The sequence below is a fragment of the Phaeovulum sp. genome, from assembly GCF_030684035.1.
Classification (GTDB): domain Bacteria; phylum Pseudomonadota; class Alphaproteobacteria; order Rhodobacterales; family Rhodobacteraceae; genus UBA6213.
This window is the reverse complement of record NZ_JAUXPI010000052.1, coordinates 1-47,907: the sequence shown is the minus strand read 5'-3', so window position 1 is coordinate 47,907 and position 47,907 is coordinate 1. Positions and strand designations below refer to the sequence as shown.

At 64.6% G+C, this 47,907-nt stretch carries 45 protein-coding genes and 1 tRNA gene; 27 read left to right on the top strand and 19 right to left on the bottom strand.

Annotated elements, in window-relative coordinates; translation table 11 throughout:
* The 5 genes from Q8J98_RS12270 to Q8J98_RS12250 form a co-directional block, all read left to right on the top strand.
* Positions 1–406: hypothetical protein (locus Q8J98_RS12270; RefSeq protein WP_305294598.1), on the top strand; the 406-nt coding region annotated here is incomplete at its 5' end.
* Between the two features lie 54 nt (positions 407–460).
* Positions 461–958, top strand: a complete 498-nt coding sequence (locus Q8J98_RS12265) for a hypothetical protein (protein WP_305294597.1) — start codon at positions 461–463, stop codon at positions 956–958.
* 146 nt (positions 959–1,104) lie between these two features.
* Positions 1,105–1,686 carry an ImuA family protein gene (locus Q8J98_RS12260; RefSeq protein WP_305183113.1) on the top strand — a complete coding sequence of 194 codons (582 nt, stop codon included), beginning with the start codon at positions 1,105–1,107 and terminating at the stop codon, positions 1,684–1,686.
* Complete coding sequence (locus tag Q8J98_RS12255; protein WP_305294595.1) at positions 1,601–3,061, top strand: DNA polymerase Y family protein; 1,461 nt, start codon at positions 1,601–1,603, stop codon at positions 3,059–3,061. The genes Q8J98_RS12260 and Q8J98_RS12255 overlap by 86 nt, the downstream gene beginning before the upstream one ends.
* Complete coding sequence (locus Q8J98_RS12250; protein WP_305294594.1) at positions 3,058–6,399, top strand: error-prone DNA polymerase; 3,342 nt, start codon at positions 3,058–3,060, stop codon at positions 6,397–6,399. The genes Q8J98_RS12255 and Q8J98_RS12250 overlap by 4 nt, the downstream gene beginning before the upstream one ends.
* 649 nt (positions 6,400–7,048) lie before the next feature.
* Here the strand turns inward: Q8J98_RS12250 and Q8J98_RS12245 are convergent.
* A tRNA-Gln gene (locus Q8J98_RS12245) sits at positions 7,049–7,123 on the bottom strand.
* A 100-nt stretch (positions 7,124–7,223) separates the two neighbouring features.
* Between Q8J98_RS12245 and Q8J98_RS12240 the strand changes: the two genes are divergently transcribed.
* The gene (locus tag Q8J98_RS12240) at positions 7,224–8,399 is read left to right on the top strand and encodes an NAD(P)/FAD-dependent oxidoreductase (protein WP_305294593.1); all 1,176 of its coding nucleotides are present in this window, start codon (positions 7,224–7,226) and stop codon (positions 8,397–8,399) included.
* A 64-nt stretch (positions 8,400–8,463) separates the two neighbouring features.
* Here Q8J98_RS12240 and Q8J98_RS12235 read toward each other — a convergent pair whose 3' ends face one another.
* From Q8J98_RS12235 to Q8J98_RS12225, 3 genes are all read right to left on the bottom strand, one after another.
* On the bottom strand, positions 8,464–10,140 hold the full coding sequence (locus Q8J98_RS12235) for a capsule biosynthesis protein (protein ID WP_305294592.1): 1,677 nt from the start codon (positions 10,138–10,140) through the stop codon (positions 8,464–8,466).
* Positions 10,118–10,777 (bottom strand): ABC transporter ATP-binding protein, encoded by a 660-nt coding sequence (locus tag Q8J98_RS12230; RefSeq protein ID WP_305183118.1) that lies wholly within the window; start codon positions 10,775–10,777, stop codon positions 10,118–10,120. The genes Q8J98_RS12235 and Q8J98_RS12230 overlap by 23 nt, the downstream gene beginning before the upstream one ends.
* A 152-nt stretch (positions 10,778–10,929) precedes the next feature.
* The gene (locus tag Q8J98_RS12225) at positions 10,930–12,183 is read right to left on the bottom strand and encodes a Na+/H+ antiporter NhaA (protein ID WP_305294591.1); all 1,254 of its coding nucleotides are present in this window, start codon (positions 12,181–12,183) and stop codon (positions 10,930–10,932) included.
* Between the two features lie 150 nt (positions 12,184–12,333).
* On the opposite strand from Q8J98_RS12225, the gene Q8J98_RS12220 reads away from it, so the two are divergent.
* Positions 12,334–13,143, top strand: coding sequence for an SseB family protein (locus Q8J98_RS12220; RefSeq protein ID WP_305294590.1), 810 nt, complete (start codon positions 12,334–12,336; stop codon positions 13,141–13,143).
* Between the two features lie 30 nt (positions 13,144–13,173).
* On the opposite strand, the gene Q8J98_RS12215 is transcribed toward Q8J98_RS12220, so the two are convergent.
* The 5 genes from Q8J98_RS12215 to Q8J98_RS12195 all read right to left on the bottom strand — a co-directional run bounded on the left by Q8J98_RS12215 (position 13,174) and on the right by Q8J98_RS12195 (position 18,975).
* Positions 13,174–14,088 (bottom strand): ABC transporter permease, encoded by a 915-nt coding sequence (locus Q8J98_RS12215; protein ID WP_305183121.1) that lies wholly within the window; start codon positions 14,086–14,088, stop codon positions 13,174–13,176.
* A complete protein-coding gene (locus Q8J98_RS12210; protein WP_305294589.1) occupies positions 14,081–15,088 on the bottom strand; it encodes an ABC transporter permease in 1,008 nt (335 codons plus the stop codon). Before Q8J98_RS12210 ends, Q8J98_RS12215 begins: the two co-directional genes overlap by 8 nt.
* 79 nt (positions 15,089–15,167) lie before the next feature.
* On the bottom strand, positions 15,168–16,868 hold the full coding sequence (locus tag Q8J98_RS12205; RefSeq protein ID WP_305294588.1) for a peptide ABC transporter substrate-binding protein: 1,701 nt from the start codon (positions 16,866–16,868) through the stop codon (positions 15,168–15,170).
* A gap of 1 nt (position 16,869) precedes the next feature.
* Positions 16,870–17,952, bottom strand: coding sequence for an ABC transporter ATP-binding protein (locus tag Q8J98_RS12200; RefSeq protein WP_305294587.1), 1,083 nt, complete (start codon positions 17,950–17,952; stop codon positions 16,870–16,872).
* A gap of 21 nt (positions 17,953–17,973) precedes the next feature.
* Positions 17,974–18,975, bottom strand: a complete 1,002-nt coding sequence (locus Q8J98_RS12195) for an ABC transporter ATP-binding protein (RefSeq protein ID WP_305294586.1) — start codon at positions 18,973–18,975, stop codon at positions 17,974–17,976.
* A 216-nt stretch (positions 18,976–19,191) separates the two neighbouring features.
* Here Q8J98_RS12195 and argE point away from each other — a divergent pair, with 216 nt between their 5' ends.
* Together argE and Q8J98_RS12185 are read left to right on the top strand one after the other, a co-directional pair.
* Positions 19,192–20,352, top strand: a complete 1,161-nt coding sequence (gene argE / locus Q8J98_RS12190) for an acetylornithine deacetylase (RefSeq protein ID WP_305294585.1) — start codon at positions 19,192–19,194, stop codon at positions 20,350–20,352.
* Between the two features lie 126 nt (positions 20,353–20,478).
* Positions 20,479–21,645: a M20 aminoacylase family protein gene (locus Q8J98_RS12185; RefSeq protein WP_305294584.1), complete on the top strand. Its 1,167-nt coding sequence runs from the start codon at positions 20,479–20,481 to the stop codon at positions 21,643–21,645.
* A 45-nt stretch (positions 21,646–21,690) separates the two neighbouring features.
* On the opposite strand, the gene Q8J98_RS12180 is transcribed toward Q8J98_RS12185, so the two are convergent.
* Both Q8J98_RS12180 and moaA read right to left on the bottom strand, forming a co-directional pair.
* Positions 21,691–22,098 carry a universal stress protein gene (locus Q8J98_RS12180; protein WP_305294583.1) on the bottom strand — a complete coding sequence of 136 codons (408 nt, stop codon included), beginning with the start codon at positions 22,096–22,098 and terminating at the stop codon, positions 21,691–21,693.
* Between the two features lie 83 nt (positions 22,099–22,181).
* On the bottom strand, positions 22,182–23,183 hold the full coding sequence (gene moaA / locus Q8J98_RS12175; protein WP_305294582.1) for a GTP 3',8-cyclase MoaA: 1,002 nt from the start codon (positions 23,181–23,183) through the stop codon (positions 22,182–22,184).
* Between the two features lie 283 nt (positions 23,184–23,466).
* Between moaA and Q8J98_RS12170 the strand changes: the two genes are divergently transcribed.
* From Q8J98_RS12170 to Q8J98_RS12140, 7 genes are all read left to right on the top strand, one after another.
* Positions 23,467–23,730 (top strand): hypothetical protein, encoded by a 264-nt coding sequence (locus tag Q8J98_RS12170; protein ID WP_305294581.1) that lies wholly within the window; start codon positions 23,467–23,469, stop codon positions 23,728–23,730.
* The gene (locus tag Q8J98_RS12165; protein WP_305294580.1) at positions 23,727–24,524 is read left to right on the top strand and encodes a hypothetical protein; all 798 of its coding nucleotides are present in this window, start codon (positions 23,727–23,729) and stop codon (positions 24,522–24,524) included. Before Q8J98_RS12170 ends, Q8J98_RS12165 begins: the two co-directional genes overlap by 4 nt.
* Positions 24,521–24,901: a hypothetical protein gene (locus Q8J98_RS12160; protein WP_305294579.1), complete on the top strand. Its 381-nt coding sequence runs from the start codon at positions 24,521–24,523 to the stop codon at positions 24,899–24,901. The genes Q8J98_RS12165 and Q8J98_RS12160 overlap by 4 nt, the downstream gene beginning before the upstream one ends.
* A 251-nt stretch (positions 24,902–25,152) precedes the next feature.
* The gene (locus Q8J98_RS12155) at positions 25,153–26,388 is read left to right on the top strand and encodes a lipopolysaccharide biosynthesis protein (protein WP_305294578.1); all 1,236 of its coding nucleotides are present in this window, start codon (positions 25,153–25,155) and stop codon (positions 26,386–26,388) included.
* 143 nt (positions 26,389–26,531) lie between these two features.
* A complete protein-coding gene (locus tag Q8J98_RS12150) occupies positions 26,532–27,779 on the top strand; it encodes a Coenzyme F420 hydrogenase/dehydrogenase, beta subunit C-terminal domain (protein WP_305294576.1) in 1,248 nt (415 codons plus the stop codon).
* Complete coding sequence (locus tag Q8J98_RS12145) at positions 27,776–29,164, top strand: hypothetical protein (protein WP_305294575.1); 1,389 nt, start codon at positions 27,776–27,778, stop codon at positions 29,162–29,164. Before Q8J98_RS12150 ends, Q8J98_RS12145 begins: the two co-directional genes overlap by 4 nt.
* Positions 29,155–30,063: a glycosyltransferase family 2 protein gene (locus Q8J98_RS12140; protein ID WP_305294574.1), complete on the top strand. Its 909-nt coding sequence runs from the start codon at positions 29,155–29,157 to the stop codon at positions 30,061–30,063. The genes Q8J98_RS12145 and Q8J98_RS12140 overlap by 10 nt, the downstream gene beginning before the upstream one ends.
* Positions 30,064–30,074: 11 nt before the next feature.
* On the opposite strand, the gene Q8J98_RS12135 is transcribed toward Q8J98_RS12140, so the two are convergent.
* The gene (locus tag Q8J98_RS12135) at positions 30,075–30,221 is read right to left on the bottom strand and encodes a hypothetical protein (RefSeq protein WP_305294573.1); all 147 of its coding nucleotides are present in this window, start codon (positions 30,219–30,221) and stop codon (positions 30,075–30,077) included.
* A 39-nt stretch (positions 30,222–30,260) separates the two neighbouring features.
* Between Q8J98_RS12135 and Q8J98_RS12130 the strand changes: the two genes are divergently transcribed.
* The gene (locus Q8J98_RS12130; protein WP_305294572.1) at positions 30,261–31,526 is read left to right on the top strand and encodes a polysaccharide pyruvyl transferase family protein; all 1,266 of its coding nucleotides are present in this window, start codon (positions 30,261–30,263) and stop codon (positions 31,524–31,526) included.
* A 39-nt stretch (positions 31,527–31,565) separates the two neighbouring features.
* The gene (locus Q8J98_RS12125; RefSeq protein WP_305294571.1) at positions 31,566–32,309 is read left to right on the top strand and encodes a WecB/TagA/CpsF family glycosyltransferase; all 744 of its coding nucleotides are present in this window, start codon (positions 31,566–31,568) and stop codon (positions 32,307–32,309) included.
* 91 nt (positions 32,310–32,400) lie between these two features.
* On the opposite strand, the gene Q8J98_RS12120 is transcribed toward Q8J98_RS12125, so the two are convergent.
* The gene (locus tag Q8J98_RS12120) at positions 32,401–34,269 is read right to left on the bottom strand and encodes an OmpA family protein (protein ID WP_305294570.1); all 1,869 of its coding nucleotides are present in this window, start codon (positions 34,267–34,269) and stop codon (positions 32,401–32,403) included.
* Positions 34,270–34,502: 233 nt separating this feature from the next.
* Between Q8J98_RS12120 and Q8J98_RS12115 the strand changes: the two genes are divergently transcribed.
* Both Q8J98_RS12115 and Q8J98_RS12110 read left to right on the top strand, forming a co-directional pair.
* Positions 34,503–35,162, top strand: coding sequence for a DUF1236 domain-containing protein (locus Q8J98_RS12115; protein ID WP_305294569.1), 660 nt, complete (start codon positions 34,503–34,505; stop codon positions 35,160–35,162).
* A gap of 69 nt (positions 35,163–35,231) precedes the next feature.
* Positions 35,232–35,423, top strand: a complete 192-nt coding sequence (locus Q8J98_RS12110; protein ID WP_305294568.1) for a Thivi_2564 family membrane protein — start codon at positions 35,232–35,234, stop codon at positions 35,421–35,423.
* 23 nt (positions 35,424–35,446) lie between these two features.
* Here the strand turns inward: Q8J98_RS12110 and Q8J98_RS12105 are convergent, their stop codons facing one another.
* From Q8J98_RS12105 to Q8J98_RS12085, 5 genes are all read right to left on the bottom strand, one after another.
* Positions 35,447–36,001 carry a sigma-70 family RNA polymerase sigma factor gene (locus tag Q8J98_RS12105; protein WP_305294567.1) on the bottom strand — a complete coding sequence of 185 codons (555 nt, stop codon included), beginning with the start codon at positions 35,999–36,001 and terminating at the stop codon, positions 35,447–35,449.
* Between the two features lie 110 nt (positions 36,002–36,111).
* The gene (locus tag Q8J98_RS12100; protein WP_305294566.1) at positions 36,112–36,528 is read right to left on the bottom strand and encodes a hypothetical protein; all 417 of its coding nucleotides are present in this window, start codon (positions 36,526–36,528) and stop codon (positions 36,112–36,114) included.
* Positions 36,529–36,548: 20 nt separating this feature from the next.
* Entirely contained in the window at positions 36,549–36,857 is a 309-nt protein-coding gene (locus Q8J98_RS12095) for a hypothetical protein (protein ID WP_305294565.1), read from the bottom strand.
* A gap of 71 nt (positions 36,858–36,928) precedes the next feature.
* A complete protein-coding gene (locus Q8J98_RS12090) occupies positions 36,929–37,087 on the bottom strand; it encodes a DUF3309 family protein (RefSeq protein WP_305183146.1) in 159 nt (52 codons plus the stop codon).
* Positions 37,088–37,330: 243 nt separating this feature from the next.
* Positions 37,331–37,561 (bottom strand): hypothetical protein, encoded by a 231-nt coding sequence (locus Q8J98_RS12085; RefSeq protein ID WP_305294564.1) that lies wholly within the window; start codon positions 37,559–37,561, stop codon positions 37,331–37,333.
* Positions 37,562–37,824: 263 nt separating this feature from the next.
* On the opposite strand from Q8J98_RS12085, the gene Q8J98_RS12080 reads away from it, so the two are divergent.
* From Q8J98_RS12080 to Q8J98_RS12070, 3 genes are all read left to right on the top strand, one after another.
* Entirely contained in the window at positions 37,825–41,811 is a 3,987-nt protein-coding gene (locus tag Q8J98_RS12080; protein ID WP_305294563.1) for a chemotaxis protein CheB, read from the top strand.
* A gap of 180 nt (positions 41,812–41,991) precedes the next feature.
* The gene (locus tag Q8J98_RS12075; RefSeq protein WP_305183149.1) at positions 41,992–42,630 is read left to right on the top strand and encodes an OmpA family protein; all 639 of its coding nucleotides are present in this window, start codon (positions 41,992–41,994) and stop codon (positions 42,628–42,630) included.
* A gap of 195 nt (positions 42,631–42,825) precedes the next feature.
* The gene (locus Q8J98_RS12070; RefSeq protein ID WP_305183150.1) at positions 42,826–43,080 is read left to right on the top strand and encodes a hypothetical protein; all 255 of its coding nucleotides are present in this window, start codon (positions 42,826–42,828) and stop codon (positions 43,078–43,080) included.
* A gap of 58 nt (positions 43,081–43,138) precedes the next feature.
* Here the strand turns inward: Q8J98_RS12070 and Q8J98_RS12065 are convergent, their stop codons facing one another.
* The gene (locus Q8J98_RS12065; RefSeq protein ID WP_305183151.1) at positions 43,139–43,330 is read right to left on the bottom strand and encodes a DUF1127 domain-containing protein; all 192 of its coding nucleotides are present in this window, start codon (positions 43,328–43,330) and stop codon (positions 43,139–43,141) included.
* Positions 43,331–43,419: 89 nt separating this feature from the next.
* Between Q8J98_RS12065 and Q8J98_RS12060 the strand changes: the two genes are divergently transcribed.
* The 4 genes from Q8J98_RS12060 to Q8J98_RS12045 all read left to right on the top strand — a co-directional run bounded on the left by Q8J98_RS12060 (position 43,420) and on the right by Q8J98_RS12045 (position 47,733).
* Positions 43,420–44,826, top strand: coding sequence for a PLP-dependent aminotransferase family protein (locus tag Q8J98_RS12060; RefSeq protein ID WP_305294562.1), 1,407 nt, complete (start codon positions 43,420–43,422; stop codon positions 44,824–44,826).
* 128 nt (positions 44,827–44,954) lie between these two features.
* Entirely contained in the window at positions 44,955–45,839 is an 885-nt protein-coding gene (locus tag Q8J98_RS12055; RefSeq protein ID WP_305183153.1) for an ABC transporter permease, read from the top strand.
* Positions 45,836–46,642 (top strand): ABC transporter permease, encoded by an 807-nt coding sequence (locus Q8J98_RS12050; RefSeq protein WP_305183154.1) that lies wholly within the window; start codon positions 45,836–45,838, stop codon positions 46,640–46,642. The genes Q8J98_RS12055 and Q8J98_RS12050 overlap by 4 nt, the downstream gene beginning before the upstream one ends.
* A gap of 14 nt (positions 46,643–46,656) precedes the next feature.
* The gene (locus Q8J98_RS12045) at positions 46,657–47,733 is read left to right on the top strand and encodes an ABC transporter ATP-binding protein (protein WP_305294599.1); all 1,077 of its coding nucleotides are present in this window, start codon (positions 46,657–46,659) and stop codon (positions 47,731–47,733) included.
* The last annotated feature ends 174 nt before the right edge of the window (positions 47,734–47,907 follow it).

Sequence of the window (47,907 nt, the reverse complement as noted above, 5' to 3'; positions counted from 1 at the left end):
CCGCGACTGGCGGCGGCTGGAACCGGTGCGCGCTTATGCCGAGGCGCTGGGCATTCCCATCGACATGGCCAACGAAACCCTGCCCAGCCTCTGGCGCCTGCGCGAGATGCAGGGCTTCATCCGCGCCCTGTTGGCGGATCGGACGCGGTTGCTGACGATTCCTGATCTGGTCGCCATCCTGAACGCCCAATCCCAATCCCGCTGGACCGACCTGATCGGCGAAGGCATCGGCACCCTGGCGCGGGAACTGGTCGAAAAGGCCGCCCCGGTGCCTGACCTCGTGCAGTGGTTCGGCGAATGGGCTCGGGATGTGCGGGGCGAACAGCGAGGGCTTCTGCTCATGACCGCCCACCGCGCCAAGGGGCTGGAGTTCGACCATGTCGCCATCATGAACGGCGGCTGGTAACGCCCTTCGCGTGGTGAGGATACGGATGCCCCCCGCCGCCTGTTCTATGTCGCCATGACCCGGGCGCGGGCGGCGCTGACCATCCTCACTGACGGCCCCCACGCGTTTGTCCGCCAAGGCGATGCGGTCCTGTCCCGCCGCATCATTCCCGATACCGCCGCCCTTCCGCGCGCCCGCCTGCGCTATGTGCCGCCTGACCCAAAGCTGGTGGACCTGTCCTTTGCCGGTCGTTTGCGTCCGGGTGATCCGTCGCTTGCCGCTATCGCCACGGCGCGCCCCGGCGACGCCGTTCACCTGATCCGCGACGGCGACCGATGGCGGATCGACAACGCGCAGGGCCAAACACTTGCCCGCCTGTCCCGCGCCTTCGCCCCGCCTGAAGGCACGGCCTTTCTGCGCGGCGAGGTCACTGCCATTCTGACCTGGCGGCGCGAGGACGGGGACGAGGACTATCACCACCTCCTTCGCCGCGATGCGTGGGAAGTGGTCTTGCCCGAACTGGTGTTCGAAACAGATACTGCAACCATCAGGGCGGGCCAGCAAGACAGCTGACTTGCCCTCAGACGTGGCTCTGGCCAGCTTGTCACGTCTCGAAAAGGGTGGCTTCCGATCGGGTCAACCTTCGCCTGGGATTCTCTCGTGCTTGTCCCGCCCTTCGGTGGTTTAAAACCTCTGCGCCCGTGCCATACACTCCTGGCATGTCTCGTGAATTGCTCCCCTCGTTCCCCCTGCGTGCGGCCCGTGTCCATGAAGCGTGCGGCCCCGCCGCAACAACGTTTGCGGTGATCACGGCGGCGCGGACCCCCGGCAATATCCTTTGGATATATGAAGGCTGGCTGCCCGCAACCCTGCATCCGCCCGCGCTGGTGGCGTTTTTCGACCCGGCCCGGCTGCTGCTGGCGCGCGCGGGCAGTCAGGCAGATAGCCTGGCCGTGGCCGAAGAGGCATTGAAGGATGGTGCCGTGGGGCTGGTCGTGATCGAGGTTGCAAACGCGCTTGATCTGCGCGAGGGGCGGCGGCTGCAACTGGCAGCGCGGGCAGGTGGCGGCACCGGGCTTTGCCTGATTCCCGAGGGGATGGGCTCGAACGCTGCCGAGACCCGCTGGCGCGTGGCACCCGTTCCGGGTGAGGGAGACTCGACACTGATGCGTTGGGAGATTATCAAGAACAAATTAGGAACAACTGGAACCTGGCATGTTCGATGGGATGAACAGGCGCATCGTCTGCATGTGGTTTCCCCGGCTGGCGAGCAACCGGGTTCTGCGGGCCTGCCCGATTGACGGCGCTTTCGCCCTGGTGGCGCGGCAGGGCAATGCCGAACGGCTCCACTGCCTGAACGCGCAGGCCGAACGCGCCGGGCTGCACCGGGGCATGGGGCTGGCCGATGCCCGTGCCTTCTGCCCCGATCTGATCAGTCGCCCGGCCACCCCCGAGGCCGATGCGCGTTTTCTCGCCACGCTGCGGCGCTGGGCCATTCGCTGGTGCCCCTGGGTCGGCATTGAGGGTGCCGACGGGCTGGTGCTGGATGTAACGGGTGCGGCCCATCTATGGGGCGGCGAGGCGGCGATGCTGGCGGACATGCGCGCGCGCGCGGCGCGGGCGGGGCTGGACCTGCGGCTGGGGCTGGGGGCGACGCGCGGCGCGGCTTGGGCGCGGGCGCATTGCGGCACCCCCGATCAGCCGCTCGACAGCCTGCCGGTGACGGCGCTGCGGCTGGATGGCGATACCTGCACCGCGCTCGAACGGATGGGCTTGCGCCGGATTGGCGATCTGGCCGGGGCACCACGCGCGCCGCTGGCCCGGCGTTTCGGGCCGGAGCTGCTGCTGCGGCTGGATCAGGCGCTAGGTCGGCAGGACGAACCGATTACCCCCGCGCCCGAGCCGCCGCATTACGGGGTGCGGCTGACCCTGTCCGAACCTGTTGGACTGCTAGCCGATGCCATGGCCGCAACCGAACGCCTGCTTGGCGCATTGTGCGCGAAGCTACAGGCACAGAACGCCGGCGCGCGGCGGCTGGTGCTGACCCTGTTCCGGGTTGATCGCGCCAGTCAGCAGGTCGAACTTCGCCTTGCCGCCCCGCTGCGCGCGCCAGAGCGGATACTGCCGCTTTTCGAGCGCGGTCTGGCCGAGGTGGACGCCGGCTTCGGCATCGACCAGATCCGGCTGGAGGCCACGCTGGTCGAACCGTTACCCGCACAGCAGACCGGGCTGGGTGCCACACCGCAACATGTCGACCGGCTGACCGATCTGATCACCCGGATCGGTGCCCGGATCGGGCTGGAGAATGTGCAGCGCTTCCTGCCCGCCGACAGCCATATCCCGGAACGCAGCTTCCTGATCGTCCCTGCCGCTTATAGCGCGCCCGAGAGCGGCTGGCGCGGCAGCCCGCCCCGACCGCTGCGCCTGTTCCCGCCCGAGCCGATCACCGTCACCGGCAGCGCGCCGCCCGCGCGGTTTCACTGGCGGCGCATGGAGCTGCACGCGGCGCGCGCCACCGGGCCCGAGCGCATCGCCCCCGAATGGTGGCTGGCGGATGAGGGCTGGCGCAGCGGGGTTCGGGATTACTGGCGCATCGACACCCGGCAGGGGCGCAGGCTGTGGCTGTTCCACACGCCGCAGAACCCCGGCTGGTATGTGCAGGGGGAATTCGCATGACTGACCCCGCTGCGGCCCCGGATGTTCCGCTCACGCCCCCAGCCTATGCCGAATTGTGCGTGACCTCGAATTTCACCTTCCTCAGGGGGGCCTCGCACCCCGAGGAACTGGTGCTGCGCGCTGTCGAACTGGGCCTGGCCGCCATCGCCATCACCGACCGCAATTCGCTGGCGGGGGTGGTGCGGGCCTGGTCGGCGCTGCGCAACCTGCGCGCGGATTCCGAACAGCCGCTGCGCATCCGTTCGTCCCTTCGGGTTGACCCTTCGTCCCGGCGGCGGATCGAGGGGCCGGAGCTGCCCGCCCCGCCCCTGCCGCGCCTGCCGAAGCTGATCGTGGGTGCCCGGCTGGTGCTGACCGATTGCCCGGTGGACTGGATCGCGCTGCCCGCCGACCGCGCCGCCTATCACCGGCTGGCGCGGTTGCTGACGCTGGGCAAGCGTCGCGCGGAAAAGGGCGCGTGTCACCTGACGCCGGACGATCTGGCACGGGGCTGCACGGGCATGATCCTGATCGCCCTGCCGCCCGCCGATCTGGCACAGGCGCTGGCTCCGCTGACCAGTCTGCGGCGGTGCTATCCCGGTCATGTTTTTCTTGGGGCCGCGCCGCGTTATGATGGCTCCGATCAGGCCTGGTTCGATGCCTGCGCCAATCTTGCGTTGCGGGCAGGCACGCCGATGGTCGCAGTGGGCGATGTGCTGATGCACCGCGCCGCCCGCCGCCCGTTGGCCGATGTACTGACCTGCCTGCGCAAGGGGATCACCATTGACGCCATCGGCACCCGCGCCCTGCCCAATGCCGAACGCCGCCTGAAAGGGGCTGACGACATGGCGCGGCTCTACCGCAACCACCCCGCCGCCATCCGCCGCACGCTGGAAATCGCGGGGCGCTGCGGTTTTGATCTGGGTGAGCTCAGCTATGAATATCCCGACGAGGTCGCCAGCGGCGAGGTGCCGCAGGACCGGCTGGAGCGGCTGGCCCGCGCCGGTCTGGCGCGGCGCTATCCGCAGGGTACACCGCCCCGCGCGCTGGGCCTGATGGCAAAGGAGCTGACGCTGGTGGCCGATCTGGACTATGCGGCCTATTTCCTGACCGTGCATGACATCGTTGCCGAGGCGCGCGCGCGCGGCATCCTGTGCCAGGGGCGCGGCTCGGCGGCCAATTCGATCCTGTGCTATCTGCTGGGTATCACCGATGTCTCGCCCGAGATGATCGGCATGGTGGTCGAGCGATTCATCTCGCGTCACCGGGCCGAACCCCCCGATATCGATGTGGATTTCGAGCACGAACGCCGCGAGGAGGTGATCCAGTGGATCTATGAGCGCTACGGGCGCGAGCGCGCCGGGCTTTGTGCGACCGTCATCCATTTCCGCTCGCGCGCCGCAATCCGCGAGGTCGGCAAGGTCATGGGCCTGAGCGCCGATGTAACGGCTGCGCTTTCGGGCCAGATCTGGGGCATGTCGAACGGCGGTGCCGACCCCGACCGGATCCGCGAACTGGGTCTGGACCCGCGCGACCGGCGCCTGTCGCAGACCCTGCGCCTGATCCGCGAGATTATCGGCTTTCCCCGCCACCTGTCGCAGCATGTGGGCGGTTTCATCATCACCCGTGGCCGGCTGGACGAATTGTGCCCGATCGAGAACGCCACGATGGCGCGGCGCACCTGCATCGAATGGGACAAGGATGATATCGACGCGCTGGGTATCCTGAAGGTGGATGTGCTGTCACTGGGCATGCTGACCTGCATCCGCAAGGCGCTGACCCTGCTGGAGAGCCACGAGGGCCTGCGCCACACGCTGGCCACCATTCCGCAGGAGGACACCGCGACCTATGACATGCTCTGCCGCGCCGATGCGGTGGGGGTGTTTCAGGTCGAAAGCCGCGCGCAGATGAATTTCCTGCCCCGGATGCGGCCGCGCACCTTCTACGATCTGGTTATCGAGGTTGCTATCGTCCGTCCGGGCCCCATTCAGGGCGGTATGGTCAAGCCCTATATCCGCCGCCGGCAGGGGCTGGAAGCGCCCGAACCGCTGGGCCCGGCGCTGGAGGGGGTGCTGCAAAAGACCCTGGGCGTGCCGCTGTTTCAGGAACAGGCGATGCAGATCGCCGTGGTTGGCGCGGGCTACACCGCCGAAGAAGCCGATCATCTGCGCCGCGCGCTGGCCACGTTCCGCCGCATGGGCACCATCGGCCAGCACCGCGACCGCTTCATCGACGGGATGCAGGCCAACGGTTATCCTTATGAGATAGCCGCAGCCTGTTTCGCACAGATCGAGGGGTTCGCCGAATACGGCTTTCCCGAAAGCCATGCTGCCGCCTTTGCCATGCTGACCTATGTGTCGTCCTGGCTGAAATGCCATCACCCGGCGGTCTTTGCCTGCGCGCTGCTCAATAGCCAGCCGATGGGGTTCTATGCCCCGGCCCAGATCGTGCGCGATGCCCGCGACCATGGGGTCGAGGTGCGGCCGATCTGCGTGAACCGCTCGGACTGGGACAACACGCTGGAGCGGCGCGGCGACGGTGTGCTGGCCCTGCGGCTGGGCTTTCGCCAGATCAAGGGTTTCCGCGAGGAAGACGCGAGCCGGATCGTCGCCGCGCGCGACAATGGCTATCCCGATCCCGAAAGCCTGTGCCTGCGCGCCAGGATCGCGCCCGCTGTGCTGGAGCGCCTGGCCGAGGCCGACGCCTTTGCCGGTCTGGGACTGACGCGGCGCGATGCGCTGTGGGCAGTCCGCGCGATCCGCGCACCCGTTGCCCTGCCGCTGTTCGGCCCCGATGGCGAGGGGCTGCGCGAACCTGCCATGACATTGCCCACCATGCATCTGGGCGAGGAGGTGGTCGAGGATTACCTCGCCCTGCGGTTGAGCCTGCGCGCTCATCCGATGGAGCTGCTGCGCCCCGCACTTCCCGGCCTGACCCCGCATGACCGACTGGCCACCGTCCCGCCCGCCCGTATCAGCGTTTGCGGCCTGGTCATCACCCGCCAGCGGCCCGGCACCGCCTCGGGCGTGATCTTTCTGACGCTGGAGGACGAAACCGGCGTTTCGAATGTGGTGGTCTGGCCCAGGGTCTACGAGCGTTTTCGCCGCATCGTCATGGGCGGGCGGCTCTTGCGCGTGACCGGGCGGCTGGAACGCGAGGGGATCGTGGTGCATCTGATCGCCGATCTGATCGAAGACCTCTCGCCCCGGCTGTCCGAACTGGGCCATCCGATGGATGGTGCCGTGGGCATCACCAACCCCGCCGCCGACGAGGCCCCCCGCCCCCCGCGCCACCCGCCCCGTGCCCGCCACCCCCGCGAACAGGCCAAACGCCTGTTTCCCAGCCGGGATTTCCATTGAGGGGCGAGGCAGGGGCTTCACGAACCGCAACCTTGCAGTAGGGGTTCAGGAGGCCGCGAAATCCCCTTCAGCGCATCGCCGCTCCCGGTTCAATGCCTGTCACCGCAACCTTACCACGGCAGGCACGAACGGCGGGTCTGGCAAAGCCGCATCGCAGAACGTTGCCAGTGGCGCGTGACGGCAATGGGCCGACAACGTCGATGAACGGGGCCGCGTGAAGGCAAGACCCATGCTGCGATGCAGCATGACCGCATCGAGGCCATGGCGGTAGGACGTGGCGAAGCAGATGCGCTTCACCTCAAGATTGCGACCACACCTAGGAGCGCTGATTCCGACTTTGCCAGCCCGCTCCCTGCGCATCTGCATCACCGCCGCGCAGGTCGGCCCAGGTTGCACCTGCTGCGAATGACCGCTTCGTCCCGCATCGGCAACATTACCCTTCGCCAGACACATTTTCGCAGCGCTTGATGCCAGAACCGACCACTTGCGGACGGCGGGGCACACCATCTTGGCCCCGCCTGCGGGCCGTGCTCCCTGCCTGTAGCAAACGCAAGCGCCAGGACATCCCCGCCCCCCTTGGGGCACCCTCGCCCGGGCCGTGCAGGCAACCGCCCATGTCGGGAAGCACGGCCAAGCTCTGAGGATTGTTTGGCTGGGGCGGTAGGATTCGAACCTACGGTACACGGTACCAAAAACCGATGCCTTACCACTTGGCCACGCCCCAACCGTGCGCGGGTGTTTAGCCAAGGCTCGGGGGGGCCGCAAGGGGAATTTGCGCCCGATTGCCATTGCGCGGGCGCTGCGCGCCGCGCTATGGGGCGCGGATGGAACGGTGCGATGTGGCAATTCTGGGTGCAGGCGCGGCGGGCATGATGGCCGCGATCGAGGCTGCGCGGCGCGGGCGACGTGTGGTCGTGATCGACCACGCGCGGGCCCCGGGCGAAAAGATCCGCATATCGGGCGGCGGGCGCTGCAATTTCACCAATCTTTCCACCGCGCCGGAACGGTTTCTTTCGCGCAATCCACGCTTTGCCCGCTCGGCGCTCAGCCGCTTCACGCCGGGCGATTTCATTGCGCGGGTCGATCGCGCCGGGATCGGTTGGCACGAAAAGACGCTTGGGCAGCTGTTTTGTGACGGCTCGGCCACGCAGATCGTGCGGATGCTGACCGATGAAATCCGCGCGGCGGGGGCGAGCCTGCGGCTCGGCGTGGAGATCGGGGCGGTGCGGCGCGAGGCGAGTTTCGTGATCGAGACGAGTGCCGGGCCGCTTGGCGCGGAAAGCCTGGTGGTGGCGACAGGCGGCAAGTCGGTTCCAAAGATGGGGGCAAGCGGGCTCGGATACCGGATCGCCGAAGGCTTTGGGATCGGGCTGGTGGAAACGCGCCCGGCCCTGGTGCCGCTGACCCTCGCCGCGGCAGAGCTTGCCGGGACAAGCGCTTTGGCCGGGGTAGCGCTGCCGGTGCGGATCAGCTCTGCCCGGCAGAGCTTCGATGAAGCGCTCCTGTTCACGCATCGTGGCATTTCGGGGCCGGCGGTGCTGCAAATCTCAAGCTATTGGCGCGAGGGCGAAACGCTTGTGCTTGATCTGGCACCGGGGTGCGACCTCGCGGCGCTTTTGCGCGCGGCGCGGGCCGAGGCGGGCCGCAGCGCCGTGCATAACGTGCTGGCGCGCTGGCTGCCCGAGCGGTTGGCGGTATTTGTCGCCGCGCAGGCGGGGGTGGCGGGGCGGTTGGCTGATCTGCCCAACGCGGCGCTGGACCGGCTAGCCGCGCAGGTCAATGGCTGGCACCTGCGCCCCTTGGGCAGTGAAGGCTATCGCACCGCCGAGGTGACGCTGGGCGGCGTCGATACGGGCGCGCTCGACGCGCGCACGATGGCGGCGCGCGCGGTTTCGGGGCTTTACTTCGTGGGTGAGGTGGTCGATGTGACCGGCTGGCTGGGGGGCTATAATTTCCAGTGGGCGTGGTCTTCTGGCTGGGCGGCGGGGCAGGTGGCGTGAGCCGCGCCCCGCCGGGGGCGGGTGCCCCACCGGCAAAGATGGTCCTGCCCGGCACTGATGGAAGTCAGGCGGCGACCTGTTCGCGCAGGATCGAGGCGGTGAGCGAAAGCATCAGGTAGATGCCGCCAAGGATCAGGAAGGCGAGGATGGTGTTTTCAAGGGCGCGCGGGTAGGTGGGCTCGTCGGGGGCCACCGGGCGCACACCCATGCTGAGATACCGCACCTGCTTGTTGGCCTCGATCCGCGCTGTTTCAAGCTGCTGCGCTGCCTGACTGAGCATCAGCTGCCGGGTTTGCAGATCGGCGTCGGCAATGCGCAACTGGCCAGTCACCGCGGCAAGCGAGGTGGTGGTCCCATTGCGTTGGGTCAACTGCGAACGCAGTTGCGCGATCAGGGCTTCCAGCCGCGCAATATCGCCCCTGACCCCATCGACCCGCGCCTGGTTCGGCTGCGCGTTGTCCAGAAGCTGCTGCAACGACAATCGTTTTTCCTGAAGTTGCACTTCGAAGGTGGCGACTTGCTGCATCACCATGCTCGATTCGGTAACCGGGTCGAGAATGCCAAGCTGTTCTTGCAGCTCCAGCACCCGGCTTTGCGCCGCGAGCACCTTGGCCTCGGCATCCGCATAGCTTTCGCGCGCGCCCTTCATCTGGTCTTCGCGCAGCCGCTGGGTAAGCTGGTCAACCTGCGCTTCGGCATAGCGGATGAGCGCCTCGGAGAATTGTGCCGAAACCTGCGGGTCCGCCGCTATGACCTCCATCTTGACGATGCCTTCGGTCGGGTCGTAGGCGATTTTCACGTTGCGTCGGTAGAGCTTGTAGGCCTTTTCATTGGTTGCTCCGGGTTCAAGCCGCTGCAACGGGTCGATATTGTCCTGGCTGAAATGCGCCTTGAAGCCAAGCTCCGCATCCAGACGAAGCATCGCATCGCGCGATTGCAGGTAGCTTTGCACGGTGATCGAATCCTGGCTGGTAGCCATGCCGGTGCCCGAAAACAGGCCGCCAAGCCCGCCTCCGGGCTGGTCGGCCTGCTGGATCACGAATTCGGCGCGTGTGGCGTAGAGTTTTGTTGCCATTGCAAAATAGTAGTAACCCGCCAAGAGCGTCGGCAGCATCACGAAAAACGCGAGGCGCGTGAACAAAAGCACCACCCGGCGGCGGCGGCGGCGCACGATGTCGCGTTGCATGGCAACGATTTCGCGCGCGCGGCGGTCCTCGGTCATCGGTTCGGCAGAGGGCAGGTTGGCACCCGGCCGCACCGTCTGCGGCAGTTGCACGCGGGCATCGGCCCCCGGCCCGTCAATCCGAGCGAGCGCCATGCTGCGCGCCGCATCGGCGCGATCAGGCTGCGATGCGACAAGGTCAAGCACGCCGGTATGCTGAAACGGGTCAATGCCGCGGCGGCGCAGCAGCCGTACGGCTTCAAAGTCAGATGCCGCCTCGATCCCGTGTTTTTGCGCCACGCGGCGCGCCATGCGCAGCTGACGCCCGCTGAGGCCCTCGGCGCGGATTGCGCCGATCTCGTCCTCGGGGCTGGCCGCAGTTGGGCCAAGCACCCGATCTTCGGCGGCGGTGGGAAAGCGCTGGTTGCCAAATCCATCGTCAGTGGGGGCAAAATAGGTCTCGGCAACCGCGGCGACAGCAGACACTGCACCGGGTGCCGCGGCCGCTGCTGCGGGCGCGGCCAACACCGGCACGGCGCGCCGGATGCGGAACTTCTTAGCCTTGGGTACCGTAGTCATAGAGCTGTTTCGCTTCTTCCAAGGTATCGAACATATACAGTTGCCCGTCGCGAAGCACTGCGGCGGAGCGACAGAATTTTTCAAGCGTCGTCGCCTGATGCGAGACCACGACCACGGTGGAGTTCTTCAGCCGATCCCGCAGTATTTCGCCCGCCTTGCGGTTGAACTCCACATCCGTGGTCGAGGGCATGCCCTCGTCGATCAGGTAGATATCAAATTCGAGCGCCAGAAGCAGCGCGAAAGTGAAGCGTGATTTCATGCCCTGGCTGTAGGTGCCCACCGGCATGTCGAAATACTCGCCGATCCCTGTCAGCCAGCGGCAGAATGCCTCGACATAGTCAGGGTCGAGCCCGTAGAGGCGGGCGATGAAACGGGCGTTTTCGTTGCCGGTATGCTTGGGTACGACGCCGCCCATGAAGCCCAGCGGGAACGACACCCGGCACGTCTTGCGGATCTCGCCCTCATCGGGCTTTTCAAGCCCTGCCATCATGTTGATGATCGTGGTCTTGCCGGTTCCGTTGGCGGCGAGGATGCCAAGCGAATTGCCAAGTTCAACCCGGAACGTGGCGCGGTCAAGGATCACCTTGCGGCTTTTTCCGGTCCAGAACGACTTGCTGACATTGACAAACTCGAGCATTCCGCGCTTTCGGCCCCGGCGGCTGACATGGCGCACCCTAGGGTGCCTTGCTTAACGAAGCCTCTACCCGGGCAATCGGGCAACATTATGTCTCGCAGTCGGTGCAATATGCAACCGTTAGCGCAATTGTCGGCTGATACGAAACAGCGCGCTCAGAACTCGCGTCGCTCAACCCGCATCAGCTTGCCGACAATGACCGACACGAAGGCTGCGCCAAAGCTGAACAGCGCCCCCATCTTGGCCGCATCCTGCACCGCGCCGCCAGGGAAAGCCACCGAGGCCACGAACAGCGCCACGGTGAAGCCGATGGCCGCAACGCAGCCGAGCACGACAAGATCGGCCATGCGCATGCCCTCGGGCAGGCCAAAGCCGAGCGCCCGCGCCCCGACCCAGCCCATGATGAAAATGCCCAGCGGCTTGCCGATCAGCAGGCCGGCAGCCACCAGCCACGTTGGAGCCCCGATCGCGCTGAACTCGACACCCGCGTTGAACAGGCCGAACAGAAAGAGCACGATTTCCACCGGGTATTTCAGCCTGTGTTGCATCCAGTTCAGCAGGTCTTTGAGATATGACTCGGCTTCGGCAAAAATGCCATAGGGGCGGTCGGCATGCGGTATTGTTGCCACGATCGGCAAAAGACCAAGCGCCGGGTGAATGCCTGCGCGCATGAAGCCATACCAGCTCAGACATCCGGCGACGAGATAGGGCCAGAACGACAATTTCTGTCGCATCCAGGAGGAATTGGGGCGCATCTGATTGTGCCGGTCAAGCCGCCTCGGCAGATCGTTGGCAAGCAGATAGACCAGAAGCGCAGCCCCAAGTGACAGCAAGAGCCAGACCGGTGCCAACTCGCCCGTCGGGTAGAAGATCGCCAAGATGATCAACCCAGCGGCGTCATCGGCGATTGCCAGAAGCAACAGGAACCGGATCGCCGGGTGGCCCGCGCCAAAGACGATACGACCGACAAGATACGAAAACGCGATATCGGTAGCGGTGGGTATTGCCCAGCCCCGGCTTACGGTTTCATAGACGCCCAGCACCGCCGCAAGACCAAGGTAAACCGCGACCGGTCCCAGCATCCCGCCCGCCGTGGCAATCAGCGGCGTCATCGCCTTGTGCCCGCGCAATTCGCCGTTCTTCAGGATCACCGCCTCCCAGACTTCCTTGCCCGCCATTGCAAAGAAGAAGGCCATCAGGATGTCGTTGACCAGAAAATGCGCGGTCAGGGTGCGGCTGATATGGCCGTCGGCGGCGTGCTCGGCTCCGATGAAGAAATTCTGGATCAGCGGATAATCGACCATTGCGTGGTAGCTGTGGGGATCGATATTGGCCCAGACCAGCGCCACCGCCGCGCCTGCCAGAAGCAGCAGCGAATAGCTTGTGATGAAGTTCCAGACCCTGTACATGCCAGCCTCCCCCGCAGTCTTGCGAGTTTGTATGCGATCGTATGGCGGGCGCGCAACAGCGCCGTTGCCGCGCCCTGCGGCTTTTGCTTGCCCTGCGCCCGGGCCCGGTCTAGGGGGGCGCATCCCGCGCCCCGCACGAAAGCCGTCTTGATGCCCAAGCCAACCGCCTATGACCTTGCCCATGCTGCTGCCGAGGCAATGCCTGAAGACGGCGCGGCCCGGCTTGCGCTTTACAACCACATTGCCGATGCCGAGTTGTTCCTGCTCTTGGAGCACGAACCGGCAGGCGATCAGATCACCCCGCAGGTATTCGAGACCGAAGCGGGCGACTATGTGCTCGCCTTCGATCTGGAAGAGCGGCTGAGCGCCTTTACCGGCATTCCGGCCCCCTATGCGGCGCTGCCCGGTCGGGTGATCGCGCAATACCTTGTGGGCGAAGGGGTAGGGATAGGGCTTAACCTCGGGGTCGCCGATTCTGCCATGCTGCTGCCACCCGAAGCGCTTGACTGGCTGACCGAAACGCTGAGCGAGGTGCCGGAGGCGGTCAGCGGCACACCCGAAGCCTTTTGCCCGCCTGCGCTTGGCCCCGCCGCGCTCGGCGCGCTGTTGACGGCGCTCGATGCGAAATTCGCCCATCTTGCGGGCTACGCCGCGCAGGCGCTGCTTGCGGGGGTCGCCTATCAGGGCGGCAGGCAAGGGCACATGCTTGCCTTTCTCGGCGCGGTCGCCGGGGCGGAACCGGCGCTGGCCAAGGCGGTGGGCGAAGCATTGACGTTTTCGGGGCTGGAGGCGGGCGAACTGGACGTGGCATTTGTTACCGGCAGCGAAGCGCTGTTCGCCCAGCTTGCCGAGGTGGCGCAGGTGTTCGATCTGCCCGCGCCGCCGGTTGAAACCGACCAGGTCATCGAGCCGGGTGCCGCGCCCGGCATGGACCCCGACCGCCCGCCGATCCTGCGCTGAGCCGCGTTGCCGCGCCGCGCAAGCGCAGGCTCAGCGGCCCCTGATCCGCGGGTCGAGCGCGTCGCGCAAACCGTCGCCGATGTAGTTCACGCTCAGCACCGTCAGCGAAATCATCACGCCCGGCAAGATCACCCGCGCCGGGTAAAGCTGCATCGCATCCACCGCGTCGAACAAAAGCCGCCCCCAGGTCGGAAAGTCCGGAGGAAACCCGAGCCCGAGAAAGCTCAGGGCAGATTCGGTGATGATCGCGCTGGCGATGCCGAGCGTGGCCGAAACCATGATCGGGCTCATCACGTTGGGCAGGATGTGGCGGGTTATCATGCGCCGGGGCGGGGTGCCGATCGAGCGCGCGGCCAGCACGAATTCCGCCTCTTTCACCGCCAGCACCGAGCCGCGCACGATCCGCGCGCTTTGCATCCAGCTGGTGGCACCGATGGCGGTGACGATCAGGATGAAAATCCCGGTCTCCGGCCCGAAGGTGCGCGACAGCGGCTCGCGAAAGAGCGTCACCATCAGCAGCAGCAGCGGCAGCAGCGGCAGCGCCAAAAACAGGTCGGTGCCGCGCATCAGCAGGTTTTCGAGCCGCTTGAAATAGCCTGCCAGCACCCCGATCGTAGTGCCAAGCGTGATCGAAAGCAGCATGGCGGTCAGCCCCACGGATATCGAAACCTTGCCGCCCGCCATGATCCGCGCCAGCATGTCGCGGCCAAGCTGGTCGGTGCCGAAGGGGTGCAGCGCCGAAAAACCCTGGTTGCGCGATCGCAAGTTCACATATCCCGGATCCTGGGTCCAGAACCACGGCCCGATCAGAATCAGCGCCAGGATCGAGAAGAACACCGCAAGGCCAACCAGCGCGCCCTTGTGGGTCTTGAACTGATCCCAGACATCCCACCACTGGTTGCGGGGGGCGCGGCGTTTGGTGGCGGCGGCGGCGACATCAGTCATAACGGATCCTCGGGTCGAGAATGCCGTAGAGGAGATCGGCAATCAGGTTGAAGGTCACGATCAGGATCGCGAAGATGAAGGTCAGCGTCATCACCATCGGCAGGTCGTTCGAGTGGATCGAGGTGATAAGCTGCTGACCAAGCCCGTTCACCTTGAACACCTGCTCGGTGATGATCGCGCCGCCGAAGATTGTCGGGACACCAAGCGCGATGACGGTGACAACCGGAATCAGCGAGTTCCTGAGCACATGCACGAGCACCACGACGCGCTCTGTCAGCCCCTTGGCGCGGGCGGTGCGCACATAATCCTGGTTGAGGTTGTCGAGCATCGATGAGCGCATGAAGCGGCTGATCTGCGCGGCATTGTAAAGCGAGAGCACCATTACCGGCATCGCCATCTGGCGCACCTGCTTGAGAAAACTCGCCCAGTCGGTGACCCGGTGCGTGGTGTCATAGATCGAGGGGAACCAGTGCAGCTTGACCGCGAAGACGATGATCAGCACCACACCCGAAAAGAAGGTGGGCACCGAAAAGCCGATCATCGACACCAGCGTTCCGATCTGGTCGAACCAGCTATATTGGCGATAGGCGGAATAGATGCCGATCGGCAGCGCGATGGAAACCCCGATCAGATAGGACATGCCGACCACGGTCAGCGTCTGCGGCACCCGTTCGGCGATGATCTGCATCACCGGTTGGCGCGACTGGAACGAGATCACCCTCTGCATGCCTTTGGCGTAATCGGTGCCCCACACATAATCGACGAGGTTCAGCGGCTCGACCCAGAAGAACTGCTTCATCCAGAGGAAGTACCGAACATACCAGGCGCTATCGAGGCCAAGGGCCGCACGCATCTTTTCCTTCACGTCGGGCGGCACGGTCAGCGGCACATCCCCCAACGGGTCGCCGGGGGCGGCCTCCAGAAGCATGAAGATCACCAGCGAAATGATCAGAAGCGTCGGAATCGCGATCAGGAATCGTCGCAGGGCAAAGTTGAACATCGGTGCCTCGGGTCAGCTCGCTTGGTCAAAGATGCGCCGCCCCGGCACAAGGGCAGGGGCGGCGCGGGAAGGGGTCAGATCACTTGATCCGATACCAGTCCGAAACGTTCCAAAGCTCGCTGTCCCAGGTGTTCAGCACCACGCCACCAAGCGAAAGCGCGTGCGCCGAAAGCCGGCCACGGTCAACCAGCGGCACCACGGTATAGGTATCCTTGGTCAGCATCTCGTTCAGACGCTTGGCTATCTCGGCGCGTTTGCCCATTTCGCCGGTGCGGCCAAGTTCCACGATCAGGGCATCATAGGCCGGGTCGCAGAAACGGTTGATGTTCTCGCCCTGCCATTGGGTTGCGGGCGAGGGTGCCTTTTCGCAGGTGTATTGCGCAAGGTAGGGCTCGGGGTCGGTGCCGTCGAAGTTGTTGGCATACATCTCGACGTCGGAATAGAACTTCTGGAAGGTGTCGGGCGAACCCGCGTCACCGCCGAAATACACGCCCGCGTCGATCGCCTTCAGTTCGACCTCGACACCGATCTCGTTCCACCACTGCTTGATGATCGCCTGGAAGTCCTGGCGAACGGCGTTGACCGAGGTCTGGTAGAGCAGCTTCAGGCGCATCCCGTCTTTCACCCGCACGCCATCCGGCCCCGGCACCCAGCCGGCTTCGGTCAGCAGCGCCTTTGCACCTTCGACATCCTGCACCAGGCAATCGGTGTTGTCCGAGGCATAGGCCGCCGGTGCCGGGACCAGGTTGCAGGTGGCGCGACCGGCGTTGCCGTAGCCGATTTCCACCAGCACGTCGCGGTCGATCGCCATGCTGAGCGCCTTGCGCACGCGCAAGTCAGACAGGATCGGGTGCGGATGCGCCGAAGTCGCGCGCTGGCCTTCAGGCAGCGAGGCCGAAGGATCGGTCAAGTTCATTTCGATGCGCTCGACCAGCGTGCCGAAAGCATAGATGAACTGGCCCTTGCCGCCCGCCGTCATCTGGCCCTGCACTTCGGGCGAGATCTGGGTGTTCCAGGCATAGTCGAACTCGCCGGTTTCCATCACCGCCCGTGCCGCCGCAGCAGCTTCGCCGCCGCCCTTGACTGTCAGCGTCGCAAACGCCGGTTTGGTCGGGTCGCGGTAGTTCGGGTTGGCTTCCATCTGCACCACGTCGTTGGTGCGGAAGCCGGTCACCCGGAACGGGCCGGTGCCGATCGGGGCAAAGTTCTGATCGGTGCAGCTCGACGCGGCAGCGCCAGAGCAATTGGCGAACTGCGCCGCCTGAATGATCGGCGAGGTGGAGCCGACAAAGGCGGTGTAGGGGTTCGGGCGCGGCTCGTTGTAGGTGACCTTGACGGTCAGATCGTCAAGTGCTTCGACCGTTTTGATGCCTTCATAGCGCGCCAGCTGGGCGCAGCCACCGGCGGGGTCCATGCAGTAATTCGCCGAAAACACCACGTCGGCCGAGGTTACCGGGGTGCCGTCGGACCACAGGAGGCCCGGCTTCAGCTTCCAGGTGATCGAGGTCAGGTCGGCCGACACGCCACCGTTTTCGACGGTCGGGACTTCGGCGGCAAGGCGCGGGATGACCTCGCCCTTTTCGTTGAAGCCCGCCAGCGGTTCGATCACCAGGCTTGCGGTTTCCACGTCCTTGGTGCCCGAGGAAAGGTAGGGGTTCAGCGTTGATACCGCTTGCCAGTAGATGATGTTCACCTGGCCGTCGGTGCCGCGTTCGGCGTAGGCGGCGGGGGCGAGCGCGAAGCACGCAGCCGCGCCCAGAAGGGCGGTTCTCAGTTTCATGTCAGACTCCTTGTTGGGTAGTTGGATTGTTGGTGCTCAAGCGGGTCTTGCCTGATCCGTTCTCTGCCGCCGTTGCCCCGGCGGTCGTTGCGGTTTCGTAAAGGTGACAGGCCACGAAGCGGCCCGGTTCAAGTTCGCGGCTCGCCGGTTCCACCCGGCGACAGATATCCATCACCTTCGGGCAGCGCGTGCAGAAGTTGCAGCCCTGCGGCGGATTGGCAGGCGAGGGCACATCGCCGGTCAGAATGATGCGGCGGCGGCTTGCCTCGTGCACCGGGTCCGGCTCGGGCACCGCAGACAAGAGCGCCTGCGTGTAGGGGTGCATCGGGCGTTCATAAAGCGCCTCGCGCGTGGCCAGCTCGACGATCTTGCCCAGATACATCACCGCCACGCGGTCAGCGATATGGCGCACCATGCTCAGATCATGGCTGATGAAAAGGTAGGTCAGCCCAAGCCGGTCCTGCAACTCCTCCAGGAGGTTGACCACCTGCGCCTGAATCGAGACATCGAGCGCCGCAATCGGCTCGTCACAAACGATGAACCTCGGGTTCAGCGCCAGCGCCCGGGCAATGCCGATGCGCTGCCGCTGCCCGCCCGAAAACGCATGCGGGTAGCGGTTGGCAAAATCGCGGCTGAGGCCGACGGCATCCATCAGCTCGTAAATCCGCGCCAGCTTTTCAGCGCGGCTGAGGGTGGTGTGCTCGTCCAGCGGCTCGCCAATGATGCCCGCCACCGTCATGCGCGGGTTGAGGCTTGCCTGCGGATCCTGAAACACCATCTGCATGGTCGGCCGCATCCGGCGCAGCGCATCGGCGCTGAGCCTGGCAATATCGACACCGCCAATGCGGATCGAGCCATCGGTGACATTGTAAAGCCGCAAGAGCGCGCGCCCGCAGGTGGACTTGCCGCAGCCCGATTCCCCCACCAGACCGAGCGTCTCGCCCTGATAGATATTGAAGCTGACGCCATCGACCGCCTTCACGTCACCGACCCGGCGCCGGAACAGGCCTGCGGTGATCGGGAAATACAATTTCAGCCCGTCAACCTCGACCAGCGTCTTTTGCGAGGGTGCGTGGTCAAACATGGGCTGCACTCCGCGCGCGGGTCATGTAACCGCCCCGCTGGCATCAAAATCCCGGAAACAGGCGACGTCATGGCCATTTCCGACCGGGCGGCGAAGCGGGTTTTCCCGCGCGCACCGCTCGACCGCATGCACGCAGCGCGGGCGGAACGGGCAGGAGGCGGGGGTTTCGATCAGCATCGGCGGCTGGCCCTCGATCACGTTGAGCTTCGCGGCACGTTTGCCAAGCACCGAGGGTACGGTTTTCAGAAGCGCCCGCGTATAGGGATGGCGCGGATGCGCAAAAAGCTCGCGCACCGGTGCCTGCTCCACGATCTGGCCGCCATACATCACCATCACCCGGTCGGCGATGCCTGCGATCACGCCCAGATCATGGGTGATCCAGACAATTGCCATGCCGAGCTTTTGCCGCAACTCGCGGATCAGTTCCAGTATCTGCGCCTGAATGGTCACATCAAGCGCGGTGGTCGGCTCGTCGGCAATCAGCACCTTGGGGTCGCAGGCGAGGGCAATGGCAATCATCACCCGTTGCCGCATCCCGCCGGAGAACTGGTGCGGGTAGTCGCCAAGACGTTGCCCGGCATCGGGAATATTGACCAGCTCCAGAAGCTCCTGCGCGCGTTTGCGGGCCTCGGTCTTGTTCATGCCAAGGTGGCGGCGCAACGGCTCCATAAGTTGGAAGCCGATGGTGAACACCGGGTTGAGCGAGGTCATCGGGTCTTGAAAGATGAATCCGACGCCAAGCCCGCGCACTTCGCGCAATTCCTTGGGCGAGCACTTCAGAAGATCGCGCCCGTCGAACATCACCCGGCCTTCGCGGACCTCGGCAGGGGGCGAGGGCAACAGCCCCAGAAGCGACATCATGGTGACCGACTTGCCCGAACCGGACTCGCCCACCACACCCAAAAGCTCGCTCGGCTTGATGTCGAAGCTCACCGAATTGACGGCATGAACCTCACCGCCACGGACCTTGAAGACGGTCTTCAACCCCTCGACGTGAAGGACAGCTTGCGCCCCATCGGGCATGGATTGCTCCCAGTTCGTTGTTATTGTTATTCTTTGCAGTGCAGGACGCGGCCCCCCAGTGGCCGCATTCTTGCCAGTGTTAGAGATTTTTAGCGCTCACGCAAGTTCGATTCTGCCGCTGTTCCGCAAAGAAATATCCCCTGCATGGAGGCGAGGCTGGGGGTTGAACTTCGACGGCGCGCAGCGCAGCCTGCCTGGCGCAACCCGGAGGATACATTGCCAGACCTTGCCACTGCCCGCATGCTGCTCGATCGGCTTGTCGCCTTCCCCAGCGTCAGCCGAGACAGCAATCTTGACCTGATCGAATGGGTTCGGGGCTGGCTTGAAGCGCAAGGCATCAGCGCGCAGGTGGTTCCTTCGCCTGACGGGAGAAAAGCCAGCCTTTATGCGCAAGTGGGGCCGGCGCTGCCGGGGGGCGTGGTGCTTTCGGGCCATTCCGACGTGGTGCCGGTTGACGGGCAGGCATGGACCTCGGACCCGTTCACCGTGACCGAGCGCGACGGGCGGCTTTATGGCCGTGGTACCTGCGACATGAAGGGGTTCGATGCGCTCGCCCTTGCCGCGCTGGTGCTGGCGAAGCGGCGCGGGGTGAAGCGGCCGCTGCAACTGGCGCTCAGCCACGACGAGGAACTGGGCTGTATTGCCTGTATCCCGATGATCGACGCCATGGCAGCGCTGCCACGCGCCAGCGCCGTGATCGTCGGTGAGCCGACGATGATGAAGGTCGTCACCGGCCACAAGGGCGGCATGGCCTATTGGCTGCGGGTGCGGGGCTACGAGGTGCACAGCTCGATCATGCACGAAGGGGTGAGCGCGATTCTCGAAGGCGCGAAGCTGCTCGCATGGGTCAATGAACAGAACGCCGCAAACCGGGCGGCCAGGCCGGGGCCGCTGGCGGCGATGTTCAACCCGCCGTGGACCACGGTGCACAGCGGGCAGATTTCGGGCGGCACCGCGCACAACATTACCGCAGGTGCCTGCGAGTTCGGCATCGACTTTCGGGTTGTGCCGGGCGAAGACCCCGACCACTGGCGGCAGGCCTTTTACGCCAAGGTGGCCGAGGTAGAGGCCGAGATGCAGGCGGTGCGCCCCGAGGCGGGGATCGACGTTGACGAACGCTTCGTGGTGCCGCCGCTGGCACCCGAAACGCAGGGTGCCGCCGAGGCCCTTGCGCGCGCGCTTACCGGAGACAACGCCCGCCATGTGGTCAGCTATGGCACCGAGGCCGGGCAGTTTCAGGTGCGCGGCTGGTCGGCGGTGGTCTGCGGCCCCGGCGACATCGCGCAGGCGCATCAGGCCGACGAATACCTGACCGTGGCGCAGTTCCGCGCAGGTTGGGATTTCATGGAGGATCTGGTCGCGGGGCTGTGCAAGTGAGCCGACTTGGTTGCCGCCGGGGCTTGGAAACGGGACCGGGCTGCGCGTGACGGCTTGCCACTGCCCGCGCCTTGGCTCAGGCTGGCAAGGTCGCGGCCGGTGCCGCCCGAAACTCAGGAGCCTCAAATGCCCCCCAAGAACCGTTTTGCCGAGCTTTTGCCCGAAATCACCGCCTGGCGGCGCGATTTTCATGAGAACCCCGAACTCTTGTTCGATGTCCACCGCACTGCCGCAAAGGTGGCCGACCTGCTGCGCGGCTTTGGCTGCGACGAGGTGGTGGAAGGCATCGGCAAGACCGGCGTCGTTGCCGTGATCAAGGGCAAGACCGATGCCAAGGGCCGCGTCATCGGGCTGCGCGCCGATATGGATGCGCTGCCGATCATCGAGGCGACCGGGCTGCCCTACGCCTCGAAAACCCCCGGCAAGATGCATGCCTGCGGCCATGACGGGCATACCGCGATGCTGCTGGGTGCCGCGAAATACCTGAGCGAGACGCGCAACTTCGATGGCACCGCGGTGCTGATCTTCCAGCCAGCGGAAGAAGGCGGCGGCGGCGGCCGCGAGATGGTGAATGACGGCATGATGGAGCGCTGGGGCATTCAGGAGGTGTACGGCATGCACAACATGCCGGGCATACCGGTCGGCCAGTTCTCGATCCGCCCCGGCGCGCTGATGGCGGCGGCGGACCAGTTCGAGGTGGTGGTGACCGGCAAGGGTGGGCACGCCGCCAAACCGCATGAAACCATCGATACCACGCTGGTCGCCGCGCAGATCGTGGTGGCGATGCAGTCGATCGCCTCGCGCAACGTCGATCCGCTGAAACAGGTGGTGGTTTCGATCTGCACCTTCCGCACCGAATCCGAAGCGTTCAACGTGATCCCGCAAACGGTGCTGCTGCGTGGCACCGTGCGCACCATGGACCCGGCCGTGCAGGATTTCGTCGAGGCGCGGGTGAAGGCGCTGGCCGAGGGTACGGCAGCGGCTTTTGGTGCAACCGCGAAGGTCGATTACCAGCGCGGTTATCCGGTAACGATGAATGCGCCGGAAAACACCGAACATGCAGTGAAGGTCGCGCAGGCGGTTTCGGGTCGGGTCGATGCCGATACCGCGCCGCTGATGGGGGCCGAAGATTTCAGCTTCATGCTGAACGCGCGGCCGGGGGCTTATATTTTCCTCGGCAACGGCGACACGGCGATGGTGCACCACCCCGCCTACAACTTCGACGACAACGCAATTCCCTTCGGTTCCAGCTGGTATGCCGGAATGGTCGAGGAGCGGATGCCCGCCGCCTGAACTGCCGCATTGCCGCCGCGCCAGAAGGGTGCGGCGGCACTTGGCTCAGCGCAGCACATGCACCGCGCATTTGGCGTGGCGCACCACCCGCGAAGCGGTGGAGCCGAGGAAATAGTCCGAAAGCCCCGGCCGGTGCGAGGCGATGATGATGCAATCGGCCTCGTTGTCCTCGGCCCAGGCAAGTATTGCCGGGCCTGCGGCACCGCGAGCGAGCGCCGGGGTCACCCCCGGAGACTTGGCAGCAAGCGCCGCAAGCTCGGCCTCTATCGCTTCGCCGAGGTTCTGCATGTAGCCCTCGGGCAAATAGTCGATGGCGTAGGCGGGAACCTCTTCCATCACATGCAAAAGCGTGATGCGCGCGCCCTTGTCTGCCAGCTTTGCGGCCACCGCCAGCGCCGCATCGGGGCTCTGGTCATGGTCGAAAGCGACGGGCACTAGGATGTTTTTATACATGGGGCCTCCTTTGCGGGTTACGCTGGCAGTCTGGCGCAAATCGTGGTCTTGCGCGTTGACCCATGTCAGTGCCGCGATGGGCCTCAACCGCCAGTATGGCTCATCGTGCGGCTGATTGCACCGCCAACATGGGCGCGCGAATAGTCGAAATCATGGCCTTTGGGTTTGCGGGCAATGGCGGCACGGATTGCGGCAACCAGCAGCGTATCGTCGGTGTCGGCGCGAAGTGGCGCGCGCAGGTCGGCCATGTCTTCCTGGCCAAGGCACATGAACATCTCGCCGGTGCAGGTGACGCGGACCCGGTTGCAACTTTCGCAGAAATTATGCGTAAGCGGCGTGATGAAGCCGATTTTCTGGCCGGTTTCAGCAAGCCGCACATAGCTTGCCGGACCGCCGGTGCGCTCGGACAAGGCATTGATCGTGTAGCGCGTCGCCAGCCGGGCGCGCAGATCCGAAAGCGGCCAGTATTGATCGAGCCGGACCGCCTCGCCAAACTCACCCATCGGCATCACCTCGATGAAGGTGAGGTCGTGGCCTTCGGCGGCGCACCATTCGATGAGGGTGAAAAGCTCGTCCTCGTTGAAGCCCTTGAGCGCCACCGCGTTGATCTTGACCGAAAGCCCCGCAGCTTTCGCAGCGGCAATGCCATCAAGCACCTGCGGCAGGTGGCCCCAGCGGGTGATTTCAGCGAACTTTTTGGCATCAAGCGTATCGAGCGACACATTCACCCGCCGCACCCCGCATTCCGCCAATTCCGCCGCATAACGCGCCAGTTGCGAGCCGTTGGTGGTTACCGTCAATTCGTCAAGCGCGCCCGTCGCCAGATGCCGCGACAGTGACCGGAACAGCGTCATGATGCCCTTGCGCACCAAAGGTTCGCCGCCGGTGATGCGCAGCCTGCGCGCCCCCAGCCCGATGAAGGCGGAACTGAGCCGTTCCAACTCCTCAAGCGTCAGCAGGTCGCGCTTGGGTAGAAACTGCATGTGTTCGGCCATGCAATAGGTGCAGCGAAAATCGCAGCGATCGGTAACCGAAAGGCGCAGGTAGCTGATCGCGCGGCCAAAGGGGTCAACAAGCGGGGTCATCGGGCAAATCTAGCGGTTCGCCGACGCGGCGGCAAGCGGCGCTTGGCAGGGAGGCGGCAAAAGGGTGAAGCAGCGCGGCGACCCTGACCGGGCCTGTTCCGCCCTTCCTGCAAGGCCAAGACACCGGGTTATTGCTGAAATCCTGACGTTGCGGGCGCTGGCAGCGCGCGCCCGCATAGCAATTTTGGCGCGGATTGCTGGGAAGGTCGGGGTCGTTTTCACCCGCGAGCCCTGCGTTTGCACCCTCGTGCATCGCCGCGCCTCAACTTTCAGGAGCATCATCGTGAACCCGTTCAAAAACCGTGCACTTTCGCTGGGCGGACCCGCCACCGACATTCTGCCGGTTACCCCAAGCGACAGCGTGGATTTGCCAATGGTCGCCCCGGCAATGTATGTCGAGACCGGCGGCAACCTGGTGATCGTCACCGTCGCCGGGCAGACCCGAACCGTCAAGGTTGCGGATTTTTCAGTGCTGGCGGTCGGCGTGAGCCGCGTCAGGGCCACCGGTACCACCGCAACGGGCATTCATGCGCTGGTGCTTGCATGAAGTTCACCTGCGACTTTTCCTTTACCTCGGCACCGCACAGGCCGCAGCGGGGGTGGCATCCGGGCAAGCTGTTCGCCAGCGGTGAGCCGGGCGCGTGGTATGATCCCGCAGACCTGTCCACGCTGTTTCAGGACGTTGCAGGCACGGTGCCGGTGACTGCGGCAGGCCAGCCGGTGGCGCTGATGCGCGACAAGTCCGGCAATGGCAACCACGCCAGTCAGCCGGTCGCTTCGGCGCGACCGATATACCGCACCGGCGGTGGACTGCACTGGCTGGAGTTTGACGGGGTTGACGATGGCCTCGCAAGCGCCGCGATCGACTTCAGCGGAACCAACAAGCTGAGCGTCTTTTCGGCGGTGCGTAAGCTCGGGCTGACGGAAGGAACGATTGCGGCCCTGGCGGGGCTGGGGCCTGGCGAAGATGGCGGCATGGCGCTGCGCAGCCACATCGATGCATCGCAGTACAAGGTCGGCTCGCGCGGCACGGTTGCCGCGTTCATCGGCGACAACGAACCAAGCCATGCCACGCCGCATACGGGCGTTGTCACCACTCTGATCGACATTGGCGCGCCATCGCTGACGCTTCGCGCGAACGGCTACAGCCGACAGACCGGCGCAACCCAAGGCACCGGCACCTTCGCCAACGCCCCGATCTATATCGGCAAGCAGGTGGTTGGCGCGCGGCCTTTCCTGGGCAACCACTACGGGCTTTGCGTTCGCGGGGTGGCGTCAAGTGCCGCAGAAATAGCCAGTGTCGAAGGCTATCTGGCAAGAAGGGCAGGGGTGACGCTATGAGGATCACGATCGCCTGCCCCGAGGCCCTGATTGTAGAGGCCAATCAGTTGATGCGTTGCATTGGCAGCGGCGTTGATGATGATCGCACTTTCGCAAGCGCGATCTGGCAAAGCGCGAATGGCGCGCGCTTTGCCTGCGCGGCGCAAGAGGCTGATCCGCTGTGGCTGGAACTGGCCGCGGGCACCCTGACCGAGCCTGCCTGGGGTTGCGACCTTGCCGCGGCGATGGCGGCACAGGAGCGGCTGGTTTTCTGGTCCGAACCCACACCGGGCGGTCAGGTGGCTGTCGAACCGACAGCAATCTGGGTGCTCACCGGTATGGCCCCCGCCCAAGCGCTTGCGGCCATGGGTTTGGCCCCACTCGACCTTGGCGATTGAAGCCGACGTAGCCTGACCAAATGCCCAATCCCGATTGGGGGCACCCTCACGGTGCCCCTTTTTGGTTTGTGTTTTTGTAACCGTCATACGGGCGCTCGGCGCTGGCGAGCAGCCCCGATCCCTCGGCGATCCGGAAAAATGGAATACAACCGGGCCTTGTGCCAGCGGTTGCCTGAAAGCGGCGCATGCGCTACTGTTCCGGTGAATTTGGCGGATCGGTCCGCAGGCGCAATTCCGGGAAACGGGCCTAGATGAACAACCACCAAACCCGCCAAGTGACTATTCACCTGGTGCAGAGCTGGTTTGGAATTCTGTCGAGTGTTCTAGGCACTATCGTCATCTTCATTCTCATTGCGCGCAGCCTCGGCCCGGAGGAGTTCGGAATTTTCGCGCTGGTCTATGCGCTTGCATCTCTTGCCGGGTTGGTCTTCGATTTTGGTTACCCGCCCCGCCTGCTGCGCGAAACAGATGCACTGGCAACGCACTGTGGCGGGCTTCCGCTGCGGGTAATGCATGCCAAGGTTGTGCTCCTTTCGGTGTTGACGCCGACCTTGTTCACCGCCGCCTGGGCAATCGGGCTTGATCCTTGCGTGCTGGCGGCGATCTGGGCGGGGATCGTGCTTCTCTCCTTCGGCAATGTGTTCGCCGCGATGCTCCGGGCGCGCGGCCACCACGGACGCGATGCCGCGAACCAGTTTGCTGCGAATGCGTCGGGCGCGCTGTTGGCGCTGGGGCTTTATGCGATGTCGGCAACGCCGCTGGCTTTTGCGCTGGTGATTGCCGCGATCGGGGCCGCCTATGCGGCATTGACGCTACTCAGTTGGCGGCGGCAGTTTGCATTGGTGCCCGAGCGTTTTTCGTTGGCATCGGTCGGTGCCGAACTGCGCGCCGGACTGGCCTATCTGCTTGATGCGTTCACGCAGCGCGGTTTCGGCTTTCTGGACGTGGCCGTTCTTGCGGCGGTGGCCCCGCCGCTCATCGTGGGTTTGTATCAGGCGGGTCAGAAGATCGCGCTGGGGGCCGGGTTGGCCGCGCAGCCTTTCAACAACGTGATGCTGCCAAGGCTGTCGCGCCTTGCCGCGACACCGGCGCAGTGGCACCCAACCGCGCTGCGGTTCTTTGCCGTGCAAGCGGGCATCGGGCTGGCGGCATTCGTACTGCTGGCGGGCCTCGGCCCCGCCATCGTCGATCTGGTCTACACCGAGGCTTATGCGCCGGTTCGCGGGTACATGTGGCTTTTTGGGACGCTCGTCGGCGCGCGCTATGTGGCATCGTCGCTGGGGATCATGGCGACGTCGCTGGGGCTGCAAAGACAGCGCGCGATGATCAACCTGGCAGGCCTCGCTGCATTCGCGGCGCTCGCGCCGGTATTGGCAACGCAGTTCAGCGCGCGCGGCATGATACTGGCCGCCCTGCTTGGCGCGTTGGCAAGCGCGTCGGGGCTTCTGCTTTTGTTGAAACGCCAGCTCGGGTGGGCACGAACATGAACAGGACCCTCAGGATTTTCGCGCGGCTTTTCAAACTTCTGCTGCGCCCGGACTGGTTTTATGACCCCGCGTCGCTTCCCGGAACGCCGATCGTCTGAATGATCAAGGCAGCACCCATTTCCGGCCCGTAGAAGGAAGCCCGCATGTCCGTCGCCCGAACCATCTGCCAAAGCGGTCTGTGCATTGGCTGCGGCTATTGCGCCTCGCTCGGCGGCGGCGGCATGGGGCTTTCGCGGGCAGGGTTTCTTGAACCCGGACCCGAAGCATTTGCGCTGGGTCCGCAAGCCGAGGCGCGGGTGCGCGCCGCCTGCCCGGGGCTGGCGGGAGACATGGTTGTGCCCGCGCCGCTGACCGATCCTTGCCCCGCCGGGGCCGTCGATGACCGGCTATGGGGCCGGTCTTTCAGCGTCGCGACTGCCTGGGCCACCGACCCCGCAACCCGGCATGCAGGCGCATCCGGCGGGGTGCTGACGGCGCTTGCGCGTTGGCTGATCGAGAGCGGCAGGGTAAAAAGCGTCCTCGTTACCAGCTATGATCCGGGCTACCCGATCGGCACCCGGTCCGCGAGCAGTTCGGATCCGGGCACCATTCTTGCAGCGGCAGGGTCGAAATATGCCCCGGCCGCGCCGCTGGCGGCACTCGCCCGGCTACGCGAAAATCCCGGGCCACACGCGGTGATTGCCCGCCCCTGCGACATCGCCACCCTGCGCCGCGCGCTTGCGGCGGGCGATGTGCTCGATGTGCCGCTGCTGCTTTCGTTCTTCTGCGCCGGTACGCCAAGCGACGCGGGAAACCGCGCCCTGCTGCGCGAAATGAAGGCAGGAGAGCCGGAAGATGTGCTGCGCTTTCGCCACCGCGGCAATGGCTGGCCCGGCGAAACCCGCGCCGAACTGGCCGACGGCAGCACCCGCACATGCAGCTATGCCGAAAGCTGGGGCAGGGTGCTGCGCCGCCATCTGCATAGCTTGTGCAAGGTCTGCCCCGATGGCATTGGCGAGGCCGCCGATCTGGTCGCCGCCGATGCCTGGTATGGCGATGCGAACGGCTATCCGCTGTTTGCCGAAGCGGAGGGCCGCAGCCTGTTGCTGACGCGCACCGCGGCGGGGCAGGCGCTTTACACCGAGGCCGTTGCCGCCGGGGTCTTGCAGGCCTCGCCGCTTGATATCCGCGAGATCGACCGCATGCAGCCCGGCCAGATCGACCGCCGCCGCCAGCTTGCCATGCGGGTACTGGCGTTTCGCACCATGGGCCACGCGCTGCCCCGCTACAACGCCGCAGCACTTGCAGGATACCAGCGTGACCTGCCGCTGAAAGGCCGCCTCTGGGGCTATGCCGCGACCCTGCGCAGGCTTCTTGCGCAGCGCTTGCGCGGATGGGGAGCAGGCGCGTGAGTCTCGTCCGTTTCTATCTTTTTGCGCTGCTATGTATTCCGTTCTACATCGGGCCAGAAATTGCGGCCAACGTGCAGATCAACGTCGAGCGCGCACTGCTGGCGCTGTTGCTTTTGCTCGTGGGGCTCGGAATTCTTCGTGGCGTCGTTGGTCCTGCGCTCGAAAGCCTCGCAGCGCAGCGGCCTTTGATATTGACGCTGCTTGTGCTCTTCTTTTTCTGGCGCGCACTCGCGGCAGTCTTCTCCGGCGTGGCAGTAGCAAAATACATCTTTGTCAATGAACTCATCAGCAATGCTTTCGTTTTCATCCTCTTTTATGGCAGCTTTCTGCGCCAAGACATGGAAACGGAAGCTCTGCGGATATTCCGCATGAGCGCTTTCTGGATGCTTGCCGTCGTGGCATTTGAAATTGCCACGGGCACCAATCCATTTACCGCCTTGGCCCCGGATTCAGCTGATGTTGCAACGGCTAATGCGGCGATCCAGAGGCTCGGGGTGCTTCGTACCAAGGGTACCTTCGAACACCCGCTGACGCTTGGCAACTTTGTAACATTGTTGCTTCCGATCTTCCTGTTTCTGGATGCAAGGTTCATGCGGCGACGTGCTGCGCTCATGGTTGCCGCAGCGCTGATCATCTGTGGTGCTATGACCGGCTCACGCACCACTGGTGTTCTGATGGCGTCAGAATTGGCATTCTACTTCATTTTCAGGGGGCTGTGGTTTGTTCGATCCGGGCGCAGCATCAATTTCGGGCACCTGCTATGGCCGCTTTTCCCTCTGGCCATGACCGCTGTCGTTGCATTCGTCGAAGAGCGAACCGGGCGCGGAGTGTTTGAAGATTATGTGCGCGCGGCGCAGATTCACAACGGCATCCTGGCAATCGAAAGTGCCCCATGGCTCGGCTTTGGCCAAGGATCAGGCGCGATACACTCCCTCGCCGAGGCGATGCGATACGGCGAAGGTTCGATGCGCTTGTGGGACGCCAATCTTGCGACGATTGATAATTGGTATCTGAGCGTCTTGCTCGCCTCTGGCTACCCCGGGGCAACCTTGTTTGTGTCGCTGCAAATGGCGGTGCTGCTGCCGCCAATCGCGCTGCTTCTCTCGCGCCGCGCGCGCGAGCGTCTGGCACGGGAAAAAACACTCGGCCTGTTTGCCGGGCTGACGCTTTCAGTTGCAGCGGGAAACGCCTTTATGGTGATCTTGTCGATCTTTACACTTCATCCTCTGCATTACATCATCCAAGCTTGGCTGGTTTTTCATACGGCGAAGCATGTGGGCATTATAGGTCAGGATCGAGCAAATTTGCGTGCTGCCAGCGTCGCGCCCATTGCCCGCGGATCCACCGCCCGCGATCCTGCTGAGCAGGGTGCGCCTTGGACCTGACCATCATCATCGTCACCTACAATTCCGCGGGCCTGGTGCGGGACTGTCTGGAAAGCCTGCGGTGGCACCGGCCGCAGCGGTACGGCGCGCAGCTGGTGGTGGTGGACAACGCCTCGCAGGATGACACCGCAGCGATCATCCTTGCCGAGTTTCCCGAGGTGCGGTTGCTGCGCAGCCCCGAGAACCTCGGGTTTGGGCGGGGCAACAATCTGGGCATGCAGGCGGCACCGGCGCGCTATTACTATCTGCACAACCCTGATGCCCGGCTGCAGGGCGACAGCCTTGACGAAGCGCTGGACATTCTGGAGACCCAGCCGGAAATCGGCGTTGCGGGTTTGCCGCTGGTGTTCCCGGACCTGCGCCCGCAGACTGCGGCCTATGCCTTTACCGGGCCGCTCAAATGGGTGCTTCAGGTCCTTGCTGTGCCGCGACTGGCGCGCGCGGTCGCGGTTTCGCAGCGGCTTGGCTGGCTCCGGGCGGGCCTGCGTCGGTTGCCCATGGCGCGGAGCTTCCTGCAGACCCATGCGGGCGGCGATTTCCCGCTGCCGCAAAGCCGCGAGGTCGATTGGGTCTGCGGTGCGGCGCTTATCTTGCGCGAGGCGGTGCGGGCTGATCTCGGGGGCGGTTTCGACCCGGCGATGTTTCTTTACGGCGAAGACGAGGATCTTTGCATCGAGGCCAGAAAAAGCGGCTGGGGGGTGGCGCAACTGGGCGTGACGCCGGTGATTCACGAATTTGGTTGGGGCGGCGCGGGCAAGGCCTCTCCCGATGTCGCGCGGTTGAAAGCGGAAAGCCTCAAGGTATTCATCAACAAGCATTTTCGCCGGGGCGGCCCGCGTTGGGCGGCAATGCGCGCGCTCTTGTGGCTGAAAAAGCGTCGCTGGGGGGTCAAGGATTGAAGGCCGGGCGCTCAGGTGTGCAGCAGCGCCCGGATTTCGGCATGAAGCGCCGCGGTCTCGGCATTGCAAAAGGCAATCTCGCCGGGGGTGAGCACCGATTGCCAGTAGCTGGTGATGCTGTCGCTGCTGCGCTTGCCCGGATGCGCCCGGTTCGGCAATCTGGCTTCAGAGGTCGCGGCAAGCGGGGCAGGCGGAGATTGTTCCCCACCTGCCACGGCGGTATGGGGGTCTGGCGAATTGGTTTGGGCGAAATGCTGACGATCGGGCTTTTGTGGCACAGTTTCATTTCGGGAAACCTTGGTGTAGGCGCGCTGAGCGATGCCAACATGCGGCTGATCGAAGATGCGGCGCGCGAGGTGCTGCCGGGGCAGGGGCTTCGCTTCATCCTGTTCGGGCCGCGCGGCGATCACCGCCTTACCTCGCCCGAGGCTGCCACAGGCTACGAATATGTCGAGGTTTCGGCGCTCCGCCGGGCCGCGCAGGTGCGGCGAAAACTGGCGGCCTGCGATCTGGTTTTCGATATCGGCGAGGGTGACAGCTTTTCCGATATCTATGGCGTCAAACGCTTTGCCAAGGTTGCCGGGCTGAAATTTCTTGTGCCGCAGATGCGCCGCCGTCTGGTGTTGAGCCCGCAGACCTATGGTCCGTTTAACGCCTTCTGGGCGCGGGCGATCGCCGCGGCTGCGTTGAGCCGTTCGGCGCTGGTGTTCGCCCGTGACGTGCCTTCGGCTGACCGGGCCCGCGCGCTGATGCGGCCGAAGCGGGCGCAGGCGCTGGAGATTGCCACCGATGTCGCCTTTGCGCTACCGCCGCTACCGGAGTGGCCGGTGACCTTTCCGCATCTGGAACCGGGCAAGATGCATGTGGCGATCAATGTCTCGGGCTTGCTCTACGCGGGCGGCTACAGCGGCAAAAACCAGTTCGGTCTGTCGCTCGATTACCGGGCGCTGACCGATGCGCTGGTCGCGGCATTCGCGGTGCGGCCCGATCTGGTGCTCTGGCTGGTGCCACATGTCTTTCGGATCGGGTCCGAGGGGCGGGAAAGCGACCTTGTGGTTTCACGCGCGCTGGCAGCGGCGAGCCCGAAGATCAGGCTCGCACCCCAGTTCCGCGACGCGCGCGAAGCCAAGGCCTTCATCGCCGCGATGGATCTGGTGATCGCCGCGCGCATGCACGCTGCAATTGCCGCGGTTTCAAGCGGCGTCGCCTGCGTGCCGCTCAGCTACAGCCCGAAGTTTCAGGGGCTTTTCACCTCGCTCAACTATCCCTTCACCATTGACCTCAAGACTTCCGGGCAGGACGAGGCGGCGCAGGCCTGCCTTGCGGCACTTGCGCGGCTGCCCGAAATGCGCGCTTCGGCGCAGGCGGCTGCGGCGATGGCGGAAGCGAACCTTGAACCCTACCGGCGCGGGATCCGCGCGCAACTGCGCAAAGCCAGCAACCTGCCGACCCTGGAGGCCTGATTGGGCACCGAAGGGCAAGCGCGCAAAGGAGCCGATGGCGTGACCCTGAAACGTGATGCGGCCTTGCGCGCTGCCGCGCTGATCGCACGCATTGAAGTTGTGCCCGATGAAGCCGCCTTGCAGGCGCTCATGGTGCGGCTGCTCGCGCGTGATGGCGTTACCACGGTTGCCTTTGTCAACGCCCAGTCGTTCAATCTGGTCTGGGAAAGCGCCGAGGCATTTCGTGCCTTCATGGATGCCGATGTCCTGCTGCGTGACGGGATCGGCATCAAGCTGCATTTTCGCCTTTCAGGCCGCGAGCCGGGGCTGAACCTGAGCGGCACCGACTTCATCCCCAAATTGCTCGCCGCCTCGGTTGGCCGCGAACTGGCGTTGTTCGGCACGGCGGAGCCTTGGCTCGGCCGTGCGGCCGCAGCGTTTGAGGCAGCGGGGCAAAACATTGTCGCGCGGGAAAACGGGTTTGAACCGATCGAGGTTTACACCGATACGCTCGCGCGCAATCCGGCGCGGGTGGTGCTTCTGGCAATGGGAATGCCGCGGCAGGAGCGTGTCGCGGCGCATATCCGCAGGCAGTCGCCGCAAAAACCCGCGCAACTGCTGATCTGTGGCGGCGCGATTCTGGATTTCGTTGCAGGGCGGCATCCACGGGCACCCCGCTGGATGCGCGCCATCGGCATGGAATGGCTGTTTCGCCTGATGCGGGAACCAAGGCGGCTCTTTCGGCGATATGTGATTGGCAATGCAAGGTTTCTCTGGCGCAGCCGCGCGGCGCGCAGGCTCTGATGGCCCCCCCCTTGGCCCAAAAAACTCCGGGGCGCGGCTGCCGCTTTCGTGCGGCAACCGCGCCCCGGTTTCGGTTTCGGCCAGACTGACCCTAGTTGAGCAAGCCAGTGATCCGGCGCACCGCGACCCGGCGGTTCAGCCGCTCTGCGTCGAGTGTCCGGATTTTCAGAAATTGCTCGCCGTAGCCTTGAACCACCATGTTTTCGGGCGGCACGCCAAAGTACTCCGCAAGCGCCAGCGCGACGGTCTCGGCCCGGCGGTCTGACAATGCGAGGTTATAGGCAGGCTCGCCGATCGCATCCGTATGGCCTTCGATCAGGAAAATTTCGCGCGGGTCTTGCGCCACGAGGTCGGCCATCAGGGTGCCAAGCTGGCGCAGCCGTTCGGCCTGGATCGGCGGAATAGCCGCCGAGTTGGTCTCGAAGGTGATCGCCTGAAGGTTGATCTCCAGCGCCAGTTCGCGCACTTCGCGGATGTCGCGGATCTGGCGCAGGCTGAACGAGCGGTCGATCTGGCGCAGATCCGCGGCGAGCAGCGCCGCGCGCAGCGCGTCACGGTCAGTGCTTTCGGCAAAGTCGAACTGCCGCGGTTCGGGCTGCGGCAGGGTGCGCAGATCCACCGTTTCCACCACCCGGGTATCGTCGATCAGGGTCGTTTCCAGCCCGTTCACACCGATATGCACCCGCCGCTGCACCCGCCCTTCGGCATCGCGGATGGTCACGATCTGGGTGCCGTCGGCGCGCAGAACGAAGGTTCGGGTCGAACCATCACTAAAGGTCTCGGTGCGCACCGTTGCGCCGGGTTGCAACAGCAGCACGTCATCATCCTTGTAGATGCGATAGCCGCCGAATTCATCCTGCACCACGACACGGTCACCGGTGTTGGCGACCACTCTTTCGTTGTTCTTGAGGATCGCCCCGACCACCACCGCGCCAAGCAGAAGCAGACCTGCCTTTTCGAGGTTTGTCAGCCCCTTGTCATCGGCCTTTGGCGCGGCGCTTACGGTGTTGTCGAACTCCTGCCGACTGGAGCGGGTGTCAGCCTCGGAGATGGTGCGGGTCACGACCTCGGCTTCGGGCACCGCCGTATCTGCGGCTTTGGCGGCCTCGGTTTCAACGGCGACAACTGGCACATCCGGCACGCTGGTGCGCGGCGCGCCGCCAACAGGATCGTCACAGATAGCGCCTGCGATCAACGGGTTGCAGGGAACTGCAGTGGTTTCTGCCTGCAGGATGGCAGCGGCTTCGGCGGCTTTGCGCGCGGCGTCGGCGGCGGCCTGCATTGCGGCGGCTTCGGCGGCTTCCTGCTCGGTCAGAGCTTTCGCCGCGGCACGCGCGGCCTTGCCCGCGGCGGCTTCGCGCGCGGTTGCTGCCGCGGCGGCGCTATTGTCGGCGGCCTTCGCGCGCTCTGCCTCGGCGGCAGCCGCAGCTTCGATTTCGGCAGCCCGCAAACGTGCCGCTTCGGCCGCGACGGCGGCGGCGGTAGCCTCGGCCAGTGCGGCGGCGTCTGCGGCGGCTGTCGCGGCTGCGGCGGCGCTTGCTTCGGCGGCGGCGGTGGCTGCCTCGGCCTCGGCGCGCGCTGCGGTTGCTGCCTCGGCGGTTGCCGCCGCCTCGGCCTTGGCGGCGTCGGCTTCGGCCCTTGCGGCGTCGGCAAGCGCCTTTGCCGCGGCTTCCTCTGCTTCGGCTGCGGCTGCTGCGGCAAGCGCCTGCGCCAAGGCCTCGGCGCGGGCGGCCTCGCCGGGCTTTTCAGGCTTGCCGGGTTTCACCGGCTTGCCGTTTTTCCCAAGCTCGGGCGCGGTCACCAGCAGCTTGGTGACCGGGTCAAGGCAGGGCACGGCATCGCGCAGCAATTCCGGCGTGCACTCAGGTATCACCGGCTCCTGTGCCACGGCGACGACGGGCTGAAACAGCGACAGAGTCATGACAAGCGCAGTGGTCGATTTGAAAATTCCGAGTTTCATGGTGTTCTCACCTTTGTGCCGAGTGCGACTTGCGGGCAGGGCCCTGGCGCAGCGAAGTTGCATATTCCCCAGATCAACACGCGGCGGCCGAATTGGTTCCCGGCGGCGTCGCAGGGGCGCAAGTGGTGGTGGCAGGTTGCATGGAACGATCCGGGGCCCCTTGGTGTTGTGCCTTTGGTAGCAGGTCAGCGCGACAGCTTTGGGCGACTGGCCGCCGGATGAAAGGAAACTGAATGACCGTCATGAAAACACTGGCTCTCTCGCTGGCTGGCATCCTGCTCGCTTCTGTGGCTATGGCCGAGACCCAGGCGACCGCCTGGACCGACCTAAACCTGCGCGCCGGGCCTGGCCCGACCTACAAGATCCGCGGCGTCATCCCGGCCAATGAAACGGTGCGGGTGGATGGCTGCCTTGAGGCCGCGGTCTGGTGCAAAGTCAGCTACGCGGGTGTCGAAGGCTGGGCGTCGGGAAGCTATCTGACCGCCAACGTCGACAACGCACCGATGGCGCTTACCCTTGCGGGGCCGAAAGTGGTGCTCAACACCGTCACCTACACCGAAAACCCAGATGACGCCGCACTTGCTGGCGGCGCGTCAGGTGCCCTTGCCGGGGCGCTGATCGCGGGCCCGGTTGGCGCGGTGATCGGCGGCATCATCGGTGCCGCAGTTGGCGTTGCTGCCGTTACCGACCCCGATCCGCAATACGTCACCTATGTGCAGAGCAACCCGGTGGAAACCGTTTACCTTGACGGCGAAGTCGTCGTTGGCGCGGGCATTCCCGAGCCCGTCACGCTCTACCCGGTTCCGGGCAGCGACTATTCCTACATCTACGTCAACGGCGTGCCGGTTCTGGTCGAAACGCCGACGCGCAAGGTCGTCTATATCCTGCGCTGAGCTGAAGCATGCAAAAGGGCGGCCCTGAAAACCGGGGCCGCCCATCCACAAATCTCAGAGGAAACACCCATGCCCGTAATCAATCTCGTGATCGTTCTCATCGCCGTGGGGATGTTGCTCTGGCTGGTGAACAATTACCTGCCGATGGATGCCAAGATCAAGAAGATCCTCAACGTCGTCGTTGTCGTCGGCGTGGTGATCTGGCTGTTGCAGGTGTTCGGCGTGATCGGCAACCTGGGTGCGATGCGCATCGGCGGCTGAGCCTGATCTGGCAAGCGCAAGCTTCAGATATAGGCAAAACGCGGCGCGGTCGCAGACGGGCACGGGGCAAAGTCCATGGGTCCGGCAACCTGAAGCAGGTCCAGAAGCTGCCGCCGCGCCCGTGAAACCCGGCTTTTGATCGTGCCGCTTTCGCTGCCCGACAGCGTTGCGGCATCATCGTAGGAATGCCCGAGCGCGCCGACCAGCATCAGCGCCTGACGCTGCACCTTGGGCAGCTTGGCGAGTGCGGTGCGAAAATCGCGAAGGTCAAGCGCCCCGTCATGCGCCGGGGCACTGTGCAGACGCGCCGAAAACACGCCATCGACATCTTGCACTTCGCGTTTCAGCTTGCGCCGCTGATTGAGAAAGCTGTTGCGCAGAATGGTGAATAGCCAGGCGTGCAGATTGCTGCCCGGCAAGAACCGCGCCTGTTCCGCCCAGGCCTTTGCCAGGGTTTCCTGCACCAGATCGTCAGCGCCGTCGGCGGTGCGGCAAAGTGACAGGGCAAAGCGCCGAAGGCTCGGCATGGCGGTGATGATCCCCGCCGAAAACTCGGCGGTCCGGGTCTGGGTCAACATGTCGGAACTCCTTAATCGGGCCGGATCAGGCCAAAGAACAAAGCAGTGCCCTGCGCGCCGGGGCGCAAGATCGTAACGCAAAGGATGGTGTGCAGCCGGGCTCTGTGGGCTCAGCCGTCGCGCCGCCTTTCGGCAATTGCGGCACCTGCGGCAACTGCGCCGAGCAGCAATGCATATCGGTTGGCACCAAATGCCTCGAGGGCGGCATCGGCAAGGTCTGGTCCTGCTGGGGGTGGAACTACCGCCCGCCGGGCGTGCGCGCGCGCCACGAACCGGCGCAGCCAAAGCACCGCCGCAGCTGCCACAAGCAACGCGGCAGCGGCCGCAAGCGCTGCGCTCGCCGCGCCGATCAGTGGCGCGAGTGCCAGCCAGAGTGCCGCGACGGCGCAACCGACAGCGGCGAGCGCGAAAAGCGCCGCGACCCCAACTGCCGCTGCATCCAGCGCAACCCGACGCGCCTCGTTGGCCAGAACGAAAGCCCGCTGCCGGATGCGCTGATAGAGCGCCTGAGCGAGGGGATATTCCATTTTCCGGCCTCCGGGGGTTGTCATTTCGCGATCAGGCGGCTGCCGATGAAACCAAGGCTGAACGCCAGCAGCAGGCTGACCAGCGGGTGCGCGTCAATCTGCCGTTCCACCGCCTTGGCCGAGCTTTTGCCCGCGTTGGCCACGCTGCCCATCAGCTTGGTGGCCTCGGCGCTGACCTGCCCCGCAGCCGCTTCAGCGGCGCTGACAGTGCTTGCTTTCACATGCCCGGCAAGCAGCGCGACATCGGCGCGCAAGGCCGAAAGATCGGCCATCATCGCCTTGAATTCCGGCAGGTTTTCCATTTCTTTGGAGGTGTTTTTCGTATCCATGATTGTGTTCCTTCTTGGCCCCGCGGCATTGCGGGGCAGGCTGCTTGAACAAGGCTAGGCGAGCGCAAGCCTTAAATATTTCCGGTCAGAACCAGGATCAGCACCACGATGATGATGATGCCGAGGACGCCCGACGGGCCATAGCCCCAACTGGCGCTGTGCGGCCATGTCGGGACCACGCCAAGCAAGGCGAGAACGAGAATGATGATCAGGATCGTGCCGATGCTCATGGCGGACTCCTTTCAAGAAAAGTCGCGCCCTTGCGCCGCTGGCACCGGTGCGCAGTGCTGCGTTTGCGCGAGGGGTGTGTTCCGGGGCTGCTGGACAGATGCGGTCTCCGAGGGACGGAGAGACTCAGAAAGCGCAGCACCAGAACACTTGAAAAGCATGACCCGGTTCGGGCATCGACGGCAGACTCGGGAAATACGCATGGACTGTCGGCGCACTTCACACCGGCCGCCGCCCCGGCTTTGCTAGGCGACGCGGGCCATTTCGCTGCAAAGGGATTCGCCATTGGACTCGACAAAGGTCAGTCTCACCGTGTCGCCCGGCTTGAATTGGGAAAGCTGCACGCTGGTCTTGCACCTGCAAACCCTGCCGCTGGCTAGGGTGACGGTTTGCGCCGCGGAATCGAGTGATTTGATGACCTCGCCCGCCGCAACGGGCAAATTCGAGGCGGGTTTGCGGGCTTTGTTCATGTTCATGGCGATTTCTCCTGCTTCAGGCAAACGCGATAACCGACACCAAACCGGTATCGATACTATGCCTAGGCTACGGCGCTCGCGTGAAATTGCGACAGGCTCGGGATGTACCCAGAGGCGAAAACCCGCCGGTGGCGGAAACCGCGCGAAAGTTAGGTGTTTGGGCTCCCCGCATGCTATCCTGCGCAATCTCTGGTTCAGTGCCGAAGCCTGCGCGGTGCCGCAGGGCTGAACCCCCTTGAAAAGCAGAGCGCGCGACGAAACCGATGGCAAATTTCAGACCTCAACGGAATCGACCCGGCTTCCCGGTTGTCGGCATCGGTGCTTCGGCGGGCGGTCTGGAGGCGTGCCAGCGCTTGCTTGCGGCACTTTCTGGCAAGACCGGAATGGCATTCATCCTGATCCAGCATCTGGACCCGGGGCACGCCAGCCTGATGGCCGAACTTCTGGCCGGGCACACGCGGCTAAGGGTGGCAGAAGCGGCAGAGGGCATGCGCCTTGAGCCTGATCACCTCTATCTGATCCCGCCCGGCACGCTGCTTTCGCTTGCAAACGGCGGGCTGCATCTTGCCCCCGCCCCCGGCGGGCATGTCTTGCGGCTGCCTTTCGACCATCTCTTGCGCTCGATGGCGGCCGAACTTGGGCCGCGCGCGGTGGCGGTGGTGCTGACCGGCACCGGCGCGGATGGAAGCGCAGCACTTGGCGCGATCCGCGCGGCGGGTGGATCGGTGCTGGTGCAGGATCCGCAGGAAGCCGCGTTTGACGGCATGCCCCGCAGCGCGATTGCAACCGGTCAGGCCACGCTCATCGCCCCGCTTACCGGGCTGGCCGCGGCGTTGATGGCGCAGGCGCAAACCGTGCCAGGGCTTGCGCCCGCGAACCCAACCGCAGACGTCCGCGCCGCGATCATCGAGCTGCTGCGCCGCAACACCAGGCACGATTTTTCGCTTTACAAGCCCGGCACCGTGCAACGGCGGATCGAGCATCGCATCGGTCTGCTGTCGCTTGCGGAGGGCGACTTGCCGGCCTATCTGGCACTGCTGCAAACTGATCGGGCCGAGTTGGACCTGCTGGCCCAGGATCTCTTGATAAATGTCACCTCGTTTTTCCGCGACGCCGAGGTGTTCGAGCTTCTGAAGGCCGATATCCTGCCCGCGCTGGTGCGCAATCACCCCGGACCGCAGCCGATCCGGGTCTGGGTTGTCGGTTGCAGCACGGGCCAGGAGGCGTACAGCCTCGCGATGCTGTTTCACGAGGTGTTCGAGGCCGAAAGGCTGCCCGCTGCGGTGCAGATCTTCGCCTCCGACGCCGATGCACATGCCTTGGCGCAGGCGCGCGATGGCTTCTACCTCGACACCACCGGCATCAGCAAAACCCGCCTCGCGCAGCATTTTACCGCCGAAGGGGCGGGGTTCCGGGTCGCGCCTGCGCTGCGGGCGGTGGTCACCTTCGCGCAGCATGACGTTCTCGCCGATCCGCCCTTTGCTCGGCTGGATTTGTTGAGCTGCCGCAACCTGATGATCTATCTCGCGCCGGAAGCGCAGGACCGGCTGCTGGAGGTTTTTCATCTTGCGTTGCGAGACGGCGGGCTGATGCTTTTGGGCAAGGCCGAAACCGCTGGCGCGCCCGACCGGCGGTTTCAGACCGTTTCCGATGCCGCACGCCTTTACCGCAATCATCGTCCGTTGCGGCCATCCGGCAGCAATGCGCTTTTGCTGCCCGGAAGTTTCGCGCCAATTGAAGCTGCCGCCGTGCCGCTGCGTCAGCCGCCCGAACACCACGAAGCTGTGGCACCCTCCCTCGGCCCGAAGGCGCGACGGCGCGCAGCAAGTCCGGATCAAGGAAAAACCGCATTGGATAGGCCCGAAACCGACCCCGCCGTGCTTGCCGCAGACCTCGCCGGAGCGCTCGGCGAGCTTGATCGCGCGCGACAGGAGCATGCGGCGCTGCGTCAGGACGCGCTTTCGGTCACCGAGGAATATCAGGCTGCGAACGAAGAACTGCTTGCCTCGAAGGAAGAACTGCAATCGCTGAACGAAGAACTGACGGCGCTCAACAGCCAGTTGCAGGAAACGCTCGAAAAACAGCGCACCGCCTCGGATGACCTGCAAAACGTGCTTTACAGCACCAATGTCGCCACGCTGTTTCTCGATCCGGAGCTGAACATCCGGTTTTTCACCCCCGCCACGCGGATGCTTTTCAGTCTGCGCGCGGGTGACGTGGGCCGACCTCTGGCGGATCTTGCGCCGCTTTCGTCCGACAGCACGTTGTTGGCGGATGCGCGCAAGGTGCTTGCGGGCGAACCCGTGGTTGAACGCGAGATCGAGGCGCAGGCAGGTAGCTGGTTCGGCCGCCGCGTTCTGCCCTACAAGACCGCCACCGGGCGCGTCGCAGGGGTTGTCATTACTTATGCCGAAGTTACCGAAAGACGGAAAATTCACGAAGCTCTGGCGGCAGCCGAACGTGTTGCCCAGCACGCGAATGCCGCCAAGACCCGGTTTCTTGAGGTCGCCAGCCACGATCTGCGCCAGCCGTTGCAGACCATGGTGATCTTGCAGGGGCTACTGATGAACGCGGTTTCGGGTGCGCATGCCAGTGACCTCGTCGGACGGTTGGGCGAAATGCTGGCGGCAATGGCGCGCATGCTCGACGTTCTTCTTGACATCAACCAGATCGAGGCGGGGGCGATCAGGCCGGAACGGTCGGTGTTCGGCATCAATGACATCTTCGAGCGTCTTAAAGCCGAGTTCACCTATACCGCGCGGGCAAAGGGCCTGAAGCTGCGCATGGTGCCGAGTAGCATCGAGGTCAACTCGGACCCCGATCTGCTGGAGCAGATGCTGCGGAACCTGCTGTCAAATGCATTGAAATATACCAGCAAGGGCAAGGTTCTGCTTGGGTGCCGCCGTCGCGGTGCGGGCACCGTCATTGAACTTTGGGATACCGGCATCGGCATTGAGCAATCCGATATCAAGGCGGTGTTCGAGGAATACCGACAGGTCAACAACCCGGCGCGGGAACGCAGCAAGGGGCTTGGCCTGGGGCTGAGCATCGTGCAGCGGCTCGGGCACCTCCTGGGGCACAAGGTGGGCGCGGCCTCGGTGCCGGGGCGTGGATCGGTCTTCACCATCGAGATTGCCAATATTGAGCCGCCACCGCCAGTGCAGAGTCTGCCCGTGCCCGAGGTTGCGCCAAAGCGCGCCGCGCCAATGTCGGTCAAGGCCCGGATTCTGATCGTCGAAGACGATCCCGAAGTGCGCGAACTGCTTGATCTGTTGCTGCGCGACCGCGGCCATGAGACGCTTTTGGCCGAAGATGGCCCCGCCGCGCTGGCGCTGGTGGCCGAGGCAGCGGCACCACCCGACCTGGTGCTGACCGATTACAATCTGCCGGGCGGGCTGAATGGCCTCGCGCTTGCCGAGGAATTGCGGCGTGCCATTCAGCGCGAAGTGCCGGCGATCGTGCTGACCGGCGATATTTCGACCCTCGCGATGCGGCGCATTTCGCAGCGGGACGTTGTGCATCTGGCAAAACCGGTCACGGTTGACCGACTGACCAAAGCCGTCACCGACCTGCTTGGCCCATTGCCCGCGATCCTGACTGCGCCCGAGCCATCCGATGCCGCCGAGCCCGGCCCTGAACCCGCCATTTCGGCCAGAAAGGTCTATCTGGTCGATGATGACGAGGCGCTGCGCGCCTCGCTGGGGGAAATGTTGCGCGAGGCCGGGCATGAGGTATTCGATTATGCCACTGCGGAAGCATTTCTGGCCGGCTATGTTTCCGGCAGCAGCGGCTGCCTGCTGATCGACGCTTATCTGCCGGGCATCAGCGGCATCGACCTGCTCGAACAGATCAAGGCCCGCACCGAACCGCTTGCCTCGATCATGATAACCGGGCGCAGCGATGTTGCCATTGCGGTCAAGGCAATGCAGGCCGGGGCGCTGGATTTTGTCGAAAAACCGATTTCCGGACCCGATCTGCTGGCCAGAATCGAAGCTGTCGGCGCAACGCTGCGCGATGTAGGCGGCGACACGAAAAAGCAGGCTGCGCGCGCCGCGAGGCTTGCGGCGCTGACGCCGCGCCAGCGCCAGGTTCTTGATGCCGTGCTGGCGGGAAAGGCAAGCAAGAACATCGCGTTCGACTTAGACATCAGTCAGCGCACTGTTGAAAGCCACCGCGCCGCGATCATGGAAAAGCTCGGGGCGAGATCGGTGCCTGCACTGGTGCGGCTGGCGCTTGGCGGCAGCTTATAGGCCCTGTGCACAGCCCGGTCTGGCCCGCGTCAGCCAGTTTTGGGCAGCACCGATGACAAGCCTCTCTCCGCAGTTTCCGAGGCTTCCCAAGGAGCCCGATCAAGCGCAGGGTCATTGCAATCTGGAAGTGACGGTTGCGGGAACTGCCCCGCATGCCGCGTTCCGAACGGAGGAACTGCCATGTCATACCCCAAACCCCTTGCCGCCATTGCCGCGGCGGCGCTTGCGCTTGGTGCCTGCACCAATGTTGACGGCACCCAGAATCAGGCTGGAACCGGCGCCATCATCGGCGGTCTTACCGGTGCCGCCGCAGGCCAGATCATCGGCGGCAACACTCAGGGCACGATTATCGGCGGTGCGATCGGCGCGGGCATCGGTGCGGCAATCGGCAACCAGCTTGACAATCAGGAACGGGAATTGCGCCAGTCGCTTGCCGGGACCAGCGCCGGGATCGTGAATACCGGCAGCGCGCTGATCGTCAGCCTGCCGGAAGCGATCACCTTCGATTTCGGCTCGGCTGTCGTGCATCAGAATTTCCGCGCCTCGCTCGCCTCGGTGTCGCGCAGCCTGCAAAACCACCCCAACACCAGCATTCGGGTTGTCGGCCATACCGATAATGTCGGAACTCTGGCGATCAACCAGCAACTGAGCGAACAGCGCGCGCTTGCCGTGGCACAGATCTTGGTCAACACCGGCACGCCGTCGGCACGGGTCCGCTATCTGGGCCGCGCCTTCTATGAGCCCATCGCCTCGAACGCCAGCGCTGCCGGGCGCGCAGCCAACCGCCGGGTCGAGATCATCATCACGCCGAACAGGTGAACCCGGCGGCGCGTTCAGCGGCAATTGTTCCGGGGCCGGATCAGATCTGGCCCCTGACTTCTGCGGCCCCAGGGCCGATGTTGCGCGAAAGACTCGCTTTGGCCCGCGCATCTGGCGGGCCGCAGCTTTGTGTTGACCGGGTGCCGGGGGCGCAGGCAGGCTTGCGCCGAGGCAGAACAACAAGGCCGAGCAGAAATGACACAATCCTTCTTTCATTCGCCTTCGGGCGGAGTAGATTTTCTCGGGCTGCGTCGCGGGCGCCGTGGCGACACCGAAATCGTCTATGACGACGGTGTTGCGCGACGCATGGTCTGGCGGGTGCAGGGCGTGGCGAGCGAAGACGCGCTGGGCGACGCGCTTGCGGTTGCGGTCGGCGCGGTGCGGGTGCTGCCCGCGCTTTACGCCGAGTTGAAACGGCGTTCGATCGCGATCGAAGTTATCGGCAACTGAAAAAAGCGGCCGGGACGAGCCCGGCCGAGGCAAAGGATCCGTCAGGGGACTGCGGAACCTATTTCTGCCAGAAGGGTCGCGATGCTTCGCGGTCGGCATATTCCCTGTCAACACCGATATCGGCAAGAAGGTGATCGTCGAGCCGCGACAGCGCCGCACGGCTGCGGTGCCGTGCCACCCAGGCAAGGAAGCGGGCGCGCAATTCAAGAAGCTTCCGGTCGGCGGGGCGGGTAAGGGAAATGCTGGACATGGCGCACCTTTTGTATTGATACAGGCGTGGAAACTCTGTTAGATGTAAAGATACAATAGCGGCGTTTCGGCTGCCAGAGAAACATTGTCATGGATACAAACTGGCGGCCAGATCTGGCCGATCAAACGGGTCCGAAGTATCTCGCGCTGTTGCGGGCGCTGCGTGAAGACGTGCGCGGTGGCCGCCTTGCCGAGGGGTGCCGCTTGCCGCCGGTGCGCGCGCTTGCGTGGTCGCTGGGCATCACCCCCGGCACCGTGGCCCGCGCCTACCAGATCGGCACGCAGGAAGGGCTGCTCTGCGCCGTTGTCGGACGCGGCACCTTCGTGGCTTCTGCCAGCCCGCGCCTTGGCCCGCGCGAACCGTTGCATATCGACCGCCTGCCCGACCTCGACCGCGAGACTGGGCCGGTCGATCTGCGCAGCCCGCAGCTTCCCGATGTCGGCCAGACCGAGGCGCTTTCGCGGGTGATGATCGAGGCGGCCGGGCAGATCGGCGCGGATTACCTTGAATACCCCGGCCTGCGCCGCGACAGCGCCTGCCGCCGCGCCGTGGTCGACTGGCTTTCCTGCTGCCGCCTCGGGCCTTTGACCGAGGAAGATCTGGTGCTGACCCACGGCGGCCAGAATGGCATCAACATCGTGCTTTCGTGCTGCCTGCGCGGCGAGCGCCCGGTGGTGCTGGCCGAAGCGCTCGCCTATCCCGGTTTTCGCCACGCGGCGCGGCTGCAACGGGCCGAGGTGGTGCCGGTGGCGCTCGATGCCGAAGGGATGCGGCCCGACGCGCTTGATGCCGCATGCCGCCGCCACGGTGGCCAGGTGGTCTGCATCGCGCCCGAAGCGCAGAACCCGACGACAGCGCGCATGGGCCTTGCGCGGCGCGAGGAAATCGCCGCCGTCGCCCGCGCGCATGATTTGCAGATACTGGAAGATGACTGCTACACCATGCCATCGTCGGGCCTGCCTGCCTTGCGCGCGCTTGCCCCCGAACGGTGCTGGCATGTCGCGAGCCTTTCGAAGCCGATTTCGGCGGGGTTGCGCTTCGGCATGGTTGCCTGCCCGACCGGGATGGGCGAGACCGGACGGCTGGCTGCGCAGCACAGCTATTTCGGCCTCGCCCGCCCGGTGACCGACATCGTCACCCGCTTGCTGGTTTCGGGCGAAGCGGCGCGTCTGCGGGTAGCGGCACAGGTGGCGATGACAGCGCGGCAGGGGCTTGCGGTAGCGGCGCTGGGCCAGCACGACCTTGCCTGGCAACCCGGCCTTACGTTTCTGTGGTTGCGGCTGCCTTCGGGCTGGCGCGCCTCGACCTTTACCCGCATGGCCGAAGCCGAGGGCGTGCTGCTGCGTTCCGCCGACGAATATGCCTTGGTCGATGGCCATGCGCCAAATGCGGTGCGCATTGCGCTGGCGGGAGGCATAAGCGAAGAACGCTTCAACCGCGCGCTTGCCACGCTGGCACGTCTGCTTGCCAATCCTCCGGGCGATCTGCCGGTTTGACCGGCCGACTTTGCGTGTCGGCCAAGGCCAGAGCCAGCCCGCGACTGCCCCCTTTTCATGGCGCGTTGCTTGTGCAAACTTGCCAATGTCGCGTTTGGCGCGGCTGGGTTCGGGGAGTCCGGGGGCCAATGGCAAAAGCGACACGATGGCGCAATTTCACGCGGTCCGAGGCGTTTTCGGGCTACGTTCTGGTCAGCCCCACCGCGATTTACGCTGTTCTGTTGCTCGCGGCACCACTGGCGACGATCGTGGCGTTTTCGTTTTTCAAGGATGGCTATCTTACCGTCATCCGTGAATTCACCCTGCAAAACTATGTCGATACCTGGTCCGACCCGGTGTTTCGCGCGATTCTGCTGCGCTCGCTCTTTGTTTCGGGAATGGTGACGCTGACCACCGTGCTGATCGCCTTTCCGATCGCCTACTACATCTCGTTCAACGTCAGCCGCTCGATGAAATCACGCTGGCTGTTCCTTATCACCATTCCGTTCTGGACCTCGTATCTGATACGGGTGTTCCTGTGGAAGGTGATCCTGGGCTACAACGGCGTCATCAACTCGACGCTCGATATTGTCGGGCTGATCGACCAGCCCTTGAACATGCTCAATAATGTGCAGGCGATCGTGGTGACGCTGGCGCATGCCTACGCGCCCTTTGCCATCCTGCCGATATTCGTGGCGCTGGAAAAGATCGACCGCGCACTTCTGGAGGCCGGGCAAGACCTTGGCGAATCGCGGCTGATGACCTTCTGGCGGGTAACGCTGCCCCTGGCGATGCCCGGCGTGGTCGCGGCGGTGCTGATCGTCTTCATCCCGACCATCGGCGATTATGTGACGCCGCAATTGATCGGCGGCGGCAAGGTGCCGATGGTCGCCAACCTCATTCAGGCGCGGATGCTTGATCTCGACAACAAGCCGATGGGCTCGGCAATCGCGGTTTCGGCAATGGCGATCGTGACCCTGGTGAGCCTGCTGTTCCTGTTCCTCAACCGCCGGTTCCTGCGGGTGCAGAAATGAGGTTTTCCGCGCTGCGCAGTTACGCCTACCTTTACCTGCTGTTTCTTTATGCCCCGATCATCCTCTTGCCGGTCTTCGCCTTCAACGACGGCACGATCATCGCCTTTCCGCTCAAGGGGTTCACTGTCGAGTGGTTCCGGCAGATGGCGGCCAATGCGACGCTGCGCACGGCGGTGGAAAACTCGCTGATCATCGCGGTGTCATCCTCGATCCTTGCCACCACGCTCGGCGTCTTTGCCGCCCGCGCGGCAACGCGCTTCGCCTTTCCCGGCAAGGCGGGGATCATCGGCATGATCATGCTGCCGCTGGTCTTGCCCGAAATCATCGTTGCGGTGTCGTTGCTGGTGGTGCTTTTGGGCATTGGCGTGACGCTGTCGGTCTTTACCGTCATTCTCGGCCATGTGCTGATCTGCACCCCCTACGCCATCGCCATTCTCAACACCGCCTTCAACGCGCTTGACCGCAGCCTTGAAGAAGCCGCCTACGACTTGGGCGAGACCAGGTTCTCCACCTTCCGGCTGATCACCCTGCCGCTGGTGATGCCCGGCATCATCTCGTCGCTCTTGATGTCGTTCACCATCTCGCTTGACGAATTCATCATCGCCTTCTTCCTTGCCGGGAATGAGCCGACGCTGCCCACCTACATCTTTTCGCAACTGCGTTTCCCGAAACAGATTCCGATGATCATGGCGCTTGGCACCTGCCTCGTCGCCGCCTCGATCATCCTTCTGACCATTGCCGAATATTTCCGCCGCCGCGGCATCGCGAAGACCGGCGGCACCGATAGCGGAGGCTTCCTGTGACTGACCGCCCGACGATGATCGAGTTTCAGGATGTGCATAAGTATTACGGCGATTACCACGCGCTGCGCGGTATCACCGCCAGCATCCGCGCCGGCGAGTTCTTCTCGCTGCTCGGCCCCTCGGGCTGCGGCAAGACCACGCTTCTGCGCACCATCGCGGGGTTCGAAGAGATTTCCTCTGGTGCGGTGATGATCGATGGCAAACACATGGAACATGTGCCCGCCAACCAGCGCCCGACCAACATGGTGTTTCAGAGCTACGCGATCTTTCCGCATCTGACGGTCGAAGGGAACGTCGGCTTTGGCCTGCGGCGCGAGGCGGGGAGCTCTGCCGACAAGGCGCGCCGGGTCGAGGAGGCGCTCGACATGGTGGGCCTCAAGGGCTACGGGCGGCGCGCCGCGCATGCGCTTTCGGGTGGCCAGCGGCAGCGGGTGGCCCTCGCGCGCGCGTTGATCCTGAAACCCAAGGTGTTGTTGCTCGATGAACCGCTGAGCGCGCTCGACAAGAAGATGCGCGAACAGATGCAGGTCGAACTGATCAAGCTGCAACGCCAGGTCGGCATTACCTTCGTGCTGGTGACGCATGACCAGGAAGAGGCGCTGGTGATGTCGGACCGCATCGCGGTGATGTTCGAGGGCGAGATCGCCCAGCTTGCCGACCCCGAAACGCTTTACCGCAGCCCCAATTCGCGCCGCGTCGCCGAATTCATCGGGGTGATGAACTTTCTGCCCGCGGTGGTTCTGGGCGAAACCGCCGGACAGGTGCAGCTTGAGGTGGCGGGGTTGGGTCAGGTCGAAATCGAGGCGGCGCAGGGCTCGGGCCGCGCCGCCGATGGCTCGGTGAGCGTGGGCTTCCGCCCGGAAACGCTGACCATCCTTTATGAAGGCCAGACTGCGAGCGACCGCGAAACCCCCGGCACCATCGAAGAGGTCGTCTATTACGGCGACATGACCTATTACGATGTGCGGCTTGACGGGGTTGACCGGGTGGTGCGGATTTCGATGCGCAACGTCTTTGGCCGCCCGGTACTCGAATATGGTGCCCGCACCCGTGTCGCCTGGTCGGCGGGTGCACTGGTGCTGTTTCGCTGAGCGGCGGGGGGCTTTCCGCCCCCCGTGCCCCCCGGAGGATATTTCCGCTGAAGCAGGCACGAGGTTTTGCCCGGATGTCTGCTTCAGTCGAAATATCCCGGGGGTGCGGGGGCTGGCCCCCGCCAACGCGCGCGGGTTTTTGCTGAACGCCCGAACCTGCTAGACAGCGCCGCG

Bases quoted from the DNA above. Each gene is read 5' to 3' on its own strand.
- Q8J98_RS12120 (WP_305294570.1), bottom strand. From the start codon at position 34,269: ATGAAACTCGGAATTTTCAAATCGACCACTGCGCTTGTCATGACTCTG.
- Q8J98_RS12080 (WP_305294563.1), top strand. From the start codon at position 37,825: ATGGCAAATTTCAGACCTCAACGGAATCGACCCGGCTTCCCGGTTGTC.
- Q8J98_RS12165 (WP_305294580.1), top strand. From the start codon at position 23,727: ATGAAGTTCACCTGCGACTTTTCCTTTACCTCGGCACCGCACAGGCCG.
- Q8J98_RS12110 (WP_305294568.1), top strand. From the start codon at position 35,232: ATGCCCGTAATCAATCTCGTGATCGTTCTCATCGCCGTGGGGATGTTG.
- moaA (WP_305294582.1), bottom strand. From the start codon at position 23,183: ATGACCCCGCTTGTTGACCCCTTTGGCCGCGCGATCAGCTACCTGCGC.
- Q8J98_RS12230 (WP_305183118.1), bottom strand. From the start codon at position 10,777: ATGCTCGAGTTTGTCAATGTCAGCAAGTCGTTCTGGACCGGAAAAAGC.
- Q8J98_RS12095 (WP_305294565.1), bottom strand. From the start codon at position 36,857: ATGGATACGAAAAACACCTCCAAAGAAATGGAAAACCTGCCGGAATTC.
- Q8J98_RS12200 (WP_305294587.1), bottom strand. From the start codon at position 17,952: ATGTTTGACCACGCACCCTCGCAAAAGACGCTGGTCGAGGTTGACGGG.
- Q8J98_RS12055 (WP_305183153.1), top strand. From the start codon at position 44,955: ATGGCAAAAGCGACACGATGGCGCAATTTCACGCGGTCCGAGGCGTTT.
- Q8J98_RS12150 (WP_305294576.1), top strand. From the start codon at position 26,532: ATGTCCGTCGCCCGAACCATCTGCCAAAGCGGTCTGTGCATTGGCTGC.
- Q8J98_RS12205 (WP_305294588.1), bottom strand. From the start codon at position 16,868: ATGAAACTGAGAACCGCCCTTCTGGGCGCGGCTGCGTGCTTCGCGCTC.
- Q8J98_RS12090 (WP_305183146.1), bottom strand. From the start codon at position 37,087: ATGAGCATCGGCACGATCCTGATCATCATTCTCGTTCTCGCCTTGCTT.
- Q8J98_RS12240 (WP_305294593.1), top strand. From the start codon at position 7,224: ATGGAACGGTGCGATGTGGCAATTCTGGGTGCAGGCGCGGCGGGCATG.
- Q8J98_RS12060 (WP_305294562.1), top strand. From the start codon at position 43,420: ATGGATACAAACTGGCGGCCAGATCTGGCCGATCAAACGGGTCCGAAG.
- Q8J98_RS12255 (WP_305294595.1), top strand. From the start codon at position 1,601: ATGTTCGATGGGATGAACAGGCGCATCGTCTGCATGTGGTTTCCCCGG.
- Q8J98_RS12260 (WP_305183113.1), top strand. From the start codon at position 1,105: ATGTCTCGTGAATTGCTCCCCTCGTTCCCCCTGCGTGCGGCCCGTGTC.
- Q8J98_RS12235 (WP_305294592.1), bottom strand. From the start codon at position 10,140: ATGACTACGGTACCCAAGGCTAAGAAGTTCCGCATCCGGCGCGCCGTG.
- Q8J98_RS12210 (WP_305294589.1), bottom strand. From the start codon at position 15,088: ATGTTCAACTTTGCCCTGCGACGATTCCTGATCGCGATTCCGACGCTT.
- Q8J98_RS12045 (WP_305294599.1), top strand. From the start codon at position 46,657: ATGATCGAGTTTCAGGATGTGCATAAGTATTACGGCGATTACCACGCG.
- Q8J98_RS12185 (WP_305294584.1), top strand. From the start codon at position 20,479: ATGCCCCCCAAGAACCGTTTTGCCGAGCTTTTGCCCGAAATCACCGCC.
- Q8J98_RS12070 (WP_305183150.1), top strand. From the start codon at position 42,826: ATGACACAATCCTTCTTTCATTCGCCTTCGGGCGGAGTAGATTTTCTC.
- Q8J98_RS12225 (WP_305294591.1), bottom strand. From the start codon at position 12,183: ATGTACAGGGTCTGGAACTTCATCACAAGCTATTCGCTGCTGCTTCTG.
- Q8J98_RS12215 (WP_305183121.1), bottom strand. From the start codon at position 14,088: ATGACTGATGTCGCCGCCGCCGCCACCAAACGCCGCGCCCCCCGCAAC.
- Q8J98_RS12180 (WP_305294583.1), bottom strand. From the start codon at position 22,098: ATGTATAAAAACATCCTAGTGCCCGTCGCTTTCGACCATGACCAGAGC.
- Q8J98_RS12050 (WP_305183154.1), top strand. From the start codon at position 45,836: ATGAGGTTTTCCGCGCTGCGCAGTTACGCCTACCTTTACCTGCTGTTT.
- Q8J98_RS12160 (WP_305294579.1), top strand. From the start codon at position 24,521: ATGAGGATCACGATCGCCTGCCCCGAGGCCCTGATTGTAGAGGCCAAT.
- Q8J98_RS12065 (WP_305183151.1), bottom strand. From the start codon at position 43,330: ATGTCCAGCATTTCCCTTACCCGCCCCGCCGACCGGAAGCTTCTTGAA.
- Q8J98_RS12115 (WP_305294569.1), top strand. From the start codon at position 34,503: ATGACCGTCATGAAAACACTGGCTCTCTCGCTGGCTGGCATCCTGCTC.
- Q8J98_RS12075 (WP_305183149.1), top strand. From the start codon at position 41,992: ATGTCATACCCCAAACCCCTTGCCGCCATTGCCGCGGCGGCGCTTGCG.
- Q8J98_RS12265 (WP_305294597.1), top strand. From the start codon at position 461: ATGACCCGGGCGCGGGCGGCGCTGACCATCCTCACTGACGGCCCCCAC.
- Q8J98_RS12100 (WP_305294566.1), bottom strand. From the start codon at position 36,528: ATGGAATATCCCCTCGCTCAGGCGCTCTATCAGCGCATCCGGCAGCGG.
- Q8J98_RS12220 (WP_305294590.1), top strand. From the start codon at position 12,334: ATGCCCAAGCCAACCGCCTATGACCTTGCCCATGCTGCTGCCGAGGCA.
- Q8J98_RS12250 (WP_305294594.1), top strand. From the start codon at position 3,058: ATGACTGACCCCGCTGCGGCCCCGGATGTTCCGCTCACGCCCCCAGCC.
- Q8J98_RS12195 (WP_305294586.1), bottom strand. From the start codon at position 18,975: ATGCCCGATGGGGCGCAAGCTGTCCTTCACGTCGAGGGGTTGAAGACC.
- Q8J98_RS12155 (WP_305294578.1), top strand. From the start codon at position 25,153: ATGAACAACCACCAAACCCGCCAAGTGACTATTCACCTGGTGCAGAGC.
- Q8J98_RS12085 (WP_305294564.1), bottom strand. From the start codon at position 37,561: ATGAACATGAACAAAGCCCGCAAACCCGCCTCGAATTTGCCCGTTGCG.
- Q8J98_RS12105 (WP_305294567.1), bottom strand. From the start codon at position 36,001: ATGTTGACCCAGACCCGGACCGCCGAGTTTTCGGCGGGGATCATCACC.